This window comes from Fibrobacter sp. UWP2, assembly GCF_900141705.1.
GTDB lineage: Bacteria > Fibrobacterota > Fibrobacteria > Fibrobacterales > Fibrobacteraceae > Fibrobacter.
In genome coordinates this window covers 1-57008 of the sequence record NZ_FQYM01000006.1, presented here as the reverse complement: position 1 = coordinate 57008, position 57008 = coordinate 1, and the positions used below count along the sequence as shown (strand labels likewise).

At 51.9% G+C, this 57008-nt stretch carries 55 protein-coding genes, 1 tRNA gene and 1 pseudogene (1 of these 57 running past the window's edge); 35 read left to right on the top strand and 22 right to left on the bottom strand.

Annotation, left to right across the window (positions count from 1 at the left end; all coding sequences use genetic code 11):
- The 6 genes from BUB55_RS04920 to prmC form a co-directional block, all read left to right on the top strand.
- Positions 1-1501 carry the 3' portion of a tetratricopeptide repeat protein gene (locus BUB55_RS04920; protein ID WP_073188745.1) on the top strand. Its footprint begins 215 nt before the window's first position, so 1501 of the gene's 1716 nt are visible here — the last part of the coding sequence; the start codon falls outside the window, past its left edge; it ends in the stop codon at positions 1499-1501.
- 102 nt (positions 1502-1603) lie between these two features.
- Entirely contained in the window at positions 1604-3526 is a 1923-nt protein-coding gene (locus BUB55_RS04915; RefSeq protein WP_073188743.1) for a tetratricopeptide repeat protein, read from the top strand.
- A gap of 39 nt (positions 3527-3565) precedes the next feature.
- Entirely contained in the window at positions 3566-3970 is a 405-nt protein-coding gene (locus tag BUB55_RS04910) for a septal ring lytic transglycosylase RlpA family protein (protein ID WP_234971802.1), read from the top strand.
- A 125-nt stretch (positions 3971-4095) separates the two neighbouring features.
- Entirely contained in the window at positions 4096-4287 is a 192-nt protein-coding gene (locus BUB55_RS04905; RefSeq protein ID WP_073188849.1) for a hypothetical protein, read from the top strand.
- 105 nt (positions 4288-4392) lie between these two features.
- A complete protein-coding gene (prfA, locus tag BUB55_RS04900; RefSeq protein WP_073188739.1) occupies positions 4393-5460 on the top strand; it encodes a peptide chain release factor 1 in 1068 nt (355 codons plus the stop codon).
- Between the two features lie 15 nt (positions 5461-5475).
- A complete protein-coding gene (prmC, locus tag BUB55_RS04895) occupies positions 5476-6414 on the top strand; it encodes a peptide chain release factor N(5)-glutamine methyltransferase (RefSeq protein WP_143152909.1) in 939 nt (312 codons plus the stop codon).
- Between the two features lie 23 nt (positions 6415-6437).
- Here prmC and BUB55_RS04890 read toward each other — a convergent pair whose 3' ends face one another.
- Entirely contained in the window at positions 6438-8216 is a 1779-nt protein-coding gene (locus tag BUB55_RS04890) for an ATP-dependent nuclease (RefSeq protein ID WP_073188736.1), read from the bottom strand.
- A 141-nt stretch (positions 8217-8357) separates the two neighbouring features.
- Here BUB55_RS04890 and BUB55_RS04885 point away from each other — a divergent pair, with 141 nt between their 5' ends.
- The 3 genes from BUB55_RS04885 to BUB55_RS14685 all read left to right on the top strand — a co-directional run bounded on the left by BUB55_RS04885 (position 8358) and on the right by BUB55_RS14685 (position 11345).
- Positions 8358-9968, top strand: coding sequence for a LamG-like jellyroll fold domain-containing protein (locus tag BUB55_RS04885; protein WP_073188734.1), 1611 nt, complete (start codon positions 8358-8360; stop codon positions 9966-9968).
- A gap of 443 nt (positions 9969-10411) precedes the next feature.
- Positions 10412-10804 (top strand): type IV pilin protein, encoded by a 393-nt coding sequence (locus BUB55_RS14690; protein ID WP_369828149.1) that lies wholly within the window; start codon positions 10412-10414, stop codon positions 10802-10804.
- A gap of 118 nt (positions 10805-10922) precedes the next feature.
- On the top strand, positions 10923-11345 hold the full coding sequence (locus BUB55_RS14685; protein ID WP_073188732.1) for a type IV pilin protein: 423 nt from the start codon (positions 10923-10925) through the stop codon (positions 11343-11345).
- 6 nt (positions 11346-11351) lie between these two features.
- Here the strand turns inward: BUB55_RS14685 and BUB55_RS04870 are convergent, their stop codons facing one another.
- The 4 genes from BUB55_RS04870 to BUB55_RS04855 all read right to left on the bottom strand — a co-directional run bounded on the left by BUB55_RS04870 (position 11352) and on the right by BUB55_RS04855 (position 13931).
- Positions 11352-12638 (bottom strand): type II toxin-antitoxin system HipA family toxin, encoded by a 1287-nt coding sequence (locus BUB55_RS04870; protein WP_073188730.1) that lies wholly within the window; start codon positions 12636-12638, stop codon positions 11352-11354.
- Positions 12635-12940 (bottom strand): helix-turn-helix domain-containing protein, encoded by a 306-nt coding sequence (locus BUB55_RS04865; RefSeq protein WP_073188728.1) that lies wholly within the window; start codon positions 12938-12940, stop codon positions 12635-12637. Before BUB55_RS04865 ends, BUB55_RS04870 begins: the two co-directional genes overlap by 4 nt.
- A gap of 147 nt (positions 12941-13087) precedes the next feature.
- A complete protein-coding gene (locus tag BUB55_RS14735) occupies positions 13088-13510 on the bottom strand; it encodes a type IV pilin protein (RefSeq protein ID WP_073188726.1) in 423 nt (140 codons plus the stop codon).
- Positions 13511-13628: 118 nt separating this feature from the next.
- Complete coding sequence (locus tag BUB55_RS04855; RefSeq protein WP_143152908.1) at positions 13629-13931, bottom strand: hypothetical protein; 303 nt, start codon at positions 13929-13931, stop codon at positions 13629-13631.
- 65 nt (positions 13932-13996) lie between these two features.
- On the opposite strand from BUB55_RS04855, the gene BUB55_RS04850 reads away from it, so the two are divergent.
- Genes BUB55_RS04850 through BUB55_RS04805 form a run of 10 tightly spaced genes read left to right on the top strand, consistent with a single transcriptional unit; the run spans position 13997 to position 23167 of the window.
- Complete coding sequence (locus tag BUB55_RS04850) at positions 13997-14830, top strand: tyrosine-type recombinase/integrase (RefSeq protein WP_073188723.1); 834 nt, start codon at positions 13997-13999, stop codon at positions 14828-14830.
- A 32-nt stretch (positions 14831-14862) separates the two neighbouring features.
- The gene (locus BUB55_RS04845; protein ID WP_073188721.1) at positions 14863-16575 is read left to right on the top strand and encodes a hypothetical protein; all 1713 of its coding nucleotides are present in this window, start codon (positions 14863-14865) and stop codon (positions 16573-16575) included.
- Complete coding sequence (locus BUB55_RS04840) at positions 16556-17257, top strand: hypothetical protein (RefSeq protein WP_143152907.1); 702 nt, start codon at positions 16556-16558, stop codon at positions 17255-17257. Before BUB55_RS04845 ends, BUB55_RS04840 begins: the two co-directional genes overlap by 20 nt.
- 39 nt (positions 17258-17296) lie before the next feature.
- Positions 17297-18433 (top strand): dTDP-4-amino-4,6-dideoxygalactose transaminase, encoded by a 1137-nt coding sequence (rffA, locus tag BUB55_RS04835; protein ID WP_073188717.1) that lies wholly within the window; start codon positions 17297-17299, stop codon positions 18431-18433.
- A 59-nt stretch (positions 18434-18492) separates the two neighbouring features.
- Positions 18493-19059, top strand: coding sequence for a GNAT family N-acetyltransferase (locus BUB55_RS04830; RefSeq protein ID WP_073188715.1), 567 nt, complete (start codon positions 18493-18495; stop codon positions 19057-19059).
- A gap of 13 nt (positions 19060-19072) precedes the next feature.
- Positions 19073-19303, top strand: coding sequence for an acyl carrier protein (locus BUB55_RS04825; RefSeq protein ID WP_073188714.1), 231 nt, complete (start codon positions 19073-19075; stop codon positions 19301-19303).
- Complete coding sequence (locus tag BUB55_RS04820; protein ID WP_073188712.1) at positions 19303-20394, top strand: ketoacyl-ACP synthase III; 1092 nt, start codon at positions 19303-19305, stop codon at positions 20392-20394. Before BUB55_RS04825 ends, BUB55_RS04820 begins: the two co-directional genes overlap by 1 nt.
- A complete protein-coding gene (locus tag BUB55_RS04815; RefSeq protein WP_200778514.1) occupies positions 20375-21130 on the top strand; it encodes an SDR family NAD(P)-dependent oxidoreductase in 756 nt (251 codons plus the stop codon). The genes BUB55_RS04820 and BUB55_RS04815 overlap by 20 nt, the downstream gene beginning before the upstream one ends.
- 4 nt (positions 21131-21134) lie before the next feature.
- Positions 21135-22196 (top strand): ketoacyl-ACP synthase III, encoded by a 1062-nt coding sequence (locus tag BUB55_RS04810; RefSeq protein WP_073188710.1) that lies wholly within the window; start codon positions 21135-21137, stop codon positions 22194-22196.
- A gap of 14 nt (positions 22197-22210) precedes the next feature.
- Entirely contained in the window at positions 22211-23167 is a 957-nt protein-coding gene (locus tag BUB55_RS04805) for a glycosyltransferase family 2 protein (RefSeq protein ID WP_073188843.1), read from the top strand.
- Here the strand turns inward: BUB55_RS04805 and BUB55_RS04800 are convergent.
- From BUB55_RS04800 to BUB55_RS04790, 3 genes are read right to left on the bottom strand one after another with little or no spacing between them, the layout of a single operon-like run.
- A complete protein-coding gene (locus BUB55_RS04800; RefSeq protein ID WP_234971810.1) occupies positions 23146-24915 on the bottom strand; it encodes an LTA synthase family protein in 1770 nt (589 codons plus the stop codon). The genes BUB55_RS04805 and BUB55_RS04800 overlap by 22 nt on opposite strands.
- 23 nt (positions 24916-24938) lie before the next feature.
- A complete protein-coding gene (locus tag BUB55_RS04795) occupies positions 24939-25274 on the bottom strand; it encodes a hypothetical protein (protein WP_073188707.1) in 336 nt (111 codons plus the stop codon).
- Position 25275: 1 nt separating this feature from the next.
- Positions 25276-25611 carry an EamA family transporter gene (locus tag BUB55_RS04790; protein ID WP_073188705.1) on the bottom strand — a complete coding sequence of 112 codons (336 nt, stop codon included), beginning with the start codon at positions 25609-25611 and terminating at the stop codon, positions 25276-25278.
- 292 nt (positions 25612-25903) lie between these two features.
- Between BUB55_RS04790 and BUB55_RS04785 the strand changes: the two genes are divergently transcribed.
- Together BUB55_RS04785 and BUB55_RS04780 are read left to right on the top strand one after the other, a co-directional pair.
- Positions 25904-27262, top strand: coding sequence for an AAA family ATPase (locus BUB55_RS04785; RefSeq protein ID WP_143152905.1), 1359 nt, complete (start codon positions 25904-25906; stop codon positions 27260-27262).
- A gap of 20 nt (positions 27263-27282) precedes the next feature.
- Positions 27283-27927 carry a hypothetical protein gene (locus tag BUB55_RS04780; protein ID WP_143152904.1) on the top strand — a complete coding sequence of 215 codons (645 nt, stop codon included), beginning with the start codon at positions 27283-27285 and terminating at the stop codon, positions 27925-27927.
- A 202-nt stretch (positions 27928-28129) separates the two neighbouring features.
- Here BUB55_RS04780 and BUB55_RS04775 read toward each other — a convergent pair whose 3' ends face one another.
- Positions 28130-28441, bottom strand: coding sequence for a hypothetical protein (locus tag BUB55_RS04775; RefSeq protein WP_073188699.1), 312 nt, complete (start codon positions 28439-28441; stop codon positions 28130-28132).
- Between the two features lie 249 nt (positions 28442-28690).
- On the opposite strand from BUB55_RS04775, the gene BUB55_RS04770 reads away from it, so the two are divergent.
- A complete protein-coding gene (locus BUB55_RS04770) occupies positions 28691-29293 on the top strand; it encodes a type IV toxin-antitoxin system AbiEi family antitoxin domain-containing protein (RefSeq protein WP_073188841.1) in 603 nt (200 codons plus the stop codon).
- A complete protein-coding gene (locus tag BUB55_RS04765) occupies positions 29290-29880 on the top strand; it encodes a nucleotidyl transferase AbiEii/AbiGii toxin family protein (RefSeq protein WP_083596881.1) in 591 nt (196 codons plus the stop codon). The genes BUB55_RS04770 and BUB55_RS04765 overlap by 4 nt, the downstream gene beginning before the upstream one ends.
- A 122-nt stretch (positions 29881-30002) precedes the next feature.
- Here the strand turns inward: BUB55_RS04765 and BUB55_RS04760 are convergent.
- Positions 30003-30076 (bottom strand) — tRNA-Ile (locus BUB55_RS04760).
- On the bottom strand, positions 30067-31497 hold the full coding sequence (locus BUB55_RS04755; RefSeq protein ID WP_073188697.1) for a glycogen synthase: 1431 nt from the start codon (positions 31495-31497) through the stop codon (positions 30067-30069). Before BUB55_RS04755 ends, BUB55_RS04760 begins: the two co-directional genes overlap by 10 nt.
- A 143-nt stretch (positions 31498-31640) precedes the next feature.
- Here BUB55_RS04755 and BUB55_RS04750 point away from each other — a divergent pair, with 143 nt between their 5' ends.
- The gene (locus BUB55_RS04750) at positions 31641-32699 is read left to right on the top strand and encodes a hypothetical protein (protein ID WP_073188696.1); all 1059 of its coding nucleotides are present in this window, start codon (positions 31641-31643) and stop codon (positions 32697-32699) included.
- A gap of 50 nt (positions 32700-32749) precedes the next feature.
- Here BUB55_RS04750 and opgC read toward each other — a convergent pair whose 3' ends face one another.
- Positions 32750-33805 (bottom strand): OpgC domain-containing protein, encoded by a 1056-nt coding sequence (gene opgC / locus BUB55_RS04745; RefSeq protein WP_073188694.1) that lies wholly within the window; start codon positions 33803-33805, stop codon positions 32750-32752.
- A gap of 23 nt (positions 33806-33828) precedes the next feature.
- Positions 33829-34944, bottom strand: a complete 1116-nt coding sequence (locus tag BUB55_RS04740; RefSeq protein WP_073188692.1) for a hypothetical protein — start codon at positions 34942-34944, stop codon at positions 33829-33831.
- Positions 34945-35049: 105 nt separating this feature from the next.
- Here BUB55_RS04740 and BUB55_RS04735 point away from each other — a divergent pair, with 105 nt between their 5' ends.
- The 4 genes from BUB55_RS04735 to BUB55_RS04720 are packed head-to-tail and all read left to right on the top strand — an operon-like array spanning position 35050 to position 39561.
- Positions 35050-35688 carry a LolA family protein gene (locus tag BUB55_RS04735; RefSeq protein WP_073188838.1) on the top strand — a complete coding sequence of 213 codons (639 nt, stop codon included), beginning with the start codon at positions 35050-35052 and terminating at the stop codon, positions 35686-35688.
- 2 nt (positions 35689-35690) lie between these two features.
- Positions 35691-37328 carry a hypothetical protein gene (locus BUB55_RS04730; RefSeq protein ID WP_073188690.1) on the top strand — a complete coding sequence of 546 codons (1638 nt, stop codon included), beginning with the start codon at positions 35691-35693 and terminating at the stop codon, positions 37326-37328.
- Positions 37328-38374, top strand: a complete 1047-nt coding sequence (locus BUB55_RS04725) for a PorV/PorQ family protein (RefSeq protein ID WP_073188688.1) — start codon at positions 37328-37330, stop codon at positions 38372-38374. The genes BUB55_RS04730 and BUB55_RS04725 overlap by 1 nt, the downstream gene beginning before the upstream one ends.
- On the top strand, positions 38371-39561 hold the full coding sequence (locus BUB55_RS04720; protein ID WP_073188686.1) for a DNA replication/repair protein RecF: 1191 nt from the start codon (positions 38371-38373) through the stop codon (positions 39559-39561). The genes BUB55_RS04725 and BUB55_RS04720 overlap by 4 nt, the downstream gene beginning before the upstream one ends.
- A 107-nt stretch (positions 39562-39668) precedes the next feature.
- On the opposite strand, the gene mscL is transcribed toward BUB55_RS04720, so the two are convergent.
- Positions 39669-40118, bottom strand: coding sequence for a large-conductance mechanosensitive channel protein MscL (mscL, locus tag BUB55_RS04715; protein WP_073188684.1), 450 nt, complete (start codon positions 40116-40118; stop codon positions 39669-39671).
- Between the two features lie 83 nt (positions 40119-40201).
- Here mscL and BUB55_RS04710 point away from each other — a divergent pair, with 83 nt between their 5' ends.
- Entirely contained in the window at positions 40202-41074 is an 873-nt protein-coding gene (locus BUB55_RS04710) for a DMT family transporter (RefSeq protein WP_073188682.1), read from the top strand.
- A 22-nt stretch (positions 41075-41096) separates the two neighbouring features.
- The gene (gene coaE, locus BUB55_RS04705; RefSeq protein WP_073188680.1) at positions 41097-41693 is read left to right on the top strand and encodes a dephospho-CoA kinase; all 597 of its coding nucleotides are present in this window, start codon (positions 41097-41099) and stop codon (positions 41691-41693) included.
- A gap of 79 nt (positions 41694-41772) precedes the next feature.
- Here coaE and BUB55_RS04700 read toward each other — a convergent pair whose 3' ends face one another.
- Positions 41773-43662 carry a glycoside hydrolase family 9 protein gene (locus BUB55_RS04700; RefSeq protein WP_073188678.1) on the bottom strand — a complete coding sequence of 630 codons (1890 nt, stop codon included), beginning with the start codon at positions 43660-43662 and terminating at the stop codon, positions 41773-41775.
- 148 nt (positions 43663-43810) lie between these two features.
- Positions 43811-44791, bottom strand: coding sequence for a glycosyltransferase family 2 protein (locus BUB55_RS04695; RefSeq protein WP_073188676.1), 981 nt, complete (start codon positions 44789-44791; stop codon positions 43811-43813).
- Positions 44792-44857: 66 nt separating this feature from the next.
- Here BUB55_RS04695 and BUB55_RS04690 point away from each other — a divergent pair, with 66 nt between their 5' ends.
- Positions 44858-45181 (top strand): DUF3392 family protein, encoded by a 324-nt coding sequence (locus BUB55_RS04690; RefSeq protein WP_073188674.1) that lies wholly within the window; start codon positions 44858-44860, stop codon positions 45179-45181.
- Between the two features lie 170 nt (positions 45182-45351).
- On the top strand, positions 45352-46185 hold the full coding sequence (locus tag BUB55_RS04685) for a hypothetical protein (protein WP_143152903.1): 834 nt from the start codon (positions 45352-45354) through the stop codon (positions 46183-46185).
- 90 nt (positions 46186-46275) lie between these two features.
- Here BUB55_RS04685 and BUB55_RS04680 read toward each other — a convergent pair whose 3' ends face one another.
- The 3 genes from BUB55_RS04680 to BUB55_RS04670 are packed head-to-tail and all read right to left on the bottom strand — an operon-like array spanning position 46276 to position 49994.
- Entirely contained in the window at positions 46276-48078 is a 1803-nt protein-coding gene (locus tag BUB55_RS04680) for an acyl-CoA dehydrogenase family protein (RefSeq protein WP_073188670.1), read from the bottom strand.
- A 5-nt stretch (positions 48079-48083) separates the two neighbouring features.
- Positions 48084-49109, bottom strand: coding sequence for an electron transfer flavoprotein subunit alpha/FixB family protein (locus BUB55_RS04675; RefSeq protein ID WP_072807905.1), 1026 nt, complete (start codon positions 49107-49109; stop codon positions 48084-48086).
- 3 nt (positions 49110-49112) lie between these two features.
- Positions 49113-49994, bottom strand: coding sequence for an electron transfer flavoprotein subunit beta/FixA family protein (locus BUB55_RS04670; protein ID WP_073188668.1), 882 nt, complete (start codon positions 49992-49994; stop codon positions 49113-49115).
- A 301-nt stretch (positions 49995-50295) separates the two neighbouring features.
- On the opposite strand from BUB55_RS04670, the gene BUB55_RS04665 reads away from it, so the two are divergent.
- A complete protein-coding gene (locus BUB55_RS04665) occupies positions 50296-52203 on the top strand; it encodes a M6 family metalloprotease domain-containing protein (RefSeq protein WP_073188836.1) in 1908 nt (635 codons plus the stop codon).
- A 343-nt stretch (positions 52204-52546) separates the two neighbouring features.
- Here BUB55_RS04665 and BUB55_RS04660 read toward each other — a convergent pair.
- Positions 52547-53245 (bottom strand): annotated as a pseudogene (locus BUB55_RS04660) (His/Gly/Thr/Pro-type tRNA ligase C-terminal domain-containing protein); the annotation flags it as partial.
- A 396-nt stretch (positions 53246-53641) separates the two neighbouring features.
- On the opposite strand from BUB55_RS04660, the gene BUB55_RS04655 reads away from it, so the two are divergent.
- On the top strand, positions 53642-54661 hold the full coding sequence (locus BUB55_RS04655) for a DNA cytosine methyltransferase (protein ID WP_073188666.1): 1020 nt from the start codon (positions 53642-53644) through the stop codon (positions 54659-54661).
- Complete coding sequence (locus BUB55_RS04650) at positions 54621-55478, top strand: NgoMIV family type II restriction endonuclease (RefSeq protein ID WP_073188665.1); 858 nt, start codon at positions 54621-54623, stop codon at positions 55476-55478. The genes BUB55_RS04655 and BUB55_RS04650 overlap by 41 nt, the downstream gene beginning before the upstream one ends.
- Positions 55479-55593: 115 nt before the next feature.
- Here the strand turns inward: BUB55_RS04650 and BUB55_RS04645 are convergent, their stop codons facing one another.
- Both BUB55_RS04645 and BUB55_RS04640 read right to left on the bottom strand, forming a co-directional pair.
- Positions 55594-56364: a radical SAM protein gene (locus tag BUB55_RS04645; protein ID WP_073188663.1), complete on the bottom strand. Its 771-nt coding sequence runs from the start codon at positions 56362-56364 to the stop codon at positions 55594-55596.
- Positions 56361-56777, bottom strand: coding sequence for a hypothetical protein (locus BUB55_RS04640; protein ID WP_073188661.1), 417 nt, complete (start codon positions 56775-56777; stop codon positions 56361-56363). Before BUB55_RS04640 ends, BUB55_RS04645 begins: the two co-directional genes overlap by 4 nt.
- Positions 56778-57008: the final 231 nt, after the last annotated feature.

The following is a 57008-nucleotide window of genomic DNA, read 5'->3' as shown; positions in this document are numbered from 1 at the left end:
ACAAACGCAGGCTGAACTGCGACGGGCGGTAGAACTTGCCCGTGGTGGCAACGCCCAGGCCGCCTACGAGATTTTTGACGCCATTGTGCTGGTTTACCCCGATGTTCCCATGGCCATGTGGGGCGAGGTGAATACTTTGTTCGAAATTCCCGACCTCGACGATTTGCAGCGCGAACGCCTCGCGCTCTTGGTGGGCAAGCTCCAAGGGTTGTTCCCCAATTCCGGGCTCTCGGTTTACCTTGACAGCCGCAAGGCTTACCTCTCGGGCAATTCCTCGTCGGCTTTAGAAATGGCGCGCATCGCGAGCGAAAAGGCTCCCGTCCTTTACGAGACGCGCCTCTGGTATGCAAAGCTCCTTTTTGCCAATTCCCGCTTGGCGCAGGCCTCGGCGGAGTGCCGCACGGCGGTGAGCCTCTCGGCGGGTTCCGACCCGCGGGCTTACGAACTGCTGGCGCAGCTGTACCACGACCAGGGCGTCATCGATAGCTGCACGGCTCTTGTAGAATACGCGCTCTCGCAGTACCCGGCCGATGCCGAACTGCTTTTGCTGCAGGGCTTCCTCATGGAGTACCAGGGTCGCTTTGACGCCGCCGAAAAAATCTACCGTCGTATTTTGGCGTTCCGCCCCGATTTTGAAAAGGCGAATGCTGCTGTGGCGTCGCTGGGCGAAAAGTCGCCTCCGGGTCCGGGCACCGGGGTGGCGTTATCCCCGCGGGACCGAGCCCAGGTGGCTTGCGAAATTTTGGAACCGCTGGTCGAAAAATACCCCGAGAACATGCCGCTTCGCGAAGCCCTTGGGCTTGCCTACATGAAGGGCCGTGATTTTGAACGCGCCCGCACGCAGTTCCGCGAAATCGCCGCCCGCGATCCCGACTATCCCGATATTCAGCAGCGCATTCAAGAGGCGAGCGTCACCAAGCCTGTCCCTGTTGCCAAGAACAACGGCCTGGCCGACGACCTGAACCGCGCGGTCGACAGCCTCCGCGTTGCCATGGGTCCTGCGACCAAGCACGACTTTACCACCATGCTCGGGCATTACCTTGTTCGTTATGGTGCGACCCCGGGCGAATTTTTCAAGAGCTATGCCGTGGGCAACTTCCGCCCGGTCAAAACAAACGTTTGGCAAGAATCCTTCTACGTCGACCCGTACAAGCACACCTACACGGTCGTGTTCGATTCGCTCAATCACTTCCGCGAGGTACACGTGTCGGTTTTTGATTCGTCCTCGGGTTCGCACCACCTGGGAGTTGCCCCCGAAATCTTTACGCGCCTGCTCAAGCAGAACTCCCGCATTTCGGGCATTGGCAACAGCACGGGCGAAACCGACTGTGGCGACGGCAACGTGATTGACGCCGCCGTCTGGGAAACTCAGGACAATTTCGAGATCCTGGCGCGTTTTGTGGGCAAGCCCGCCGAAGTCCGCATGGTCCGCTTCGACAAGGAAGCGCTCCCTGCAGGCCTCAAACTTTGCGATTATATCCCCTACTTGAACGAGTACTAGGCGTCGTGGTATCGCGTTTATCAAGATGGCTAGTTCTGAGTTCCTAGTAACTATTAACCAGTAACTAGCCCCAGGGCGTAACTATTTTGTATCTTTATTCACATGTTCCGCGCCCGCTACATGGTGTATGCCTTGCTCGTTTTAGCCGCCTTCCTGTTCGAGGGCTGCACTTGCTGTGCGTACCTGAACCACATGTTCAATGCCGAGCGCCTTTACGACGAGGCGGGCGAACTCCGTACCGCCAGGCTCGATAGCGTTCCCGACGAAACCGCCTCGACCCCGAGCAGCGAAGAGCGGATGAAGTACGACAAGGTGATCGAGAAGGGAAGCCGCGTTCTGGAACGCTTCCCCAAAAACAAAAAGCGCACCGCCGAGGCCGTGTTCCTCATTGGCGAATCGTTCCGCCACAAGGGCGAGTGGGCGAAGGCCATTACCAAGTACGACGAATACGAACGTTACTTTGCCGACTACGACTCCATGCGGGCGGTCGAGTACCAGCGCGCCTACTGCCTTTACCGCAACCTCGAATACAATATCAGCCGTTTTGCGTTGGAACCTGTCATTTCGGACAAGTCGCACCCGTATTACTTCCAGGGCTTGAACCTGCTTTCGCTTTTGGACGAACAGGGCGAATTCCCGGACCAGGCCATTGCCGCCTTGGAGGCCGTGCTGGCCGATACCTCGGGCACTCCGTTTATGCGCGGCAAGGCGCATTTCCGCTTGGCGGGCCTCTATTATAAAAAGGAGAACTGGGACAAGTCCAGGGAGCATTACACCGCCGAAGAAATCAAGCTGTTGAATGTGCGCGAACGCCAGACCGCAGCCGAGCAGGCCGCCGAGTGCCTGGTGAACCGCAAGGAATATTTGAAGGCCGCCGACGAGTACAAGGCGCTCTTTAAAAACGAAGAGTTTGAAAAACAACATCCCGAGTACCTGGTACGCATAGGTGAAATCACTATGATGGCGGGACGCGTTGCCGACGCGTTCATCGTGTTCCAAAAGGTGAATTCCGACTACCCGCGCTCGACGGTGGCGAGCCGCAGTTACTTTAACCTGGGTGACTACGAACAGACCAAGACCATGAACTACGAGCAGGCGGTCATCTATTACGACAGCAGCTTTATTTCGCGCTCCATCAGCGAATACGGCCGCATGAGCCGCGAACGCCGCGAAGCCTTAAAGCAGTTGCTCGCCATGCGCAGCGCGAACGACGCCGACCTCAAAAAAGATTCCATCCCCAACCTCAACAGCTTCTTTAGCAACGAATTCCGCATTGCCGAACTCTTCTTGTTCAAACTTTCGGAAGTCGACAGTGCCATCAAGCGCCTGGACGAGGTCATCGACAAATCTGGCGATTCTGTGAAGGTGCTGCGGGCCACCTATGCGCGCGCCTTTATTTACGACGAGTTCAAGGGCGACGAGGACAAGGCCGAGGAACTGTACAAAGAGGTTATCGAGAAGTACCCCAATACCGAGTACGCCAAGCAGGCTCAAATCAACTTGGGCATGCGCGTGACCGTCCAGACGCCCGAAGACAAGGCGAAGGAACGCTACATGCAGGCCGAGAGCCTTTGGACTATTGCCGCCGAGACGCCGCTCGATCAAATGGAGCAGGTGGACTCTGCGTATGCGACCGCCTTTGCCGCCTTTGACAGCCTGTACCAGGAATACCCCGAGACCGAGGCGGGGGCGCAGGCGCTTTACATGAAGGCCGTCTATTTCCAAATGAATCCCGAATTGCTGGATAGCGCGAAGGCCGCCTACAAGGTGTTGCAGCAAAAGTACTGGAATACCCCGTGGGGCAAGCAGGCTTCGGTGGTTTTGAACAACCGGCGCAGCAATACCGACCAAGAATTGGAACGCCTACGCAAACGCGTCCAGCAGAGCCAGGAACACATCGACAAGCTCTCGGCGCAGTACTACGAGTCGTTGAGCAAGAAGCCCGAAGAAAAGAAGGCCGAAGTCAAGAGCAAGGAGGACGAAGTCCTCGAGAATACGTACAACAGCATGTATGACTTCGAGTAATGATGTCGTTTTTATATGGTTAGGCTTGTTGCGGTTATAATGGTTTCGTTGCTCCTCGCCGGTTGTGCCGGCAAGGCGAGCATCTCGGCGCGCAAGGGCTTTGTGCGCAACCCCGAAAAGCATTACGCCTCCAAAGAAAAAGCCGAGGTCGGCACTAAAATTACGGGGCAGGCGAGTTACTACGGCCCCGGATTCGACGGCAAAAAAACGGCGAGCGGCGAGATTTTTGACCAGGACGATATGACCTGCGCCCACAAGAGCTTGCCCTTTGGTACCAAGCTCAAGGTGGTGCGCAAAGACAACGGCAAGAGCGTGGTGGTTCGCGTGAACGACCGCGGCCCCTATGTGGACGGACGTATCCTCGACTTGAGCGTCGCCGCCGGCAAAAAACTGGGTCTCGATAAGGTGGGCCACGCCGAAGTCGTCGCCACCGTGATAGACTAGCCCTTCGCAGTCATCCCCTCCCTGCATCACGTCGTTCTGTCATATTTTGACACACCTCTTTCTTATATTTGAGTGTACAAAAAGGCACTTTCTTGTTTGTGTGCCTTTTTAAAAAAGAGGTCAATATGAAAAAGCTTTATGAAAAAAGTCCCTGGGAATCCGGTTTTAACGTGTTCAAACGCCGTATAGACGAACAACTGCAACTTAATGGGTTTGGCGAGGGGGCTGTCGATGACGCCGATTTGCTGCCCTTTTACCGCATGGGCGAGAGCGAAACCTACGTGTTGAGCGCCCTCGGCTGCTCCGTGGGCATGTGATTCACAGGCCAATGACCATGACCATCGTAAAGTGCGCGCCGTTTTCACTGGCAATCGCCGGCCTTTTTTGCATTCCCCACTACGTTTTTTCTAAATTTCGGCGCGATGAAAGACAAAGCGCGCAAATTAATCGAAAAGTACGAGGAACTGGAATCCGAACTCGGCAATCCCGACGTTTTGGCGGACCAGGCCCGTTATAACAAGATTCACAAGCAGTACAAGGGTATCGAGAAGGCGGTCCTCAAGGCGAAAGAGTTTTTGAAGATGACAAACGACCTTGAGGAATGCAAAGCCGCCCTCGGCGATAGTGATCCCGACATTGTGGCGATGGCCAAGGAAGAAATCTCGGAAATTGAGAAAAAGCTCCCCGCCGTCACCGACGAACTGCAGATCCTCATGGTGCCCAAGGACCCGTGGGATTACCGCAATGCTACCCTTGAAATTCGCGGCGGCACGGGCGGCGACGAGTCGGCGCTGTTTGCGGGCGACCTGTTCCGCATGTACCGCGGCTACTGCGAAAAGATGGGCTGGAAGATGACGGTTCAAGATGCCAGCGAAGGCACCGTGGGCGGTTACAAGGAAATCCGCGTGTTTATTGAGGGCGACAGCGTCTATGGCACGCTTAAGTTCGAGAGCGGCGTGCACCGCGTACAGCGTGTGCCCGAAACTGAGGCGCAGGGCCGCGTGCACACCTCTGCCGCCACTGTGGCCATACTCCCCGAGGCCGAAGAAGTGGACGTGGAGATCCGCGAAGCCGACATCCACATGGACACCTACCGCAGTAGCGGCGCCGGTGGCCAGTACATCAACAAAACAGACTCCGCCGTGCGACTCACGCATATCCCGACGGGCGTGGTAGTGAGCTGCCAAACCGAACGTAGCCAGCTGCAAAACCGCCTGCACGCCATGGAAATGCTCCGCTCCAAAATTTTGGACGAGGTCATCGCGAAAAAAGAAAAAGAAGAAGCCGCTAGCCGCAAGGCGTTGGTGGGCACCGGCGACCGTAGCGCCAAAATCCGTACGTACAATTACCCGCAAAACCGCGTGACCGACCACCGCATTGGCCTCACGGTCTACAACCTCGACAAGGTCGTGACCGGCGACTTGGACGAGATTATCTCTGGCTTGCAAATGGCAAACGCCCAAGAGAAACTCGGCAAGTTCAGCGCATAACAGGCAGGTGTCGCAGTGACTAACGCAAGCAACAAGCCCATGACGGTTCTCGAGATTTTGAACCGCACCAAGGCGTTCTTCGAAAAAAAAGGCGTGCCCGACCCTCTGCTCGACGCGCAGTACATCATTAGCCACGGGCTCGGCATGAAGAGCCGCATGGACCTCTACCTGAATTTCGAGAAGCCGCTCACGCCGGCGGAACTCGACACGCTCCGCCCGCTGGTGGCCCGCCGCGCCAACCGCGAACCGCTGCAGCACATTGTGGGCGACACCAGCTTCCGCGGGTTCGTCATCAAGTGCGACACCCGTGCCCTCATCCCGCGCCCCGAAACCGAGGAACTCGTCGACATGGCGAAAAAGCTTTTGGAGGGCAACGTGAATCCGCTCATTGTGGATGTGGGTACGGGCACCGGTGCCATCGCCATTGCCTGCGCAAAAGAGATCGAGGGCTCCCGCGTGATTGCCACCGACGTCTCCGCCGACGCGCTCGCGCTTGCCCGCGAAAACGCCGCGGCGAACGAACTTGCGGACGGCCCCAAAACGGCTGACTCCGCGGGCGGTACAAACCAAACGTCTCTCGCCAACGGGTTGTCTTTTTACGAGGGCGACTTGTTGCAGGCGCTCCCGCCAAGTACACAAAAAATCGACTGCCTCATTGCGAATCTCCCGTACATCCCCGACGGCGAAAAAGAGAACCTCCAGCCCGAGGTCGCCAAGTTCGACCCGGCGCTCGCCCTGTTTGGCGGTGCCGACGGCCTGGACCTGGTGCGCAAGCTTTTGAAGCAGACCGAGGGCCGCATGGCACCCGCTGCTCCCATCCTTTTGGAAATCGGTTCAGAACAGGCCGCCGTGCTGGAGGCCGAGGCTGCCAACTACCCGTGGCTGGAATTTGTCGCGAGCCACAAGGACTATTGCGGCAATATCCGTTTTGTGAGTTACAGGGCGCGTTCCTAAACCGCGCGCAATTCTAACCCGCGCTAGGCATCTCTACTGCCGTCAATAATCCAGTTGCACAGTTCCACAATGCCGTCGTAGTCCGGCAAATTTTGGATAAAGTTCCTGGACTTGCTCCGTTCAATAAAATTGCTCCAGGCCGCCTCGTTCTTGGCTTCCAGGCCCAGGTGCTCTTCGATGGCGCCGCGGGTCCACACCCAAATTCCCTGGCTGCGGAGCTTGGCGTGGATGCTGCGGATGGCCTTCTCGGCCTCGGGCATCTCGGCCATCATGGCGTACGCCCTAGAGGCGCTAATGTTGCTGTGCTTGTTCACCGGGAGCCCGTTCACCAGGCGCAAATGCTGGTGGAACGCGAGTTCGCGGAACAGGTTGCGGCAGAACTTGATGTCGGGGTCGTTCGCCTCCAAAAAGCCGTCGCGGGTGGCAGTGGTGAAGGCGTAGTCGAGGTCCACAATCGCGCGCACCGGCATGTCCATCGCGTCGAGCACCTGCATGCTCTTGCGGGTGTTGCTCACGCCGCCCTGGCGTACCAGGGCGCACTTGATGAGCGCAAAGCTTTGGCCCGTGATGCGTTCGAACAGCGCCGGCAGCACGCGCCACTCGGTTTTGCCCTCGGTCAAAAGCACGTAGTCGGCAAACAGGAGCTCGTTGCTGTTCGAGAGACTAAAGAGCATTTGCAGCTGGCTCGGGGCGTCTTGCACCACCTGGTGCACGGCGTCTTCCATTCGTTTGCGCATAAAGGTGCCGCGTTCCTTGTTCTTGCGGATGAGCAGCGAGGTGCTCACGTCTTCGCTTGTGACCATCTGGGCGCTGTGTGTCGCGAACACCACCTGGTAACCCTCGTTCGAGAGGTTCTTGAGCGCCACGCGCACCAGTTCCACCGCCTGCGGGTGCAGGTAGAGCTCGGGCGAGTCAATGAGCAGCAGGGTGCGGCTCAGGTAGTGGTTGTTGTGGTGCTTTTTGACCTCGGAGAGGTAGCGGATGAGCGCCATCTGGATGGCGCGCTGCGAACCCGCGCCCATGCGGTTTATGTCGCGTTCAAAGCCGTCGTCTTCGTCAATCACCTTGAGCGTCGCCTTTTTGAGGAACGTCTCGAGGGTAGGGATGGGGATGTCGAGCTCCACGCGCACGCTGGGGAACAGCGGGTGCAGCTTTTCGTTCACGTCCCTGTCAAAGCTCTGGATTTCGGCGGCCTGGTTCTCGCCGCCCGGGCTCAGCATGTCGCTGAACTTGTTGATGATGTCGTTGAACTCGCCGCCAAACCGGCGTTCCAGCGGCTTAAAAATCTCGTGCAAAAGCTTGGTGAACGCCTCGTTGCCCTCAAAGTCCCAAATGGCGATGCTCTGGGGGAACATGCGGCTAAAGGCGTGGCGGAAGGCGTCGCCCATGCGCTCCCACTCCTGGCGCTTGTCTTTGCGGCGGTTGGGCGGCACAAACGCCCACAGCTCCACGTTCTCGGGCACTTCGCCCGGCACGCGCTGCACTTTTTTGATTTTGAGCATGTCGCCTGCGAGGAACGGCTTGACCTCGGCGGCCTTTTCTTCGCCCAGGCGGTTCAGTACCGTCTCGGTGATGCCGTCAAAAACGCCTTCCACCTCCACGGGGCGGTTGGGGTCGTCAAAGTACGAGATGTCGAGCGAAAAGCGCGAAAGCAACCAGCGGATCCCCATCAAAATGTTCGTCTTGCCGGCGTTGTTGTAGCCGATCAGCGCCGTGAAGCCACTCAACGGGAAAGTCTGCCTCTGTATGGAGCGCAGGTTCGATATGGTAATCTCAGAAAGTCTTAGCGGTTGCGGTTGCATAAAAACAATATATATACAAGTTTGGCGTAAAAGTTGCGTTTTTATGCTAAAAAACACAAAAAATGCCGTTGTCTGCGGGCAACGCCTTTGTTGTTTATCGTTGTCTGGAAAGTGCCCCAAGGAATTATATTTATATTAGGTATGGTGAAATGGGCTTACGCGATACTCCTTGCGCTGTTTTTGGCCGCCTGCTCCGACGATTCGGGCGAGGTGGCTGGCAACAGCGCCGAAACCGGTTCCCCCGAACTGGCGGGTATTTTGACGTTGGATAACGGCGACCCCGCCGGGTTTGCCGACGTGCAGTGCGTGCCCCAGGGCTTTGACGCCCGCGAAGATTCCCTCCCCGAGGCCTTTACCACCACCACCGACTCCAACGGCCGCTATGCACTCGATTCCATCCCCGCCGGCAGATACTCGCTCGAGGCGGTCCACCGCGAGAGCGGCAAGCGCCTGCTGGTGCAGGGCCTCGAGCTGACTGAAAACGACAGCCTCAACCGCGACGGCGTTTTGACCGAGGTCGGCGCGGCAAGGCTTTTGGTGCCCGGCGAGTTCAGCGAAGGAGCCGAGGGAGTCGCGACCGTCTATGGCACTACCATCCTCCGCAGGGTGGCCGTGAAGAACGGCGCCGTCGTGGTCGACAGCCTGCCTTCCGATTCCCTCGACCTGCTCGTGTTCGTGGACGAGGGGGAACCCGTTGAATTTGTTCTGAATGTGGAACCCGGCGATACCGCCGTGGCTGGCGATACCCTGGTGCTCCGCTTTGTGGCGCCGCTTGCCCTCCCCGAGGGTTACGACTCCCTGCCCGGCATGAGTACCGACTTGCCGCTCGCCTTGCGCCTCGATTCCTCGAATTGCGACTTTGACGCTGTCGCCAGACTCCCCGGACTTTGGGAAGCCGCCCGCATTAGCGCCGATGGCTCCCGCAGCAAGGTGCTCCCCGTGACGCCCGCTTACTTTGACACCGTTGCCAAGCAGGCGCTGTTCTGGGTGCGTCTCGATTCTCTCAACGTGGCCGACTCCGTGGAATTCCTCCTCAACACCGCGAAACCGCCGCGCTCCGCACAGGACGTGTTCCCCACCAATAGGGTGTACAACGCCGTGTGGCATTTTTACAGTGGGGTTGACCTTGTCGAGGACGATGCCGAAAAGGCTCGCACCCCAGGAGAGGCTACCAACGTGAAAGTGACCGAAGGTGTGCTAGGCCCTGCGGCGCAGTTTAGCGGGGAAGGGAGCCGTGTCGAGGCTGCCGACTCCCTCACGGGCGTAAACGTATCGATCTCCATGTGGGTCAAGCTCAACAGCCTGGGCAAGCGCCAAGGCATTTTGACCAAGGGCAAGACCCAGTTCAGCCTGGTGTACGCACCCGATAGCGGGCTCGTTTTCAGCGTGTACCACGAGGCGGAGGCCCCTGTACTCGACTCCGCAGGCAATGTGACAAACGACACCGCCAGCTACCGCATGTATTTGGCTACGGGCGATTCCGTGGTAAAGGCGGGCGAGTGGATGTTCGTGGCGTTCAACTACAACGGCGCCGTGAGCGCCTTTGTGGACGGCGTTAAGTTGTCTATACTCAAGCAAAAGGAACCCTGGGCCGGCAAGCGCGACAGCAGTACCGCACTGGTGCTGGGCGGTTTTGACGGCGCCGTGGACGAGTTCTTTTTGGGCGGCTCCTTCCGCACCGACGATTGGACGCTCGCCACTTATTTGAACCAGAGCCCCGAATTCGCGTGGCCCAGGCTCCAGGAACGCTAAGGCGTGCATCATCCAGCGTCATTGCGAATTGTAGACAAACTAAAGTTGTCGCTAAACACGAAGGGTCGCCGTCCAGGCGACCCCTCTTTTGTCTTGTTTTTGTCACAAAAAGCTTGCAACGGGGTGTGATTTATTACACATTGGACTATAAATTTTCACAAAAAGCCCCCTTTTTGTAAATAAAAATCTATAATTGTAAGCATCCAAAACACCCCTGATGTGGCGTTTTTGAGTAAAAAAAGCAAAATTTGGTCTACTCTGTGTTGTTATGACACAAATGTGACAAAAGTTTGACAAAACTATTGCTTTTTCAAAAGAAAGTGTGTATATTAGTGGATGTAAACGAGTCGAACGCCCACCAACGGGCCGGAGGCTCAAACAAGTGTGTCACAAACAACAAGGAGTACACTATGAAGAAACAAGGTTTTACCCTCATTGAGTTGATGGTCGTGATCGTGATCATGGGCATCCTGGCCGCTGTCGCAGTGCCGAAGCTGTTCGCGATGATCGCCAAGTCCAAGGCCTCTGAAGCCGGTCCGGCAGCAGGATCCTACGTGCATATGCAGGATGCTTACTTCGTGGACCAGCAGCAGGTGGGAAATTGGAACGCTATTGGCTACACGGCTCCTTCCTCCTCAAACTTCAAATACGAAGGCAAGGATGCAACGTCGGGAAAGACATGGACTGCTACAGCTAAATTTAACACCGACGGCAAGTGCACTAGTGATGAATGGTCAATTACTGTGAACCCAACTAGCAAATCAATCAGCTACACGGCAAGCGACAACTGCCCGGCGCTGACTCCGAACTTCAAGAGCATCGGTTCATCCTCGTAACAATAGTCTTGAGTTAAATATGGCCCGCCAAAGTCCCTGTGACGAGGCGGGCTTTTTTTAAGGATTCTATTATTAACAGCCGTTATAACTATATTTTGAACGAGAGGGGCATGGCGAAATGAAGCGCGGATTTACACTTATCGAACTGATGGTCGTGATTGTTATCATGGGCATATTGGCGGCAGTCGCCGTACCGAAACTCTTCGCGATGATTGCAAAATCCAAGGCGGCCGAAGTCGGCCCTGCCGCCGGTTCGTATGTACACCGGCAGGACGTGTATATCGCCGAAAAGTTTGAAGTTGGCGATTTTAAAGCTATCGGCTACGATGTTCCGTCAAGCACAGTCTTCTCCTACACCGAGACCTATACAGCCCAAACCAAGGAGGTCTGGACTGCCACTCCAAAGGCTGGGCTCCCCGAATGTTCTTCCGACACCTGGACTGTGACATCTGAAATAAAATCTAGCCGCGGCAAGCATGTCGCCGCAACTAACTGCACTTCGCTGACTCCAAATTTCACGGCCATTGGAGCCGGACCGTGATAGCGTTTATTTAAGCAGTTCCCGCGAAATCTCCTCACGGTGGTTTTCGCGAACGCCGCAGTCCTTCGCAATCTCGTTCCAGCAGGCGACCGCATTTTCGACCTGGTCCATGATGGCCGCGTATTTGCGGATTCCGACGCGTTCCGCCACCGCCTTGAGGTCTTCGCGTGTGATATTTTCCTGTTTCATGTTCACCGACATCTGGTGGCGTTTTATCCAGCGACTCCTCGGATCGTTGGCGTAGCACAAATCGTATGCGGGCGCCAGTTTCCAGGTTCCGGTCTCGTCCATCAAGAAAGAAATGTTCTTGGTGTGGTCGTCATTGTTTTTTGCAAACACATTGAAGACCATGCAGCGGAACACGTCCTCGTCTGCTTTGGCGTCGAGCCCGAGCTTGCGCATCACGGCAAAGGAGTCTTCGTAGGAATGGCGCACGTCGCGGTCCAGGTGTGCCAAGGCCGCAAGTGTCTGCATGTGCAGTTTGGCCCCGTCAGTTTTTCTGTCGAAACGCCTAGTCATAAAATGGCAACCGCTGCTATCTTCCAGAATGCGGCACTCGCTCATGCAAATCCCAGCCTGCAAAGCCATCTTGTAGTAGGCGTATTCCACGTTGCCTATCCCGCGGGGTATTTCGGTAATGCTGTCGTGCTCGCGGTAGCTTACGCCGTCGAACTTGAGCAGCCAATAGCCGAACCCCTTTGGCGCAGGAACCTGGCCACTGCGCACTTCGCCCGTAGATTCGTTATAGGCGATAATCGCTTTGGGCTTTGCGCCCCCGGCAGAAGTGCCGACTCGCAAGATGTCGTACAAGGTCTTATCCTGCTGGACAAGCTTCTCCCTGAACTTTTCGCGGTCGCGGAAAACGCTCTCGGCCAACTTGACGAGGTCGTCCACAAGAATTTCCGTAGACTCGTCAAGCCCCGGTGTAGACAAACTGGGCTCAAACTCCAGTGCGCCCATAGAGCGCTTACCGACATAGCACAAGCGTTCCAGCGGAGTCACTGTCTCTAGCGGGCGGCCCATGGTCTGAAACCATTCCGAAATAATCTGGTCACCGAATTTGTCCGGCAGAGAATCCGCAATGAGTCCCGGGAGTCCGCGAAAACAGTTGTTCCGGTTCTCGGCAAAAGAGAAAACGCCCTTCTCCACGGGCATCTTTATGGGTGATACCGGCAACGGATTACGAACAAAGGCGGGCTCGTATTCGAAATAGGCGACACCCCGCGAAGTATCCCACGACAACGCTCCGACAGGCTTGCCCCACAATCGCACGTTTACGACAAGTTCGCTCATTTGGCCTTGCTCCGTTTTATGCGTTGGATCTTGCCTCCCTGTAGCCTGCGCAAAAGGAGCGGGCTCACGGGAGGTTCCGGCAGGAGCTGCTCTATATTCTCGAGCATGCCGAGGGAACGCAGAACGCTCAACAGAATTTGTACTGACACGGCGCCCCCGCGCTCCATCTTGGCAATCGTACCAACACCAACACCGGCAGATTCCGCCAGTTCGGACTGCATGAGCCCTTTACGCAGGCGGTATTCCTTGAGCCTTGAACCCATTTCCTTCAAGATAGAGGGGGTCGTCATTTCGTTCCACATGGTTAGAAATATACATAATAATCGTCATAAAAACAACGATTATAACAAAATTTTGCTATAATCCGCCTTTTTACGACGGTTATACATAACCATGTTCAAAATCTGTCGAGAATCAATAAAAAGCTCTCTCGCAAGAGACAAACGCAATCACGACCCGGATCCAATAGCGGTAAAGTTTGGAGTCAGGTTCGTGCAGTCCGTCTCTGCGACATGCTTGCCTCCGTGCGAATCCATCTCGGATGTCACAGTCCAAGTGCCGGACGAGCACTCGGAAAGGCCTGCCTTTGGAGTTGCCTTCCAGACTTCCTTAGTCTTGGCGGTGTAAGTCTCGGTGTAGGAGAAGACTGTACTTGACGGAACATCGTAGCCGATAGCTTTAAAATCGCCAACGGCATGCATTTCTGCAATATACACATCCTGCCGGTGTACATACGAACCGGCGGCAGGGCCGACTTCGGCCGCCTTGGATTTTGCAATCATCGAAAAGAGCTTTGGCACAGCAATCGCCGCCAAGATGCCCATGATTACGATCACGACCATGAGTTCGATAAGTGTAAATCCGCGCTTCATTTCGCCATGCCCCTCTCGTTCAAAATATAGTTATAACGGCTGTTAATAATAGAATCCTTAAAAAAAGCCCGCCTCGTCACAAGGACTTTGGCGGGCCATAGTTAGTTCAAGATAGAGGTTACGAGGAAGTACCGATGTTCTTGAAGTTCGGAGTGAGAGGAGAGCAGTTGTCGCTTGCCTGGTATTTGACCGTTTTGACGTTATCAACTGTTATTTCATCCACATCAACATACCACCCATTAGTGCAGCCATCCGGAAGATCAAAAGAGGCGTTAGCATACCATTCATAACCATTAGATGCGTCGTAAGCAAAATTTTTGGAGGTGGGCGACTCGTAGCCAATTTGCGTCCAGGTTCCGATTGACTGCTGGTCCACGAAGTAAGCATCCTGCATATGCACGTAGGTTCCTGCAAAACGCACTCTGAGTAATAGTCCTAACTTTGTCCCCTGTTTCTGGATGGTCCGGAACAAAAAAAGGAATCCCTATGCTCTTTTTTGATACCGCAATGCAGTATTTGGACAAGGAAAAATACAATCTTGCGCCGCTTTCGGTGCGGGCCTATTACTGGAATTTGAAGAAAATTTCAAATTTTTGCCCAGATTTGGAGTGCGAATACGTAACCACCGAACTGGTACAGGAATACAAGACTTACCTGATTCAGCAAGGCAACAAGCAGAGTACCATAAACAAAGCCCTTTCCGTTTTCAGGAATTTTACAAACCGGATGTTTCAAGACGGACTATTGAAGGTTAACCCGTTTGACAAAATCAAGATTGGACGGGTTTACACTCGGAGAGGCTTCTTGACAAAACGCGAACTCAAAAGCCTTTATCTGAGTTTTGAAGAAAAGAGGAGGTTCCTGACGCAAACAGAACAGGACACCATGCGGGTCTTTTTGTTCAGTTGCTTTACCGGATTGCGTTACAGCGATTTGAAAACGTTAAACGGCAACGAGATTTTCGACTGGAAAATCCGCAAGCAGATGCACAAGACGGGCGACCCGGTGTACATTCCCATTCCGGTGCAGGCGCGCCTGTTGTTGCCCGAAAAAATGACAAACGGCCCAGTTTTCAGGGTGGTCGAGAACTCCTACTTCAACAGGTCGTTGCGCAGCGCGGCACAAAAACTCGGACACAGCAAGTACATCCACTGCCACTTGGCTCGGCACACCTTCGCCACGACCTGCATAACACTTGGAATCCCGCTCCCCGCTACAAGCAAGCTGCTCGGCCACCGGAATCTGGAAACAACGTTGATTTATGCAAAATTCGTGGATCCGTTCCTGGACAAAGAAATGAGAAAGTTTAACAAGCTTTAGCCTGCATACGGGAAAAAATTTATATTAGTGATATGCTCAAGGACATTCCTGCCATAAACAAGCTGTGCCGTTCGTCGCTTTTTTTTGCAGTCTGCTTGAACATTTTTGCTTTTGCAATTTTCTTTGCTATTGGCGATGGAAAATTTTCTTCGCTAGACGACTTTTTCATGTCCGCTGTATTGACGGGCGCCTATGGTGGAGAATACGATGTGCACATGTATTTCGTCAATGTCGTTTACGGATATTTCCTGCGCCCATTCTATGCCGTACTGCCTAGCGTAAGCTGGTACTCCGTGTTTCAGTACTTTACTGTTTTTGCATCTTTCACGGCACTATGCTATGTAGTTCTGGAAAGGTTTGGCAAAAGGACTGGCAGTGTATTGGCCTTTTTGTTGCTGGCCTGTGTCTCGCCCGATTTCTATTTGCATGTGGCGTTTACCCAATGCGCGGGCATCGCGACCGCAGCAGGCATACTGCTTTTCGCCATTGGCAATGCAGAAAAGAAGCGCAACCATTTAATCTGCGGAATCGTATTAATGCTTGCCGGGTTCGTGTTCCGGAAGGAGATGTTCCTACTAGGGATGCCTACCCTCGCAGCGCTCCTTTTCTTCACATTCATACGGTTAAAAACAATCTGGAAATCATCGTTAATCGCTTTGGTCGTTCTCGCCTCTGCCTATGTAGCGCTTGGCAAGTTTGACTCCGAACATTACAAGGGGGATTACGAATTCTATGCCGCGTATCAGGGCCCCCGCGCCTATTTTGGTGACGGCGCTTTTTACGATGACAAATCTTTTGAAGCTGAATTGGATGAGCGGGGCTTGAACAGCCTTGACCTCACTTACCTACAGGCATGGTACTTTTACGACAAGAACGTCTTTTCGCTGGATAGCATGAGGCATTTGATTGAAATCGCAGATAGACATCGCTATGAGCCGAATTATGCGAAGTTTCCGGCTGCGCTTGTACTCGTATTTTCGGACTCCTTGATGCGTGGAAGTACATGGTGCTGGGCGCTTCTGTGCTTGGCTCTAATTTTCTTTTCCAACAAGCGCAATTGGTGGGTCCCTTGGGTGTCCATTGGCCTTGTTGCAATTCCTTACACATACTTACTTTTGGTGAGTAGAGTTGTCGACCACGTAGAGGTTGGGGTGTGGGCGTTGGCTATTGTATTTGTCCTGTTTTTTATGGAAAAAGACGATATTCTTGACAAGAAACAAACAAAACTTTTCTTGAAAACGGCCACAATCGTCGGTATTTCTAGTCTTATTATTTTGGGCGTAAATATCTATTTTGACAGAATGGCGACGGCTACAAAAGCGGCACGCCCCACATCTGGAACGCAGGAAGACTGGTTGGCATTCTCCTCTTACGCAAAAGAGCACCCCGATGATGTATTCCTTTTGCCATTTGAACGCTACAAAGAATTCTCAAAAAAATTCAATAATGTTTTCATCACCGTTGAACCGGGCAGTTGGAACAACATTCACTCCACAGGCTACTGGAACATGTATTTGCCCGCGATAGAGCGGGAACTGGAAAAGAGGGGCGTGACAAACCTAATCAAGGATGTGACAAAGGACAATGTCTATATGATTTCCGAAGCGACTGCATTGTCCCTTGCGCCTTTCTATAAGATTCATTATCACACACGATTGAAAACGGATACGCTGATGAGTTTCGGGAACATCAAACTGCTCAAGTACCGCGCTTTGGAGAATGAAGATGAACAAACTCAACATTAATCTTCTGCTATTCTCCGCGTTCCTTGCGTTGCTCATCTCCGTGCCAATTTTGCACCTGGACAAGGGAATTTCTATACGAGCCGGCTGGAGCCAGGGACCATGGCATCTTGTTCCATTCGGCGCAGATTCACTATCCCAACATTACAAAGACCGCTATCAGGTGCTGGACGAAAAGCCGCTAGCGAGCCTTTTGCAGGATTCAGCTAAGCCGTTGGTCATGATTCTCGTTGACGGTTGGGGAGTTCCCTATGACGAAGGTCTCCTAGAAGCGGACTTTCAGATGATTGGCGGGAAAAACGTTTCCTATGCCGTTCACAAGAGGCCGTTCCAAACGACATCCTATGCGGAATCAATAGAATACGGTAGCAGCTTTAAGGATGGGGTTGTTATTGACAGCAATGATTCTATGGGATGCGCTAAAATAGATTCCCTTATTTTGGAAGGTTCGTGGAACAAAATTGCCTGGATGGCACGTGGTACCCGCGAGGGAGACCGGGGTAAACTCCATAAACTGCTAAGGGATATTTCTGCTGTGGCGTCCAGGCATCCCGACGTTCAATTTGTTGTTCAGGGGACGCACAGGCCCATCCTCGGTACGCCTGAAACTCGGCGCAAGTATCTTGCCCCGTGGGTACCTGTGGTTTTTATCAATTGCAATTTGGAACAGTCTATTGACCGGTAGGTGAAATCCAAAGAGTAAAATAAAGTTTATATTTCCGATATGACAAAAATTCCTTTTAATAAGCCTCCCTTTGTAGGAATGGAATTTGACTACGTGAAGCAGGCCGTGGAGAGCGGTCGCATTTGTGGTGACGGGACATTCAATCTGCGTTGTCATGAATGGCTTGAAAAACATACGGGGGCCGCAAAGGCGCTCCTTACTACCAGCTGCACCCACGCTCTCGAAATGTCTGCCCGTCTCTGCAATATTGCTCCCGGCGACGAGGTCATTATGCCGTCGTTCACGTTCGTTAGCACCGCTGATGCGTTCGTGTCGCAAGGGGCAAAAAGCGTGTTCGTGGATATCCGCCCCGATACGATGAACCTTGATGAAAAGCTTGTCGAAGACGCCATAACCGAAAAGACCAAGGCGATTGTGCCGGTCCACTATGCGGGTGTCGCTTGCGAAATGGATGTGATAAACGAAATCGCGAAACGACATAATTTATTTGTGGTCGAAGATGCTGCCCAGGGCATGATGGCGACCTACAAGGGCCGTGCTCTCGGATCTATGGGCGATTTCGGTTGCTACAGCTACCACGAGACAAAGAACTACAGCATGGGTGAAGGAGGAGCACTGCTCATCAACGACTCCAAGTATAACGACCGCGCTGAAATCATCCGTGAAAAGGGCACGAATCGCTGTCAGTTCCACCGTGGCGAAGTCGATAAGTACACCTGGGTTGAACTCGGCTCTAGCTACTTGCCCAGCGAATTGAATGCAGCCTATCTTTATGCCGAACTGGAATGTGCCGATATTATTAATGATGCCCGCATGGCTAGTTGGAATGCTTACCGAGAAAGGCTTGCCCCGCTTGCCGAAAAGGGCCTGGTCGAGTTGCCGTATATTCCGGAACATTGCAAACACAATGCGCACATGTTCTACCTGAAGGTTGAAGACCTGCAGACGCGTACTGCGCTTTTGAAGCATTTGGTGTATAACGGCATTCTCGCGGTGTTCCACTATGTGCCTCTGCATTCGTCGCCCGCAGGCATGCGTTTCGGCAGGTTCCACGGTGAAGACAAGTTCACTACCAATGAAAGTAACCGATTGCTCCGTTTGCCCATGTTCTACGGGCTGAAAACAGAAGAAATTGAGTATGTCTGCGAAAAGGTGTATGAGTTTTTTGGGGTGTAATGGTCTAAATGCTCCTTGCGTCTCTAAAATAACTTATATTACAAAATAGTAGGCGTTGTATGGTTTACCCTGAAGTGATACATGGAATGTTTGTCGATTTGCGAAGCATCACGCTCGATGATGCCGAGTTTTCGTACAATATCCGTGCCGACAAGCGAAACCGCGACACCGTAGGGCAACTGGCTCCGTCACTCGAAGCCCAGAAGGATTTTATCCGCTGGCAAATGCAAGAGCCAAATGACTATTATTTTGTGGTGCTGAACAAGAAGGGCGAGCGGATTGGGCTAGTTGGTATATATGATATTCATGGTGATATGGGAGAATTTGGACGAGAGGTGAATATAGGTGAACCTGCTGAACGGATGGAAATAGGATATTTAATGGCTTGCTTCTGTGTACAGACTTTACACATAAATAGGATAAGCTATGTAATATATGCGAACAATGTAGGCAATATAAATAATGCGCAAAAGAGAGGAGGAGTCTTTATCCGTACAATAGAAAGGGGGGGGCGAAGCGCATGTTATTTTGAACAAGATTTGCGTATAGAGACTTCTGGAGCCCAAAAGGTGAGACAAACACTGGAAAGGCTATATAAAAAACATAAGAACGTTCTAAAATTATAGAAAAGGAGTTAAAATGGATATTAATGAATTCGTCAAGCATTTTGCAGAACAGTTCGAAGACACTGATGCTGCTGAATTTAAAGCTGATACCAACTTTCATGATTTAGAAGAGTGGTCATCCCTAACGGCTTTAAATGTCATCGCTATGGTTGATGAGGAATATGATGTTGCGCTCAAAGGGGCTGATGTCGAGGGTTCTGTCACCATTGAAGACCTTTTCAATATTGTAAAAGGAAGAATATAATGGCTTTCCTGTCGTTTCCAAATGTTCGGATAGCTGGATTTGCTGCCGGTGTTCCACAAAATATTGCTAGCAATCTTCATCCAACAGAGGATGACGTGATGTCTAGTGAATATTCTCCTGAAGACTATGTGAAAACGACGGGTGTTTTGGAACGCCGAGTCTCCACGATCCTAACAACGTCAGATTTGAGCTATGCTGCTGCAGAACAACTTATTGCTGATTTGGGTTGGGACAAAAAGGAGATTGGGGCTATTATTTTTGTATCTCAAACACCTGATTATATACTGCCTGCAACGGCGTGTATTTTGCAGGATCGCTTGGGATTGTCAAAAGATTGTTATGCAACGGATATGTCTTTGGGTTGCTCTGGTTGGGTGTATGGTTTAAGCTCCGTGGCATCACTTTTGACCTCTGGTATGATAAAAAAAGCACTTTTACTTTGCGGAGATGCTAAAAGTCGTTTTAGAACCACTAATTTATTACGTGATCCTTTGTTTGGCAGCGCGGGAACTGCAACAGCTGTTGAATATATGGAAGGTGACAAAGGTTTTGATTTCCATTTTGGTACAGATGGTAGTGGCTTTGATGCCATTATTACTCCAGATGGGGGTAGTCGCAGTCCGTATACAGATAAATCCTTTGTGCAAGAAAATATTAATGGAAAACATTTGTGCCGTTTGCAAACTAGAATGAAAGGTATGGATGTGTTCTCGTTTGGAATTTCAGTTGCTCCTAAATCCGTAAAAAAACTCGCCGAACATTATGACTTCGATTATGGTTCGGCTGATTATTTCATTTTCCATCAAGCGAATATGAAAATGAATGATATGATTGCAAAAAAGTTGAAGTTGCCTGCAGAGAAAGTCCCCACTTGTATGTATAAGTTTGGCAATACCTCTTCAGCTAGTATTCCGCTTACAATTGTTTCCCAGCTGAAGGGCAAATTTGAAAATGAGTCAACCAGGTTCATTTGCTGTGGTTTTGGTGTTGGCCTTTCTTGGGGAACGGTTGTTTTTGATACGAATGATGTCGTTGTTTCGCAACTCGTAGAAGTTGCAGATGAGGAGGCTGATGAGAAGTATGTTGTATAACCCATTTTCACTAGAAGGAAAAACAATCCTTATTACAGGAGCATCTTCGGGCATAGGCCAGGGAATAGCCATTGAATGCTCCAAAATGGGTGCTAAGGTGGTGATTACTGGGCGAAATCAAGAACGCTTAAAGGAAACATTTGATCAGCTTGATGGCGAAGGCCATGTAATGATTGCCGCAGACTTGAATAATGACGCCGACATTGAAAAACTTGCTATAGAGAGCCCAGTACTTGATGGCTTGGTGAATAATGCTGGTCGAGGTTTGTGCAAACCCGTAAATTTTGTTAAACGTCAGGATTTGCAGGATGTCTATCAGACGAATGTCTTTGGTGTAATCATGCTTACCAAGATGCTTTTGAAAGGCAAGAAGATTAGCAAAGGCGGGTCCATTGTTTTTACGTCTTCTTTGTCTTCTTATATGACGGCAGCAGGCCTTGCCGTTTATGCGTCATCAAAGGCTGCGGTGAGCGCCTATATGAGAACCTGCGCAATAGAATTAGGACCAAAAAATATTCGGTGCAATGCCGTTTTGCCAGGAATGGTTGAAACCAAACTGATTAATGATGGCACGTATACGGATGCGAGTAAACGAGCTGATTTAGAATTGTATCCACTTGGACGTTATGGACGTCCTGTTGATGTTGCTTTAGGCGTTGTTTTTTTGCTTAGCAACGCTAGCAGTTGGGTTACGGGCTTGGAATTGATTATTGATGGCGGAAGAAAATTGAAATAACATCATGCCAATAACATCATACAAAAATGTCGGAATAACAGCAATGGCTGCTTGTGTTCCAAAAAGGGTTATAGATAACTATAACTATGGATTAGATTTATGGTCTAAGCAGGAAATAAAAAAGATAGTTGATAAAATAGGTGTTTACGAACGTCGCTTTGCGGATGAAAAAACTTGCTCTTCCGATTTGTGTTTCTTTGCAGCAGAAAAAACAATTGCAGATAACAACATAAATCGTGATGATATTGAGTTGTTGGTCTTTCTTTCTCAGACTTCTGATTATCGAATGCCATCTACATCAATTTTACTTCAAGATCGTTTAAAACTATCTAAATCAACCCTTGCATTTGATGTTAATTTGGGATGCTCTGGTTTTATTCCTGTATTGAACATTGTCTATGCTATGATGGAAAAAAGAGGTTTTCGAAAGGCGCTGATTTTAGATGGAGAGACGAATTCGAAAGTATATTCAGCAAAAGATCGCCGAGAAGCCTTTATTTTTGGTGATGCAGGAGTCGCTGCTATAGTTGAACGGAAGGAAAAATTTGGAGCGAGTTATTTTTCTAATAATTCAGACGGGTCCCGAGGTGATTTGATAATGATTCCTGCTGGCGGATATCGCAACAGAAGCTCGATAGAGACGCTGACCGAAAAAATTGTTGATGAATATGGTAATGTTCGATCTGACGAACAAGGAACCATGAATGGAAATGATGTTTTTAATTTTGTTATAGAAGAAGTGCCCAAAGATATTAGAAACCTTTTGGGAACGGTTGGCGAAAATGTTGAAAATCTGGATTATTATGTATTTCATCAGGCAAATATGTTCATAAATAAATATCTTATAAAAAAGATGAATCTTAATCCAGAAAAGATTCCTTGGACAATTTCAAAATACGGCAATACAGCCTCAGTTTCTATTCCTCTAACAATTGTGAGTGAGTTGAAAGGAAAATTGAGCGGAACTCATAGATTGTTGTTAAACGCTTTTGGTGTGGGAATGGCTTGGTCTACGGCGATTGTTCCCTTTGTTGATTGTAAAATTAGCGATATTGTGGAAATTTGAAGAAGGTCTTGCCTATGCCTAAGTTTTCATTTGTAATTCCGTGTTACCGTTCCGAAAAGACCATCACCACTGTGGTCGAAGAAATCAAGAGCGAAATGGCCGCCAAGCGTCCGGGCGATGACTACGAGATCGTACTGGTAAACGACTGCAGCCCCGATGGCGTGTGGAATGTTATCGAGAAACTTGCCGAAACGGAAAACAACGTTATCGGCATCAATCTCGCTAAAAATTTTGGGCAGCATTCCGCCTTGATGGCGGGCTACGGTAAGTGTTCTGGCGAGTTCGTGGTTTCGCTGGATGACGATGGCCAGGCTCCGTTGGATTCTTTGAATGACCTAATCACTAAACTGGAAGAAGGTTTCGATGTTGTGTATGCCTACTATCGCGCTGTCAAGCAGAACCTGTTCCGTCGTTTTGGCTCCTGGATGGCAGGGCTCATGGGCAAATTTATGTTGGAGCCACCAAAGGACTTTGTTGGTAGTAGCTTTTATATAGCTCGCAGTTTTGTAATTCGCGAGATGTGCAATTACAAAAATTCATACCCGTACCTTGTTGGTCTTGTTCTTCGCACCACGCGTAAGATTGGATATGTTGCAACGAATCATCGCTCTCGTCTTGAAGGAACATCAGGGTATTCGTTTGTTCGTTTGCTAGGGCTTTGGCTCAACGGTTTCACGGCATTTTCGGTGAAGCCTCTGCGCGTAAGTACATTTTTGGGATTTTTCTTTGCTATTGTTGGTTTTATATACGCTATCGTGATTGTGGTGCAGAAATGCCTTGGTGTGATTGGCGTGGCTGGTTGGAGTTCGATTATTGCTCTGATGCTTATAATCGGTGGCTGCATCTTGATGATGCTCGGTCTTATCGGCGAATATGTTGGTCGCATTTATATATGCATCAACAATTCACCGCAGTATGTGATTAAAGAAATAAAGGGTTCACTCCCAAATCATTTTCCCATCAAAAAATAGTCGTATTGGATGCTTCTTTCCCGTAGGAGACTGTCCAGTGTTTTTTGACCATAACGCTCAAGTAGGGTTGGCTCATTCGAATACAGGGATTTGCCCAACCCCATAGCGCGATTTTCGAGCGAGAAACCCATTGACTCAAGTAGCGTGGGGAACATGTCAAGTGATGAATACTGGCACGCTTTTTGGGGAAGCGGTAACGTAGAATTCAGAATGAAGTTTGTCCAGTACAGTTGCTCATGCGGCGGAACATTCGCCTTTGCAGAAAGCATGTCCATCGTGTGGTCGCCCATGACTGAGATGACTGTGTTTGTAAACCAGGGCTGTTTGCTGGCCCAGTCGAGAAATTCGCTCAATTGCATCGATGCACAACGTAAGGCTTGCGGAAATTTCCCTTCCTTGTCAGTAACATTCTCCTGACACAATTCATCGGTGTAGCCGAAAGGCTGGTGCGTGTCAACGGTAAGCATGTAGAGCGCAAACGGCTTGCCGCGTTCGGCGAGGCTGTCCAGCTCTTCCTTGACGAACCCATATAACTTGCGGTCCTCGAATCCCCAGAACACCTTGTAGTCCTGCGGAATCTTTCCGGCTTCCTTGAAATATTCGATGTCGTGGATGGCGACATTTCCATGTACTTTCCAAAAGTCGCGCTTTTGCGTAAAGTCGCCACTCGACCCCTGCACGTAGACCTGCTCGTAGCCCTGATTTGCTAGAACATTCATGAGGCAACTAGCGTGTGGCAGGTAGGTGGGTAGCTTGCCGTGGTATTCGTCGATGCCCATGGGCATGTTCAGCGGGATACCGCAGAGCTTGCCCGTAATTCCCGCAATGGTCCAGCTGGTGCCCGATACATTCACGCCACCGGGGGCAAAGCCCCATTGCTTAAAGAGACTGTCAATCTCGGGGGTATATCGGGCAAAGTTCGTTTCCATCGATTCAAGGAAAATGACGATGAGATTTTTGGGCTGTTGCGGAATAGTTATCTTGACGGAATCAGGATTTGCATAATGTTCTCGGTACAACTTCGAGTCGACGGGCTTTTGGAAAAGAACGTGTAATGGGGCACTAGTCACGATTCCTGGAATAACAAGGGAGATTACGAGGCAGTATGCGGCTACGGCAACAAGAGAAAATTTTTCGAGATGTCCAAGAATTTCTAAGAACTCCCTTTCAGCAAGTATAAGTTTCAGTTTCCAAAAATGAAAAGCAACTTTGGTATTCCATTTTGACAAAAATGCGGAAAGGGTGACTAGTAGGGCTACTAAACACGCGAACAGGTAAGAAGCTGAGCGGAGCGCATCTGATATGAATGTTGATATGACGAATTCTTCGGAACCTTCGTTGGCTCCGGCAAAGACCGTGAAAAGGATTACCTCAACGTTTGAGAGAGGGAACGTGTCTATGCCCCAGGGGATTGCCTGCGAATACAGGATAAGCAAAAAAAGTACGATGCATGCAAGGACTATGCGGACAACGGATTGCTTGCGCCCAGAAATCTGTTGGCTAGAGACTGCTTTATATGAGAGAAAAAATGCAAAGAGAATTGCTGCGTAGATTGCTCCCGCATAGGGCACCAGAAAAGGAGAAATGCCGCCAACAAGTCCGCTGTCGTAGTTGTAGAACAGCACATAATGCAGTACAGGAACAATGAATAACGCCGTCAGGCTGAATCGTTTGCGACGAGTTAGGAAAACGGCCAAGATAGCTGCTACTGCTGATGCTACAAAGAAGTTGATGCTATAGGAGTCCATCTTCAAATCCGCAATTGCTATGCTCACTCCCAAAAGAATACGACAACGCCTGTTAGCACGAGTACGATTGCGATAACCTTCTGAAGATTGATTTTTTCTTTGAAAAAGAAGTAGCTGAGTACTGGGACGAACAAATACCCGCAGGCTTCAAGAGTGCCAAGTTCCTTCAAAAGAACACCGTGGTTCATTGCAAATATATTGGAAACCAATGAGAACATCATTAGTGAATAGCCGCCGATGACCCATGGATTCAGGTATTCCCGAATGAACGATGCGTGTTTGGTTGCTGCCGATTTCTTCAGTAGCATTTGAGCCACCCCGGCAACAAAGATATTGAATAACACGAGAACGTAGAACATTTTACGCCCTTGCGAACAGTGTTATGCCGCTGATGATAAAAACGGTACCAATGGCGTTTTTTAGTGTGATTATTTCGCCGAAGATGAGATTTGCAAAGAGCAATCCAAAGATTGCAGTCAAACCTTTGAACATATATGCTTTGCTTATGTGCATCCGCTTGATAATCTGCTGCCACAGCACCGCGTAGATTCCCAGCACGCCCACCGTGCAGGCGAGGAACGCGATGTACCCCGGCGAGAGGAACTCCCGCTGCGACGCAAGCTTCGAGAACACCCCCGACGAGGTGTAAATGAAGAACGTGCCGATCAGGGCGATGTATTTAAGGACGGTGAGCATCTAGCGGGGAATATAGATTTATATGTGGGAGATGGCTTGGATGCGAGGATATCTGAGTTGTTTCGGGAGCGATGAGAAATTTTTTGAAAATTTTCCGTAAACCTCTTGACAGGGGGCGTCCATGAAATTAAATTGTAGTGCACAAATGTGCATCAAATGCTGTTTTCGCCCCGTTTTTTTTAAGCATGTAGGCGGGGGAAGGAGTGAAAGATGAAAGATGTCGAAGACAAAACGCTGATTTTGAGAGACCGATGGGTTATCCTAGATTGTCGTGTGGCTGACGGGGGAACTTATGTTAATTAGATTTGAGGGGAATGAGAATGATCAAAATTTCCACGAGAAAACGCCAATGGAATTAAGCATTGAAAATTTTGCAAAAATAAAGACTGCCAGTATTAAGTTGGACGGCATAACTGCGATTGCCGGTTTGAACGATACTGGGAAAAGTACCGTGGGGAAAATTTTGTATGGGATGTTTAGCGCCATAGCCAATATTGACAAATCAGTTGTGCTGGCGAAGAAGCGTAGCATTCAGCAAGAACTCAATTCGCTTCTTCATCAGAATAACCTGAATTCGCACGGAAGTATATCTCAAAGTGCATTTAGATATACGCGAGAATTTATTGATGATTTGGTTGTTTCGGAAAATAAAACGGATGCGCTTGATGCGTATCTACGGAATCTTGAAGAAAGACAAAAAGAGTTTGAAATTACATACAATGAAGACTTGAAAACGCAAATTACCGAGTCGATAAGGAAAGTTCTGTCTATTCCAGACGAAAAAGTGGCGCAATCGGTTGTTTCGCTGGCTTTCCAAAAGATTTTCAATGAACGAATTAATAACATTGACAATCCGGATGCCGATGCTACCGTCGGGTTGTTGGTGAAAAATAGACCAATTGAATTAGTATTTCGTGACGATTCTCTAGAGTCTATGCGTAGAGAAATTTCTTTGGTTAATTCTGCTACGTATATAGACAATCCGTTCGTGTTGGATAGATTGAACCAATTGACGATTTATGAGAATAGGGAGGCTCCGTGGGTAAGAAATTTAACAAATAAGCTCATTTCGTTAAATGAGAAGAAAAAGAATGAAGCCTTAGAGGACGAAGCGCTTTCAAGAATGATTGTTAGCGAAGGCTTGCAAAAGATTCTTGATGAACTGGATGAAGTAGCTCCTGGTTCTATTGATAACACTCATGATGGATATTTGTACAGGCGGGAAAAAAGCGGAAAAGCCTTATCCGTCAATTCCTTGTCAACGGGTTTAAAAGCTTTCGCAATTATCAAACGCCTCCTCTTGAATCAAGGCTTGAAAGAAAGGGATGTTCTTATTTTGGACGAGCCGGAAGTGCATTTGCATCCTAAATGGCAGCTGAAGTATGCAGAAATCATCGTTCTTCTTCAGAAAACGTTCAATTTGACTGTTGTTGTGACGACGCATAGTTCCCATTTTTTGGAAGCCTTGGATTTGTATTCTAAAATCCACAAGACAAGTGATGTCTGCTCATACTACTTTGCTTCTTGCATTCAGAATTCTGATTTAGTCTCGTTTGAAAATGTAACGGGACAATTGGAAAAGATTTACAGTAATCTCGTTCAACCGAGTTTTCTTATTGACGAAATCAAAGAAAAGTACGGGGTTGAATGATGAGCATGTATGAGAAGTTTGTGAACCTGCTGAATACGTACTGTAATCAAGCGGGTTATCCGATACAGATTGAAAAAACATTGCATGAATTGTCTTTGGATGATGCGAATTCGGTAAATGTTTTTACGTCTGAGTATAAGGATTTGAACTCAATTTCAATGGATTCGATTGCACAAAATGTTGTTGCTAGAATTCATTTTGGTGGCCCGCCTCGGAAAGATGTTGCCCCAGCATCGGTAGATTCGTTTTTGATAGATTCAAATGGTTATTGGTATTTTATTGAGTTTAAAAATCAATATATAAGTAGTAAAAAAGTGAAAGAGGATTGCGTGAAGAAATCTTATGCAAATGTCTTTTGGCTGTTTAAAATTCTTGATGAAATGCAAAGGAAACAACTTTTTTCATTCGACGCTTATAGTTCCTGTACGACAGAAATCTCTCCGTTTGAATTTGTGAAAAAATATTGCAAGTTTATTTTGGTGATAGGGAAAGATAAGGTTGACAATGAGCTGAATAGGATTCGCGAGGCGAAAAAAGCAAAAATGACGATGCCGGACTCTTGTCGCTTTCTTAGAAAATTAGAATCTTACGTGTTTAAATCTGCTGATGTATATAGTGCAGATCAATTCGACAGAGAGTTTGTCAAGAAATTTAGATACTCTTGAGTGAATTGTCTTTGGATCTGCATTGCGTTAGGGGTGGGCGCTGCAGAGTGGTACTCGGATAAACCAAAGTGGTCAAATTCGACCACTTTGGTGGCCGTATTAGTATTGAATGAACTTTTATGCTTATTCGGTGTTGTAAAGTGTACGCGAATGTTCGGGTTGTGGTTGCGCGTCCTAGAGTTCAGTATGTAAGGAATCCTTACTAACTGTAGATGATTGCCGCCCCGACGATATTCTTCGTGGTGATGGCCTCGCCAAACACGAAGTGCGCAAGCAGTAGCCCGAACACCACGCCCGTGCCCTTGAACATGTAGGCCAGGCTCACGTCCATCCGCTTGATAATCTGCTGCCACAGCACCGCGTAGATTCCCAGCACGCCCACCGTGCAGGCGAGGAATGCGATGTACCCCGGCGACAGGAACTCCCGCTGCGACGCAAGTTTCGAGAACACCCCCGACGAGGTGTAGATGAAGAACGTGCCGATCAGGGCGATGTATTTAAGGACTGTGAGCATCTAGCGGGGAATATAGATAATACGCCCTGCCGCAACAGGCGGAAACGGGAAAACGGGCGGGAATGCGGAATATTCAAAAAACTATTCTAGGTATTGACAAATGGCATTGGTGAATTTATATTTGTAGTGCACAAGTGTGCAGAAGTGCCATTTTAGCCCCGCCTTTTCAAGCATGTAAGCGGAGAGAAGAGAAAAATGAACGAACTGAAGGTATTGACATTTGTACTAATATCTTGTATATTTATTAGTATGAATGTCAATAATAAAGAAAAGACACTAATGAACCTTCTCTTGGAAAAGGGCGGGCGGATTACTGCGAAGCAGGCTTCGCTTGCAGGTATCCACAGGATGATCCTGAAACAGCTTTCCGATGTCGGGAAAATCGTAAGGGTTGCGCGCGGAGTGTATCAGTTGGAATCGGCACAAGAGGACGAACTCCTGAATTTGCAGCATCGTTGCCCGACGGGCGTATTCTCGTGCGAAACGGCTTTGTTCTTGCATTCTCTGACAGAACGCGCGCCGTTTATGTGGACCATGACGTTTAAGGGGTTCTACCATTCGCCCTCTCTAGCAAAAAATGGAATTGTGGTAAAGCATTCTTCGAAGAATCTTTATCCTCTTGAAATTGTAGAAGTCAAAACGCCCTTAGGTAACGTTGTGCGTGCCTATTCTGCCGAAAGGACCTTGTGCGAAATCATGACGGCCAAAGTTGCGGCCGATATCCAGACAATAACCTATGCAATTAAAACGTACGCCAGCCGTAAAGAAAAGAATATTCCGAAATTGTTGCAACTCGCAAAGACTTTTCATGTAGAAAAAAAACTCAGGACGTATTTAGAGGTGTTGCTGTGATTACGAATAACGAGATGAAGCTAAAGGCATTACTGAAGGGCCTGTCTGTAAAATTTGGAATCACGCCTCAAGCAACCTTGCAAATGTATTGCCTCGAACGCTTGCTGGACAGAATTGCTGCTTCTAGGTTCCGCAAACTTCCTTTGACTGTAGATCTTACAACTGGAGATACCATCATTCCCCATGAAATAGAATATATGTATAAGTGCGTGTTTGACGATAAGGAGATTCCGGTTTTGGCTTATCCGCTAGAGAATGTTTTTGCGGAAAAACTTGATACAATTGTTTCGAGAGGTGCGGCTAATACACGAACTAGAGATTTCTACGATGTGTATATGCTTTATGCATTGAAGAAAGATGAAATAAACTTCAAAACGCTAAGGATTGCTCTTGAAGCGACTTCTCGCCGGCGGAATACGTTCGAAACTTTGGAAGGATATCCGCAAATCCTAGAATCGATTAAAGTGGATTTGGTTCAAAATGACTTTTGGAAAAGATTTGTTGCCAAGAATCCGTTTGCTAAAGGGATAACGTTGCCGCAGGTTCTTGACTGCGCTAAAGAAATACTGGATTTGACGGGGGTTTGACCGTTAAGCCGCAGATGATGATTGCCGCCCCGACGCAAGTTTCGAGAACACCCCCGAGGTCGTCTTTGTCGGTGCCCCATTTAAAAAAGCAAGCGCCCTCCTTTGCGGAGAGCGCTTTCTCGTGGGACCTCCCGGACTTGAACCGGGAACCAGCGGGTTATGAGTCCGCGGCTCTAACCAATTGAGCTAAAGTCCCAGCTCGCCCAATATTAGCAAATATTTCGAAATCGTGCGGTCCCACTCGTAGTGGAACCCGCTGTAGGCGTTCACCACCGCCTTGTCCCAGTCGGCGACTTCGTTCTGGTACACGTGGAGCGCGTCCTTGAGCCGGCGCAGCATCAGGTGCGGCGCGTTGGCGTCCTCGACCAAAAACGCGTTCGCGTTGCCGGCGGTCTCGGGGGCGTAGTCGTCCAGGCTGCTGGCCACGCCCACGTTGAACCCGGTGAGGGGGAGCGTCCCGCAGGCGAGCGCCTTCAAGATGATGGACGACGAGGGCTCGCGCAGGTTGGCGGCGAACAGCACGTCGGAGCCTGCCAGGGCGCCGCGCAGCGTGGAGATGCTCTCGAAGTTGGGGGTGAGCTCCAGCACCTTCATGGTGTCGGGGTACTGCTTGGAGACGTCGTTAAAGTAGTTCCACTCGGGGTGCTCGGGCGAGAGCCCCACCACAATGAACACGTCGAGCTTGGTGATGTCGGAGAGCACGGTCGCGAGGGTCTCGGAGGTGTTGCCCGCTTCTTCGTCCAGGTGCACGTACAGCACCAGCTTGTTGCCAAAGTTCGAGCCCAGCTTTTTGGCGAGTGTCTCCTTTGCCTTGTGCTTGGCTTCCTTGATGGGGAGCTTGTCCTGGGCGTTAAAGTCCCACACCTGGTAGCTCACGCCGAACTGCACGCCAATGAGCTTGTCGGCGTTGTGGCTCAAAAAGCCGCTGAGGCCGCCGGGCAGGTTGGTGTTGAGCATGGCGTCGCGGTAGCCGGGCGAGGGGAACAGCACCTTGTGGGCGTAGCAAATGCCCGCCTTGAGGAGGCTCACCTTGCCCCAGAACTCGTAGCCATCCATGTTGTAGTCTTCGCGGGGGAGGCCGATGGCGTCAATTTCGCCGGACCCCACGTGGAAGTCGTAGGTGATGTTGTGGATGGTGAAGAAGAACGGGACGTTGCCGAACTCGTTTTGGTACACGGTGTGCGTGAGGGCGCCGGCGAGGGCGCCGCCCCACTCGTGGCCGAGGATGGCGGTGTAGTTGACCTTGGTCTCGATGGCGTAGCTCAGTGCCGCCGAGGCGAGGAAGGCGAAACGGCGGTGGTTGTCGCCGTAGGGGACGCTGTGCGGCGGCCCGTAAACGTGGGGCCTTCCAAAGTAGTCTTCGTTAAAAATGTAGGTGTGCAGGGGGTCCGACTTGGACTTCCAGACCTCGAAGGGCTTGCCCTGCAGGCGCTCGACCCCCTGGAAAATGCACTCGTAGTTCTCGACGTGCATCAGGTGGTCTTTGTAGAAGGGGGAGCAGGTCAAGACGTTAGCACCGGCCCTGCCGAATGCATCCGTCATTCGGTTCACCGCGGTCACCAGCGGGCTGGGGGCTTCCCAGTTGCCGGCTTCAGGGCTGACAACTAAAATATCCATCTAAACACCTTCTCCACTAATAAAATTTTACCTAAAAGGCGAGTAAAGACAAATTTATTTAATTAAATTAGTTTGCGGTAGACTAGGACTCCCGAATGGGCGGGGAAATTGGTCTTTTTTAGAATAAACCATAGAGGACTAAAATGAGAAAACTCTTTATCGCAGCTTTGGCCGTGGGCGTGGCGCTCTCCATGACCGGCTGTAAGGGAACCAACGAGAAGCGCGGTGACGAACATCTTAAAGAAGGCCGTTTCCGCAATGCCATCAACTCTTACCTGGATGCCAAGAAGAAGGGCAGCATGTCTGACGAGTTCTACGACAACTTTACGTTGGCGCTTGTCCGTGCCGCCGAAATGGAAGCCAAGAAGGACCTGAACAGCGAACTTTTGGACAACTACTATGGCAAGGCCAGCGTGAACATGCCCGAAGTCAAAAAAGACGAGGTGGTCGAGGAATACGTGACCAAGCTCGCCACCCTCGGCAAGCAGCAGGCCACCCAGGAGGGCGTGGACTACAACACCGTGATTAACGCGTTTGCCAAGATCGACACCGCCCTCGCTACCGCACAGGCCCGTCACATTGGCGAAGGCACCGTGAAGGCCATCCGTACCGAGGCCGAAAACGCCTACGTTTCCAAGAACCTCGCCGACGCCGTGGGCGAATCCGACCCGGTGGTGAGCGAATACCAGATTATGAAGCTTGCCGAAATGGCTCCCGAGAACGCCGACGTGAAGGCGGCCCTCAACAAGAGCCGCAAGGGCACCCGCGGTTACTTCCTCATCTTTGGCGAACAGATCGGTGAACCGGTCAACCGCCGCATCGACAAGTGGGGCTACGTGATGGCCTTCCCGACCATCAAGATCGCTCCGGGTAGCCTCTCTGGCGAACTCCAGTTCTGGGCCTCGACCGGCAACAACACCGAGCTTGACCCGAGCAAGATCACCCTCGTCTCGACGACTGGCGAATCCGTTGTGGCAAAGGCCTCCGGTGGCTGGTGCGAAGCCGAAGTGCTCGTAGGCAAGAAGGGCGACGAAAAGATCGAAAAGAAGAAGCAGGCCATCAAGGCCGGCACCAAGGGCAAGCTCATGAACGAGTTCCAGTGCTCCCTGAACGTGAGCTTCTCTTACGGCAAGGACTTTGTGCCCGACTACGTGCAGTACAAGGACGAATTCGGCATCGGCAAAAAGTACCTGGGTTACTAATCCGTACTTCCCGAAAAGCTTAAAAAGGCCCGCCTCGCGGGTCTTTTTTTTTATTTAGCCGCGGGTTTGGGCTCCCGCACTCGGGCAAGGCCCCACAGGGCAACACAGGCAAGAACCGGGGCGAGCACGTTCCACGGCCCGTGGTAACGGATGCTCCCGGGCAGCGCCATCCACAGGTAGATGACAAAGTTGTGCGCGGTATAAACGTCCAGGCTGTGCCTGCCCATCACGTTGGTGGGGCGGAAGTCGAGGGCGCTCGGCCAGGTGCGCACAATCCAGCAAACGAGCATCATGAACGCAAAGAAGTTCGCAAAGCGGAGCGCCCCCACGTGCACCTTGCTGGTAAGCAGATCCCCCGGCAAGGCCAGCGGGATGAACTGGTGCGACCACAAGAAGCAGAACACGAGGGCGACCATGACGGTCGGGGTCAGGCGCTCGACGATCTGGGTGGCCTTGCAACCGGGGACGGTCTTGGCGCGAGTCCACCAGGCGGCTACGGCGGCGCCGGTAAAATACACGCACTGCCAGGCGAACGGGTCAAAGTCGCCGTGGGTGAGCCAGCCCGGGAACAGGCTGTTGATGGCGCCGCGCAAGCCGAACTGCGCTGCTCCCCAAATCGCCAAAAAAGGGAGCCACAACGCAAAGACGGTGCGGAGTTTTTTTGCCCGCACAAACCACGGGAACACAAAGGAGCCGATGAACAAAAAGAGCACGTAGAGCGGCAGCACGTCGAGCCACTCGGGTGTGTTCACCAGGGCGAGGCTCCACAGGCTCCCTGTTACGGGGTGCTGGTAGAGCGGGTCAAAAAAGTGCGATATGCGGGGGAGGAGAGTCGCCGCGGCAATGCAGACGATGGCGAGGGTCGCCATGTGGTAGCGCCAGGTTTTAAAGGCCCTCCAGCGCATCCAGCTCTGGTGAGGGTCCTTGCCGCTCTTGCTCGTGGCGGCAAGCATCCCGACGAACCCCGACAAAAAGAAAAAACCTTCGGCCGCACTAAAGAAGCCGAAGCACTGGTAAAGGTAATGCGATATGGGCTTGCCAAAATGGTCCAAGGTCATCTGCAAAAGCAGAAGCCCGCGGATGGAATCTAGTGCCCGAATCCTCACGGGGAACCTTGGTGGGCTGCCCCTTAGAAGTTGGCCTGGGCGCTGATGCCCATGGCGAAGTCGGTGTCGATGTTGTCGCTAAAGTTATAGCCGAACCAGAACACGACCTCGGTCTTCATGGTGGGGTACAGGTAGAAGTTGAGACCGCCAAAGTTGTAGTCGTCGTCGCCCTTGTTGGTGTCCTTGTCGTGGTATTCGTAGGTCACGCCCATGGTCAGCTTTTTGTGGAGGTTGAAGCTGGGTTCAATGGCAAAGAGCAACTGGTCTTCGGTAAAGATCTGCGGCTCGGCGGGTTCGTCCTCGTCGGTGAGGGCGATAAAGTAGGTGAAGCCGAGGTTGAAGAAGGCGTAGTTCATGCTGGGTTCGAGCAAGAAGGAGTGAACGCCCTTGCCCTGGTACGGGTGGAGGCCCCACACGGCGTAAATGCCCCAGTTGAACCGCTCAAAGCTCTTGGAGTAGTCGACCTCGGTACCGAGGGAGTAGGTGTGGCTGCGGCCAATCTCGTCGCCAAACAGCCAGTCGATGCTCGGGGTGAGCACCAAGTGCTCGTCCACGTGGTTCAACAGCGGGAGGCTGTAGGTGCCAAAGAGCGCCATGGTGTGCACGGTGTTCTCGGAAGCGCCCAAGTAGACCTTGCCGCCGCCGTACTTGGCGGTGCCGAACTCGGCGCCAACGCCACGGAGGTTCTGTTCGCGGACAATCACGGCGTAGCGGGAAGGGTCGCGCCAGTAGAAGTAGTTGAAGGCGCCTGCGCTGTAGGTGAGGTCGCCAAAGATGAAGCCCACGTCGTGGGTCACGTCCCAGCGGAACTGCACGCCGTCAAAGTTGAACTCGGTAAAGCGGCCGCCGTCGCCCATGGCGGTGCTGTGGGCGTAGTAGTGGCGGTGCGTCTCGGAGGCGTAGGTGCCGTTGCTGTCCACGTAGGTGCTGTGGGTGTTGCCCATGACCGTCACGGAGACGTTCTCGTCCATGCGGGCGGTCACAGCGAGGTCAATGTCCTGGTTCGCTGCGTTCGTGGGGTCAAAATCACTATCGAAATAGCTGGCGTAGTCGGCGTTGACCGCACCGTGGAGTTCTATCTCGGCGGCAAGGCCAAAAGTGGCCGATGCCAAGGCGATGGGCAAAATCAGTTTGCGCATAAAATCCTTCCAAAAAAGTTTCGAGGCTAAAGATAGAAATATATCGGTTCAAAAACCAAATCCAGTTGCCGTATTTTGTATTTTTGTGCATATTACGGGAGCTTTATGAAGTTGAGCAAGACTTTTATTGTCTGTATGGTTGCGGGCCTTATGTCGTGGTCTGCGGCCTTTGCGTTGACGGCGCAGGAGGCGCTCTCCAAGTCGCAGAACTGGTTCAAGTCGGGCAAGGCTTGGGACCTCTCCTTTAAGTTGCAAGTATTTTATGCGGAATCCCCCGACGTGGCGAGCCAGCAGGGGAGCCTGCTGGTGGCCGACGGCGACCGCTTTAAGCTGGATGTCGCGGGCATCAAGTTCTACAGCGACGGCGAGAGCCTTTGGCAGTACAATGTGGAACAAAAGCAGGTGCTCATCAAGGCGGTCGAGGACCTCTCGAGCTCGCTGCACCCCTCGGAACTATTGTTCAAGTACCTCAACTGCAAGGCGCTGGAGCTGGGCGAGGGCGACTACAACGGCCAAAAGCTGTGGGTGCTCAAGCTGGATCCGTCCAAGTACGCGGGCCAGTTCACCAAGATGGAAGTGTGGCTGAACAAAAAGGACTTTTCTCCGGTGCGCCTGTACACGGTGGACCCGACGGGGAACTCCTCCTGGTACAACATCATCAAGTTGAAGGTGGTCAAAAAGGTGTCGCCCGACGAGTTCAAGTACAAAACGATCCAGGGTGTCGACGAGATCGACATGAGGTAGCGATGTTTTTTAAAAGGTTTAAATCGGCTTTGCCCACAGGCGTGCTTTTGCCGGCTCTTTTGCTGGCGTCGCAAGCGTTTGCGGCGACCGAGACGCTCTTTAGCAACTGGTCCGTTTCGGTGGCGGCCTCGGGTAACGAGGACGCCCTCTGGGTGTTTTCACGCGGGGAAACGGCGAGTGGCGTCACGTTGTTAAAGCTCAAGGCGGGCAACGGCGGCACGGTGCAGGTGACGGACTCCAGGCAGGAGGTGGTCTCGACCGAGGAGACCGCCGTGCAAGATGGACTGTTTAGCGACGAGCTGGCGGAGCACCGCCGCATTCCCTCGGTTTTGGCGGGCGGGCTTGGCCTGGTTTATCCGCAGTACGAGGCGAACGATGATGGCTACTACCTGGTGCCCAAGGGGTTTTTCTCTATTCGCAACCTGAACGGCAACGGCATTTTTGGTTCGCCGCTCGAGTTGCCGGGCGCCGTCGAGGAATTGGAATCGGCCATGGACTATGCGGTGGGCGGCTTTGCCTATGACTCCGCGAATTCCGTGCTGTGGATTGCCCGCGGCGTTTTGGGGCTCGAAAAGTACGACGTCTCGAAGGGCGTGAACTCCCCCAAGGAGACCATCTACCTTTTCAAGACTTCCGAGAAGGCTTTGGAGGCGCTCAAGTCCAGCGCCTCGGTGGACTTCAAAAAGTATACGGCGGTTTTTGACGTGAAGCTGCACCCCGAAACGGGGGAACTGTGGCTCGCAACAGAATCGGGCTTGTGGATCCGTAACGAAGACGGCTCCTTGAAGAGCGCCTCGAAGGCGCTGGAGTCGGCCCGCGTGACGGGCGTGTGGATGGGCGGCAAGCCGCTCCAAGTTGTCGCAGAGACTTCGGCCAAGGTCAAGGAATCCTTGAAGGGCGCGCTGTGGCGCCTGTTTGACGGCAAGTCGAAGGACTTTGCCAAGGTCGACTTTTTGGATACTGCGGGCAAGGCCTTAAAAAAGGACGTTTACGACAACGCCGACTACACAGTGAACGATGTGGCGTTTGTAGGCGCCGAGGCTTTTGTTTGTGTGGGCTCCGTGGGGGCGACGACGGTGAGCGGCTATTTGCGGCTCGACACGCTCGGCGCCCGCGCCTACGAGGGCGATGACGGCAGTGAATGGCTTTACGGCTCGAACATGGGCGTCACGGACCGCGACGTGAACATCACCTCGATGACGGCGTTCCCCATGTCGGGGAAGGTGACCGGCCTGGCGGTGGCGACCTACGGCAACGGCATTTCGGTCTCTGCCGACACGGGCAAGACCTGGACCCCGATTTTGAACCGCGCCAAGCTGAGCGACAACCTGGGGAGCGTTCGCATGGTGCCCTCGGTGATTGTGGCGGGCAGCGAATCGCTAGTTTCGTACAAGGTAAGCAAGGACTCCAAGATTACCATCGAGGTCTTTAGCTACGATATGAAAAAGGTCCGCAAGATTGTGAAGGCGGCTCCGCGTTCTGCCGACGCTTCGCGCAGCACCAACGCCAAAGAGGATGTTTGGGACGGTAAGGACGATTACGGCAGGCCCTGCACCATGGGCGTCTATTATGTTCGCGTCAAGGACAACCACGGCCATGTGGGCTGGGGCAAGGTGATGACGCTGGGAGGGCACAAGTAATGAAAAAGACGAGTGCTTCCCTGTTTTTGCTTTTGATGCTAGCGCTCTCGGGTTTGGCGCAGGCGGGCGTCGTCGATAAAAAGGCGGCCCTGGGCGGCTTTGACGGCTTTGTGGAACGCATGGGCGCGGGCACCCGGGAACTGGGCCGTGGCAACACGGGCTCCGCCGATACGGCGAGCATGCCCGCGGCTTACTGGAACCCTGCCATTCTCGGTTTCCGCCACGATTTTGGCTACACGCTCAACGCCGAAAAGCGTGACCTGGACCGCATGGGCGGATCCCTGGGCCTCGAGAGCCCGGTGGGCAAGCGCATGGGCGTGGGCTTTGCCATGCTCTACCGCGGCGACCTGGACTTTGACGTGATTGACGAGGACGACCAAACGTTGGGCACGGCGACGCCGTACTTTACGATGCTCTACTTGGGGTTCGCCTACAGGGCCACGCGCCGTGACGCCTTTGGCCTTTCGCTCTCCATGAGCTACGACAACATGGATGTTTCGGACTACTACGACGACATTGAACTGGTGGACGGCTATACGAGCCCGGTGACCATCAACCTGAGCTGGCTTCGCCAGTGGAACAAGAACTGGAGCACCTCGGTGGTCGTTCGCAACCTGAGTTTTAGCCACAACCTTTCTGCCCGCTGGAGTAAGAATACCAGCACCGACAACTCGGTAATTTCGACCGAGGGCGTGCGCCCCAAGGTGTTGCAGGTGGGCCTCGGCTACCGCTCCCAGGTGATGGGCAAGCCCGTGTTCGCCTGGATGGAGGCGATTGATTACCAGGTGGCCGATACGCTTTTGGTGTTTGACCCGCAACTTCATGTGTGGACGGGCCGCGTGGGCTTTGAATGCGAAATCATTCCCGATGGGACGGTTCGCATAGGCATGGACGACTTGGACGCGATGCTCGGCCTTGGTTACAAGTTCCGCGTGCGCATCGGCAAAAAGAAATACCTGTTCGACGTGAACTACGCGTTGACCTACGAATCGGGTGCCGACCTGTGGAACCCGCTGAGCTTTGGGGTGCGGGGTTACATTCCGTGATTTCGAAACTCTCCATTGGGTGTGTCCGCAGCTTAGACGGGATTGAATACGAGTTCGAACCCGGGATCAACGTGATATGCGGCCCCAATGGGTGCGGCAAGACAACCGTCTTGGAATCGGTGCACCTGCTGGCACAGGGATTTTCGTTCCGAGCAAAAGACTTGAAGGAAATGGTTTCGTGGAATGCCGGCGAACTGGTTTTGCGCGGGTCCTTTAATTACGATGGGCGCGAAACTGTACGTGCCATGAGCGTGAGGCGCCTGGGCAAAAGCAAGGCCGTTGCCAAGGAGAACGGCGAGGCGGTGCGGTCGCCGGCGGCTTTTTTTGGAACTTGCCCCGCGGTCATTATGCAACCCTCCGACATCGAGCTTTTGCGTGGGGCGCCCGAGGTGCGCAGGCACTGGCTCGACGAGATTCTGTGCTTTAGGTCGGCGGGGAACGGGGAACTGCTCAGGCGTTACCGCCGGGTGCTGCAACAGCGCAACCAGTGGCTGCGGCAGTTCAAGCACGATGGCTATGCGGTGGGCGGCGACGACATGTTCCGTGTGCTCACGGAACAGCTCGTGGAGCTGGGCGCCAAGCTTTGGGTGGCGCGCGTGTCGCTCTCGGGTGAGGTCTCGCAGATTATCACGAACTATTACCGCAAGCTTTCGGGTGGGGTGGACCAGATTACCTGCACCTACAAGAGTTCCATTTTAAAGGCGCTCGATGCGCTGGACCTCGCCGAGTCCATGAGCGACGACGAGATTGATGCCGCCATTGCCGACGCGGCCCCAGAGGTTGCAGAAGAGAGTGACGTCCCGGACGAGGCGACGTTCCGCAAGGCGTTCATCCACAAGCTAAACAGTTTGGAGACCGCCGAGAAGGTGATGGGCATGACGCTTGCGGGCCCGCACCGCGACGACCTGAGCATTTGCGCCTCGGATTACGAGATGCGCTCGGTGGGGTCGCAGGGGCAGTGCCGCTCGGCGGCGGTCGCCATGCGCTTTGCCGCGGTCGACGTGGCGTCGCAGTACGTGAGCAAGCCGGTTCTTTTGCTCGACGATATTTTTGCCGAACTCGATGTCAACCGTCGCGACGCCGTGGCCGCCCTCATCCGCGAAAAAGCCTGCCAGGTGCTGATTGCGACCCCCCAGGCCGAGGAACTGCCTTTTACGGCGGACAAGGCGATAAAAATGAATGTGTAGTGTAGTTCTTCTTTGACAGTGTAAAAAAAAGGCCGCTTGTTAAGGCGGCCTTTTAAATGCTCTTGTCGCTAGAAACTATTAACTAGTAACTAGCCCGTAGGGTGCGACTACTTCTTGAGCAAGTCGCGGATCTCGGTGAGGAGCTTCTCTTCGGCGCTCGGTTCAGGAGGTGCCGGCGGAGCAGGCGGTTCAGCCGTCTTTTCTTCGGCCTTGCGCATGTTCTGCATAAAGCCGAGGAACTTCTTCATCACAATGAACACGACAATCGCGACAATGAGGAAGTCCACAATGCCGCCAATGAAGCTGCCGTACGGGATGGCCACGCCGGCTTCGGTCGTGTAGGCGAGCGCCTTGAGGCCCTCGCCGGCGTCCTTGGCGCCGCCCATGGCGATGAGGGCGGTAACACACGGCATCACGATGTCGTTCACGAAGGAGGTTACGATTTTACCGAATGCACCACCGATGATCACACCGATGGCCATGTCGACGATGTTGCCCTTGAATGCAAAGGCCTTGAATTCTTCCAAAAGGGAAGATGCTTTACCTTTAATGCCCATAGAGGCTCCTTATGTTGATGTTTTAAGTAAAAAATAGCATAGAACGACAAGTTGGCAAGAGGGATTTCTAAATTGTGTGCGCTATGTCATGGTTACTGTTGGCGTTCGGTTCGGCTTTGTTTTTAGGCTTTTACGATTTAGCCAAAAAAAAGTCTGTCCAGAATAACGCCGTCCGCCCCGTTTTGCTGCTCTGCAGCGCGTTTTACTCCCTTTTGATGCTCCCGATACTCCTCACGGGGCGCTGCGAACCGCTCACGCTCCACGACCACCTTTACCTGATGGGCAAGGCGGTGATTGTCGGCGGCAGCTGGCTCTTTACCTACAACGCCATTGCGCACATGCCGCTCAGCATCTCGACGACCATCCGGGCGCTCTCGCCGCTCTTCACCATCATGATTGCGGTGGGTTTTATGGGCGAGAGGCCGTTCGCCATGCAGTGGTTGGGCATTGCCGTTTGCATTGTTTCGTACGTGTGGCTCAGCATGGCGGGTCGCAAGGAGATGGGCCACTTCTTTAGCAACGGCTGGGTCATCTCGATGGTCATCGGGACCATCCTTGCGAGTTGCAGCAGCATTTACGACAAGTTTATTTTGCAACGCATGAACTTCGAGCCTTTGACGGTCCAAGTCTGGTTCGGCATCTACATGATGGCGGTCCAACTCATAACGACCGCGGTCACGTGGCTACCTACACGTAAAAAGACAACGCCGTTCCAGTTTCGGTGGTCCTTTTTGGCGGTGGCGGCGCTTTTGATTATTGCCGACCGCTGCTATTTTTTGGCCGTGAGCCACCAGGATGCCTTGATTTCGGTAATAACGGTGCTCCGCCGTTCTAGCGTGTTTGTGAGCTTTGTTGCGGGAATACTAATTTTCAAGGAGCGGAAGAGCAAACTCAAGTTCCTCGCTCTGTTGGGCATTGTCATTGGACTTTGCTTGATATCGCTGGGGAAGGGTTAACCCTCTTTTGCGGGACTGTGTAATGAAGCGGGTGGGAATCACTGGCACGATAGGTTCTGGGAAGTCCTTTGTCGGGGCGCTGCTGCGGGAGCGCGGTTTTATGGTGATGGACGCCGACCGCGAAGTGCACGAACTCTACCGCGACAACCAGGAACTCCGTTCGGAGCTGGCCGCCGCCTTTGGCGAAGCCTGCCTTGCACTCAATGGCGTGAGCCGCAAGTTCGTGGCCGACCTCGTTTTTAACGATGCCGTTGCCCTCAAAAAGCTCGAGGGAATCGTCTACCCGTACTTGACTCGTTCGGTAGGTAGTTTTTTGAACGGGGGCGTCCCCGAAAACGCGCCCCAAGCCCAACAAGTGCGTTTTGTCGAAGCGGCGCTCCTTTCGCGGACGCCCGGGATTCTCCAAATGCTGGACGAGGTCTGGATTGTGGACGCTCCCGAAAGCACCCGTTTGCGTCGCCTGGTTGCTCGGGGTCTGGAACCAGCCGACGCCCGCCGCCGCATCGAGAACCAGCGAGAAACCTGCAAGGCTGACTTCTTTACAGGCAAAGTTGTCTGCACCTTGACGAATGAGGGCGACGTGGCTTCCCTCCAAAATCAGCTCGACGCGCTCCTCTAAACGAGCCTCTAAGTTTTTTTTGCAAAAAAAAGGCGACGCCTATTCAGGGCGCCACCCGGTGTGGTATTTAGGAATCTCTTTACTTGAGGGACTTGCCGCGCAGGTTAAAGTAGCGCACGGTGCCATCGGTGTTGGTCATCTCGACTTGGATGCCGCCGTTGCGGACCACCAGGCGGTTGCCGGATTTTGCACGCTTGTAGTTGACCTTGTTGGCACGGATGGCGTCGAGGTCGGTGTAAGTCTTGCTCACCTTGGACTTGACGTCGTAAGCCTTGCCGGTGGTCATGATGGCCTGGATGCTGCCGACCAGGTAGGCGAAGGGGGCGTTCCAGTTGATGGCGACTTCGTTGCTGGCAAAGCTGCAGCTGTTGTCGTAGAACGACTTGGCCGGGGCTCCCGCGACGCGGTAATCATGGTTCTTGCAGGCGCCAATGTCGTTTGCCGAGGCGTTGGGGCCGCCCGAGAGCATGCCCGGTACCGGGGCTTCAATGCCGTCGGCTTGGCTTGGGCGGTGGTGCGGGTTCATAACCTGGTTCACCCCGAATCCGGTCAAGTAAGACTTGTCGAGCGGGTTTCTGCCCAGCAGGTAGTCGGCAAGGCCGATGGCCGCATCCAGGTACTTTTGCTCCTTGGTGAGAATATAGGCGTGGATCAGGACCATGCCCTTGTTGGCGGCGACGCTGTTGGAACCCCAGAAAAAGTCGTTGTCGGTCATGGCGACGCCGTAGCCGTTGCCTTCGAGGGAGGCAATGTAGCTGTCGGCAAGCGTAAAGATCATGGCCTCGGCGGTGTCCACGTCGGCTTCGTCAAAAATGTCGGGGTTGGTCGCGATGGTGAAGGCCTCGAGCATCAGGTCGTTGCTCCAGGTTTGCAGGCTGGCCTTTTTGCGGTTGATTTTAAGAGTGTGGATGGAGTCGGCAAAGACCTTGTCGCCGGTAATGCGGAAGAGTTCGGCGTTGGTCCAGAGTTTGCCTGTCCATGCGACGGCGTCGGTGTACGAGCCCGTGCCCACGTCCTTGGGCTGGGTGTAAATGGCGGTCGGGTGGGTGTAGGCCCACCAGCGTGCCTTTACGGCCGCCTTGGCGCAGGTGTCGGCGAACACGGAGTCAAAGGGGGCGTAAATGTCGGAGGCGAGAGCCATCACGGCGGCAAAGTTCCAGGTGGCCTCGACGCCCTTGCCAATGGCAAAACGCTGGGCGGTGGCCTTGGCGGGCATCACCATGCCGGCGAACTGCTTGGTGGTGAGCTTGTGGAAAACGCCGCCATCGGTGTCTTGCATCGTAATCATCCAATCCAGGTTCCAGCGGATTTCGTCAAGAATGTCGGGCACGTCGTTCTTGCTTTCGGGGATGTTCAGGTTGAGGTTCTTGAAGTATTCCTTGTTCTGCTGGTAGAGCTGCAAAAGGGTGTAGGTGCTGATGCCCGAGTTCACAATGTACTTGCCGTAGTCGCCGGCGTCGTACCAGCCCTTGGAGCCGTTGAACGTGGCGCTGGCGTCTTCGATGCCGGTGGAGGAGTGGTATTTTACGGCGGTGTCGGGGTGGCCCATTTCGCGGGCGTATTCGCCGGCGTATTCCTCCTCGAGGGCCGTGGAGGAACGCTGGAAGTAGAAGAACTTGAGGGAGCCCTTGGTGACGCCTTCAAAGGCGGAGTCGCTCACCACGATGGGGTGGCCCACGGCGGAGTCGCCAACGTAGGCTTGGTAGGTTCCGGGGGTCTTGAGTTCAGAGAAGTCGACCAGGGAGGCGTTTTCGCCGGCGGGGGACCACTTTTGGGCCTCGGGGGCGGTGACCGTCAAAACGGTTTCGCCCTGGGCGTCCTTGAAAACGATGTCTTTACCGGCTGCATCCAAAACGGCCATCTGCTTGATGCCGTTGGTGAGGAATCCGACCTGGTTTTGGTAAGCGGTGGCGGCGAACAGGGCTGTTGCGGCACTCGCGGTAATAAGGAGAATGTTTTTCAAAGACATTGGAACCTTCCTTTTGATACCCTAAAACTAAATCCCGGAGCGCCAGTTTAGTATACGGGGACCCTTAAAAAGTGTTTTCAGCAGAAACCAGCGTGTTTACTGCCGTGTCCAGAGGTTTACGGATTTTATCAAAAGCCCGATTTTAGGGCTAAATGCCCTTTCTTTTGGACTTGAGCCACTTGGGAGAGGCAATGAACATGAGCCGACGTAAGAACATGAGCGAGGTGCAGTGGTAAAACAGGTGCTTTAACACCCGTTTTTTTGCTGCCTTCGCACGTTTGCCGAGTCCGAGTTCTGCATCCCATTCCTGAAATTCTTCGGGATCAATGAAGTTGAAAATCTTGCGGAACAGCCAGAATTGCACCATGTCCAGGGCTTTTTTGCTTTTGGGACGGAGCTGCGTTTTTAAAAGGTCGTCGTGCAGGTCCATGATGCGCGTGAGGCTTGCAACACGGTACTTGCGGTTGGCTGGCGAACTGGTGATGCTCCCGCTGTTCCGCCTGAGGTAGTTGTAATGGAACAAGGGGACGCATGTTACTTTGTTTGCCATGGCGAGCATGCGCGGGGCGAATTCCATGTCTTCGTGGATGATTCTCTCGACGAGCCTCAGGTGGTTCTGTTCCAAAAAGTCACGGCGGATGAGGTAAATTTGGAGCGGCGAAAAAGAAACTTCTTTGCACATGATCTCGTACAAGTCCGTCTCCACGATTTGGGTGTCCGAGAGAAGGTGCCGCTCCAGGGTAGGTTCCCCGGTTTGTTCAGAGTACTCGCGGGTGCGGAACAAGAATACATCGTCGTTGCGCTCCTTGAGCAGGGGGAGCACCTTTTGCAAAAAGCCGTCTTCGATCCAATCGTCACTGTCGACAAACCAAATGTACTTGCCCTGCGCCAAGCCGAGCCCGGCGTTGCGGGCGGCGCTCAGCCCGCGGTTCTCTTGCTCAATGACCTTGAGTGTGGCGGACTTGGCTGCGAACTCGTTCACGATTTGCATGGAGTTGTCGGGCGTCCCGTCGTTCACGACAATGACCTCGACTAGGGTTTGGTCAAAGGGCTGCCCGTAAATGCTCTCCAGCGTATGTCGCACATACTTCTCGGAATTGTAGACGGGTATGATGATGGAGAGCAGCATTTGAAATCCGGGGAATTTTTTCAATAATATAGATTATTCTGTTTTTGCTTTTTTATATTTCGAGCCATGCAGCCCTATATACACCAATTCGCCGACTTTTTGCGTTTGCACATGGATTCCATTGCGGTGGGGTTGGTGGCAACGCTCCTCATTATTTACGGCGGCAAAATCAACGGGTACTTTAAAAAGATTACCAAGAGCATCCCGTTTGTGGGGCGGTTCGCTCTGTTTGTGTTGCTGTGCAGCGCCGGTTACGCTTTTGCGTCGTCGCAGCTGGTGCGATTCCTCAAGATGTTCCTGCGGAGCCAGGCCGACCTGCCGCTCATCGGGATGATCGCCGGAGCGTTCCTGGCGCTTGCCTTTTTGGCCCGCAGCGGCAAGGACGTTTGAGCCCGAGTTGCCAAAAAAGGTTTTTTCCCTATCTTTGAATTTGCAAATGATTCCGGGATTTTTTACGGTCTGGGAAATTTTCGTGACCATTTGAGAAAATAACGTTTTTACTAAAAAATAATTTATATTCAGTTGCGAATATGAGAAAGTTAAGCCCTATTTTTGTTCTGATGCTCGTTTCCCTTTTTACGGGCTGTGCGGTTAAATCTACCAACCGGATAGAAGCCTTTGATGCGAAGGTTTTGGCTGCGCCCGATGTGCACGGGGCGAACCGCTATATGCAAGACGGCGAGTCCGAATGGCGGGCCAATGTGAATGTTCAAGTGGGGAAGGACGAGTCTTATGCACTTGACGGTTACAGTACCGTGGAGGAGGGCTGCTATTTTGCAGGTTGCGGGAGTAAAAAGGTGGGGAAGGACGGCCCCATGGAGGCGAACCTTCGCATAAGCCCTTTTGACATTGACGGTTCCATCGAGAGACTGGCAAAAAGTGGGCACCTGCTGACCAATTTTGGACTAGGCTATAGCAGGGGCCTGATTTTACGAATGGGAGTTGGCGGCAACTATGAACATTTTGAATTTGGCGGCAATTTAGGTGCATGGATTCTGGCGTCAGAAATCACTTATTCAGGGACGAAGTACTCCTGTGAAAAAAAAGGTCTTATTGATGACGAAGAGTATTTTATGCGTACAAGCTATTTTGAATCGGACGAAACTCTAATAAACCCGACTGTTGATTTTGGAGCCTATACGAGCGCGTTCTTTGGCCCGGCCTTCTTGACGTACTCCTTCAATGCGTATGTGTACCGGCTTATGGTCGAGGAGATGGATGGGTTGAAAAAAGAAAAGAATGCCGAGAAACCAAGCCTTGTCGCTACGCAATATTTGACGCTTGGTGTGCACCTGTTCAATCGCATGGAGCTGCACGGCGGCGTGGCGCACATCTTTGGGGACTTTGACGGCTACCACATCGCCGGTACTGCCGGCATTTCGTTCTATATGTAGTTTGTCAATAGTAGGTACTTTGTTGTTAATTAAGCCCCGGCTCGCAATTGAGTCGGGGCAATTTCTTTTCGCGTTACCGAAAATTACTTCCTACTTGCGGTAGCTTTCCATCGCTTCCACATCCACGTTCTTCACGAAGTTGTAGTGCTTGGCGACTTCGGCTTCGGCGAGGTTCAGGTACACCTTCATGCTCTTTTCGAACAGTTCAGGTGCCTTGGTGGCGTCGCGGAGGAGCAACTGGCTCATCACGCAGTTGGCGGCGAGTTCGTACAAGTGACGGCTGCAAAGGTCGGTGAACTCGTTGTTGTTCGCGGCCTTCACAGTTTCGATGGCTTCGTTGAACTTCGCGTCCATGGCCTTCGCGCGGGCCTTGAGGCTCTCGTATTCGGCGGCCACTTCGCCCGCTTCCAGTTCCTCGAGCATCTGGCTGTAGGTGCCGGTGGTGATGTGCGGGAGGGCGGCAACGGTCTGCAGCTGCGTCGTGCCTTCGTAAATCGAAGTAATACGGGCGTCGCGGTAGAGGCGCTGGCAGGCGTATTCGAGCATGTAGCCGGAACCGCCGTGCACCTGGATGCTGTCGTAGGCGTTCAGGTTGGCGTATTCGGAGTTCATGCCCTTGGCCAAAGGCGTGCAAGCGGAGGCGAGCTTCTGGTACAGCTTGAGTTCAGCCTTCTCCTCGTCGGTGAGCTTACGGGTGCGCTCGATGTCCTCGAGGCCCTTGTAGATATCCACGTAGCGGGCTGTCTGGTACAACAGTGCGCGGCCTGCGTCGAGGCGTGCCTTGATGTTGGAAATCATTTCATAGACGGCGGGGAAGTTCACGATGGCCTGGCCGAACTGCTTGCGGTCCTTGGCGTATGCCAATGCTTCGTTGTAAGCCATCTGGCTGATGCCCACGGACTGTGCGGCAATGCCGAGGCGTGCACCGTTCATGAGGGCCATCACGTACTTGATGAGGCCGAACTTGCGGCGGCCACAGAGTTCAGCCTTCGCGTTCTTGTAGACAAGTTCGCAGGTCGGGCTTCCGTGGATGCCGAGCTTGTTCTCGATGCGGCGCACGTTCACGCCACCGTCTTTTTGCGACCGCTCGGCTCCATCGCTAGAAGAACCTATGGTTTCGCCTCGCTCTCGCACACACGACTCGTTAATACGAGTCGCTTTGTGCTCACGGTTGTCGTAAATGAACATCGAAAGGCCGCGGCCGTCGTGGGTGCCTTCTTCGGAGCGGGCGAGCACCAGGTGGATGTCGCTGTCGCCGTTCGTGATGAAGCGCTTCACGCCGTTCAGGTACCAGCACTTGTCGGCCTCACTGTAGGTGGCCTTGAGCATCACGCGCTGCAGGTCGGAACCGGCATCGGGTTCGGTCAAGTCCATGGACATCGTTTCGCCGGCGCACACGCGCGGAATGAAACGGGAGCGCTGGTCTTCGTCGCCAAATTCATAGAGCGTCTCGATGCAGTCCTGGAGGGACCAGATGTTCTCGAAACCGGCGTCTGCAGAGGCGATCATTTCGTTGATGGCCGTGTAGGCGGTAATCGGGAAGTTGAGACCGCCGAAGCGGCGCGGCATGGTCACGCCATTGAGGCCAGCCTTGCGGGTGGCTTCCAGGTTCTCGTAGGTCTTGCTCGCGTAACGCACGCGGCCGTCTTCGCAGTGGGGGCCTTCGGCGTCCACGTCTTCCGAGTTCGGGAACACGGTGTTTGCGGTGATGTCGCCCGCGACTTCGAGCACGCGGTTGTAGCTGTCTATCGCGTCGGCGTAGTCTTCCGGCGCATAGTCAAAGCTGTCCTTGTCGGCGTAGCCGTTTTCCTTGAGCTCCACGATGCGCTGCATCAAAGGAGAGCTTTCAAGGTTGAACTTAATCTCTGGATGGTCTGTGTAAAAATTCGCCATAACGCCTACTTGTTGTTTGCCTTGTAATACTTGATCATCTTCGGGATGACCTCTTCGACGGTGCCGTTGATCACGTAGTCAGCGATAGCGTTGATCGGGGCGTCGGGGTCGGAGTTCACGGAGATGATGATTCCTGAATCCTGCATGCCGGCGAGGTGCTGGATCTGGCCGGAGATACCGCAGGCGATATACACCTTCGGGCGAACCGTCACGCCGGTCTGGCCAATCTGGCGGTCATGATCGGCAAAGCCCGCGTCGATAGCGGCACGGCTTGCGCCCACTTCGGCGTGGAGTTCCTTCGCCAGTTCGAACAGCATGTCGAAGTTTTCCTTGGAGCCCATGCCGTAACCACCGGCGACCACGATGGGTGCGCCCTTGAGGTTGTGCTTGGCCTTTTCCACATGGCGTTCGAGCACCTTGACCACGTATTCCGTTTCCGGCACGTACTTGGCCACGTCGTGCTTGATGACTTCGCCCTTGTAGTTCGGGTCCACGATTTCCTTCTTCATCACGCCTTCGCGCACCGTCGCCATCTGCGGGCGGTGTTCCGGGTTCACGATGGTAGCGACGATGTTGCCGCCGAACGCCGGGCGAATCTGGCAGAGCTGGTTTTCGTAGAACTTCTTCACGCCACCGATGCTCATTTCGAAGCTGTCGATTTCGAGTTCGGTACAGTCGGCGGTAAGGCCGCTGTGCATGGCGCTGGAGATGCGCGGGCCGAGGTCACGGCCAATCACCGTTGCACCGAGCAGGCAAATCTGCGGCTGCTCTTCCTTGAAGAGGTTCACCACGAGGGACGCGTGCGGGTTGGTGGTGTAGGGGAAGAGCCCTTCGGCATCGAACACATGGACCTTGTCCACACCGTAGGGGAACACCTGCTTTTCAATTCCGTCGAGGCCCTTGCCGGCGCAGATGCATTCGAGCTGAACGCCGAGCGTGTTGGCGAGCTTGCGGCCCTTGGACAAAAGTTCGAGGGAAACATCGACAACGGTCGTGCCCTCAATTTCGCAATATACAAATACGTTATTCATAGGCTAGCCAATAATCTTCCCGTCTAAAAGTTCCTTGATAAGTCCTTCGACGTCGGCGTCGCTTGCGGTGAGCGTGCGGCTTTCCTTCGCCTTGAACACGATGTTCTTGACAGCCTTCACGTTCGTCGGCGAACCGGCCTTGCCGATTTGGGCAGGGTCTGCGTCGATGTCGGCGGCACCCCACTGCGGAATGTTCAGGTAGGGCTTCTTCGCGATGAGGGCTTCGTACTTTTCGGCGTCTTCCGGCTTGCGTTCGGCAACCACGGTTGCGTTCTTGAACTTCATGAGGCGCTTTGCGTTGCGCGGACGGCACGGGGCCGCACTTCCGTTCACGGTCACGACCAGCGGGAGCGGTGCTTCCACCGTTTCCACGCCACCGTCGATGTGGCGGCGGATCACGACCTTCTTGGCCTTTTCGTCGAGGGAGAGAATTTCTTCGGCGTAGGTCACCTGGGTGAGGCCGAGCTTTTCTGCAATCTGCGGACCGACCTGTGCGGTATCGCCGTCGATAGCCTGGCGGCCACCGAGAATGATGTCGTAGTCGCCGATCTTCTTGACGGCCTGGGCGAGCGTGTAGCTCGTAGCGAGAGTGTCAGCACCACCGAGCGGGCGGTCCGTCACCACGAAACCTTCGTCGGCACCGCGGTACAGAGCTTCGCGGACGACTTCGGCAGACTTCGGGAGACCCATCGTCAGCACAGAGATGGTGGAACCCGGGAACTGGTCCTTCAAACGAAGGGCTTGCTCCAGGGCGTTCAGGTCTTCGGGGTTGAAGACCGCGGGCAATGCGGCACGATTGATGGTTCCCTGCTCCGTCATGGCATCGGGGCCCACGTTTCGTGTATCAGGTACTTGCTTAGCAAGCACAACGATTTTAAGACTCATACTCTTTTACGCGTTATTGTTTAACTGTTTCGCAAAATCTTGCCTATGCAAAATTCATAGGGTACAAAGTAGGTATTTTTAGGGGTTTCCCGTAGAGTAGAAACGGTAGAAAACTGAACTTTTTTACGAAAATGCTTACTATTTTGCTATGGAAAGCATATTTCGAGGTTGATCGGAGATGTCCTCGGTTTCAAACTACTTTTTTGAAAAAAAACGTTTTTTACACACATTCTTTGGGTTGCAGGTTGTGTTTTGGGGGCGGGCGGTATATTTTTACTGATGAAAACGTATGGAGTTGGATATGAGATCTAGAATTCGGCTTTTTAGCCTGTTGTTTTTGCTACTCCCAACCATGCTTTTTGCCGACATCGTATATCAAGGCAAACGTGTGGAATCCTGGCCCGCCGAGGCGATGCCCTCGTTCGACAATAGCCGCGGAAATGTGCCCGTAGGCAATGGGCACACCCTTTTCAGGACGGTGGCGACGCAAACGAAAAGCCACTTTGCCGCCCCCAAGGGGAAAATCTACAGCCTCACGCTTCTCGTGGATTTCTCGGACAAGACCGCGCCCGTCACCGTAGACGAGGTCAAAGACTGGCTGAACAAGGAAGGCTTCAACAGGGACGGTTGCAACGGCTCCGTCCGCGACTACTATTTGGACGTTTCCAACGGGCAACTGGATTTGACAAACGAAGTCTATGGCTGGTACCGCGCGCAGCATCCCAAGTCCTGGTACGAAAGCCAGGAAGGCTATTCGGGATCGGATGTGCTCATGAAGGAAGTCTTTGAGTATTTTGACCCGCAAGTGGATTTCTCGCGCTACGACAACGACAAGGACGGAACTACCGAGGCCATTAACATCGTGTATGCCGGCGCCGGGCAAACGTGGGGGCAGGGGCTTTGGCCGCATTCCGGATGGTCTTCCGAGAGGCGTGACGGCGTCAAGCTCACGCATCACCAGATGACGGATATGCCGGGCAAATTCTCCATTTACGTTTTTGTACATGAATCCGGACACATGATTTTTGGCTGGCCGGATCTTTACTGGTACGGCGACTACTGCACCATGGGGAACCGCGCGAACGATTTGAACCCGGTGGCAATAAACGACTTCTACCGTGCGGACCAGGGCTGGATCCCGTTTGTGGACGTGACTAGCGATGACGTGAGCCTCGAAACCACGAAGCCCGGCGAATTCTGCTACCGCTACAAGAACCCCGCAAGGCCCGACAAAGAAGGTTTGGTGTGGTCGTATGTGCGGAACACCGGGCGCAACAAAGTCCTCAAAGGAAGCGGACTCCTGATGCAACATTACGATTTTTCAATTTCTGGCAACTCCGCTTCGGACAAACTCGAGCTGAGAATCGTGCATGCGAATTCCGCCGGCAAGTCGAACGATAACGTCGCCGATCAGTGGCCGAGTCCGGGAAGCGATGCCAACGCCTTCTTCAAAAGCGGGACCTATTCGAGTTTTTCGGATGACGCGTACCCCGCTATCCGCTGGTACAACGGCGACAAAACCGGATTGAAACTCACGGATGTCGGGACTCCCGGCGAAACAGTGACCTTCTGCATTGGGGAGAACTGCTCCGCACTGCCCGTGTCATCAAGTTCTGTTGTGCCTCCGTCGAGCTCTAGCAGTGTCGAAGTCCAGGTGCAAAAGGTGGCTCTTGCCGTGTCGCTCCCGATTAGCGACAACTATGCTCCCGTGACACTCGACTTGAAAGCTTCTGATGTCGCCAAGGCGCTGGGCGTCCAGCAAAGCGAGATTGCAGACAAAGTTCAGTTCTACGGAGTGGAACCCGATGGCGCCCTCAACAGCGAAACCACCGGTGAGGGCTCTGGGCATTGGTTTGACAAGGACGGCGGAATCGTCGCCTGGGACCCGAACGGCGCCAGCGTAGTATTCTCCAATGTGGATCTCACGACCATGACCACGAAAATCGGCCACATGCCGAACAAGGTCAAGGACGGCGATACCTTCGTCATTCGGCAGGCTGTTGTTTATGGCAACAAACAGGTTACCTTCGAAATCACGGTGACAATCGGCGACGGCAAAACCACCTTGATTACGAATCTCCAGAAAGCGAAAATGGGCAGCCCCGGTAGCCGCATCTTCAATGTGCTGGGCCAGCCCGTAGGCAAGCGCTCGGAATCTGGCGTATTGCCCAATCTGCCCAAAGGCATTTATCTGGAAGTCGTGAAGTAAGTTTTTATGACCGTTTAAAAAAACGCAGGCTCATTTGAGTCTGCGTTTTAAAATTTAAGGTCGGTGAGCCTGCCGAACCGACCGAATCGGCGCTCACTTCGGCAAGCTCAGTGAACTTTACCGCACAACCTTGCGGTCTTCTTCCGTCATCTTGAGGAAGTCGGCAACCTTCATGGAACCCTTGGGGACTCCTACGGAGTCCTTCCCGCTCGCCTCGGTCATGCCGGTGTGCAAGCACCCCGTCGCGACGCTCGGCTTGGGCGGTAATCGCCTTCCTTACGCTTACGCACAAAAAAACGTAGGCTCAAAGGAACCTACGTTAATAAATAGTATCGGTTATTGACTAGCGGACGACTTTTCTGTCATCAGCGGTCATTTCGAGGAACTGGGCGACAGTCATCTGACCCTTGTCGCCTTCCTTTCTCTTGTTGACAGCGATGAGACCTTCAGCCTGTTCCTTTTCGCCTACAATAATCTTGTACGGAATCTTCTGCAATTCGCACTGGCGGATCTTGTAGCCAAGTTTCTCATTCGACTCATCCACTTCCACGCGGACGCCGGCGTTCACGAGTTCCTTCTCGACCTGCTTCGCGTAGTCGACGAACTTCTCGGAAATCGGGAGCACGCGGGCCTGCACCGGAGCGAGCCACAGCGGGAAATCGCCCATGAATTCTTCAATCAAAATGCCGAGGAAGCGTTCGATGGAACCAACTGCTGCGCGGTGCAACATCACCGGAATGTGCTTCTGGTTGTCCTTGCCGACATACTCGGCACCCAGACGCTGCGGGAGGTTGAAGTCCACCTGGATGGTACCGCACTGCCAGTCACGACCGAGGCTATCCTTCAGCGTGAATTCGAGCTTCGGGCCATAGAAGGCACCTTCACCCGGGTTCAAAATGTAGTCGAGGCCAGCGAGCTTGGTGGCTTCGGCGAGGGCGGCTTCAGCCTTGTCCCAGATTTCGTCAGAACCCACGCGCTTTTCCGGGCGGGTGGAGAACTTCACCACGATATCGTCGAAACCGAAGTCGTGGTAGATTTGACGCCTTTGGCGTCCGCGGCTGCGCCTCGGTCATGCCAAAATGCAAGCATTTTGTCGCGACACTCGGCTTGCACACTTTTCCTTCACGAGGGCGCAGAAGTCAGCCACTTCGCATATTGGTCTTTTGGGCGTTCCCACACATATATGTGCGGTCGGGCTATATTTTAGGGGCGCCGTATTCGCTTCGCTCGACGCCCGCCTCCTAAAACGGCGCCTCAGCGCCGCCCCAAGGGGTCACTATCCCTAACGCGAAAAATTTTATCTTTTTTGCAAAATGTCATTTTGTGACAAAACGATTTGTTATATTACAAATCAGGCACTTTTTAACCGCATCTAGAGGACGAATCAATTTTTTTTGACTTTACCCACACACTTCCATTCACAAAAGAATTATATTATATGCTTAAAATAGATAGTACACCAATCGGCCTTCATGAAACAGGAGATATCGCTTTGAATTGTATAGAAATCTGTGCAGGAGCGGGAGGACAAGCTCTCGGTTTGTCGATGGCAGGTTTTGAACATGTCGCCCTTGTGGAATATGAAAGCGATTATTGTTCCATTTTAAAAAATAATCGAAAAGACTGGAATGTCATCTGTTCAGATGTGAAGGATTTTTCAGGCATCCCTTTTCATAACCAAATAGACCTTCTCGCAGGTGGCGTTCCATGCCCCCCATTTTCCGTAGCCGGAAAACAACTCGGAAAAAACGACGAAAGAGATTTGTTCCCTGAAGCACTGCGTTTGATCAGGGAAATAAATCCCAAAGCAGTCATGCTTGAAAACGTTCGAGGTTTTTTGGATCCCAAATTCGATGATTATCGAAAAACGATTTTAAGGAAAATCCGGGCTCTTGGGTACGATGTACAAATAAAACTCCTGAACGCTTCTGATTACGGAGTCCCACAATTGCGCCCGCGCATTATTATTGTTGGCATACGCAACGACATAGAAGCAGAATTTCATTATCCAACTCCATGTCCAAACAAAACTTCTAGTGTAGGCCAAACACTTGCTGACTTAATGAAGGCAAATGGATGGAAATATGCCGACAAATGGATTTCGCATGCCAATACAATTGCTCCAACCATCGTCGGTGGTTCAAAAAAGCATGGCGGTCCAGATTTGGGGCCCGCTCGCGCTCGCAGAGCATGGGCTGAGTTAGGCGTTGACGGCATTAGTGTAGCGAACGAAGCTCCGTTGCCTGATTTCAAAGGAATGCCTCGACTCACCCCTCGAATGATCGCCCGCATACAAGGTTTTCCCGACAACTGGGACTTCGGTCCAAGGAAAACGGCGGCTTGTCGAATGATTGGAAATGCGTTCCCACCCCCGGTAGCGATGGCGGTAGGCCTACAAATCAAGGAGACTTTGGAAAATGGAAGCGTTGCTTGCTATCGAGCGAAAAAAGTATCATAAGGCCCTTTTAGAGAAAGGCGTTTTAACCATTGACAAAGACGGCGTCCCGAGCAATGCCGACAAATCCTCCAAGTTATCCATCACCATTGCAAATGGAATAGCGCAGGCATTAATGGCGGAAACGGCTGAAAAAGCAGTCGGCCAAACAGCGGGTGCTAAGTTTGAACTCGTAAACATGGAATTCTTGGAAGCCACTTTCCCGAAGTTGCAGAATTTACGACCAGGGAATTGGCATATTATAAAGCTTGGAAATCGCAATTCTATAAAGACAAGCAGTTTTGTCCAATACGAGCATTTGGAATATCTCAGCGAATTGACCGAGAAAGACGCCAAACTAGCAGCAAGCATGGGTAATGACTACATGGTTGCGCCGGATGTGGTAATTTATCAAGATGCCATTGACGATTCTGAAATCAACAAAAACCTGCTGATTGTTGACAATACTACTGCAAAAATGGCCTATATCAGAAAGGAAACCGGAGGATTGCCGATTCTTCATGCTTCTATTTCTGCAAAATGGACAATGAGAAGCGATCGTGCGCAAAATAGCAGAACTGAAGCGCTAGGTTTAATTAGAAACAGAAAAGGACATCTTCCACATATTGTGGTCGTCACCGGCGAGCCGATGCCAGGGCGTTTAGCTTCCCTTGCATTAGGCACAGGCGATATTGATTGCATGTATCACTTCGCTCTCTACGAGTTAATCGAAGCCGTTGAGAAAAGTGGGGCTGAAGATTCCAAAGAACTTTTGGATGTACTTATTAAAGGAAAGCGACTGAAGGATATCAGTGATTTGCCTTTAGATTTGGTTGTGTAAATTCTAAAATGAAAAGTTGCGCCGGATTTGACATAGAACGCTGAATCTTTGACAGGGACTCTCCGTCCACATAATACAATATAATTACATTAAAAGAATGATAAAACTCTTTTTCTCATTCAGTTTGGCTATGTAGATTAATTCTTTTAGAGCAGTTGCTAAAAACAACCCGTTTCAATGCGTCTACAAGCCCAGCATAATCAAGGGTTCGCAAAGGTTCTTTTCCACCAGCATAGCTGCAGTGATTGACTTTCTTGTCCCAAGACACCGACACAAATTTTGAAGGGATTTCGCATTTTAACAAACAAGACGGACTTTGGAATGGTTTGCCATTTGCAACAAAAGCCATTTGCTTTGCCGTAGGAGTATCACCGAATCGTTTCGGAATTAGAATAATTTGATTTGATTGCAGAGTTTCTAAAAGTTTTGCATAAACCTCTTGACATTCCGCAATACAATACGAAGAAACCAAAAGATTTACACCGGGCTTAATTTTTGTTTTACTCAATTCAACGACTTGTTCAATCACTCTAATCACTTCTTTCTGATTATCTGGATTATGTATCGTCAAATGAATTTTATCGGGGCTATGCTTCAACAATTTTTCAAAGACATCCCTTTTCAAAAGCGGAAGCCCATTTGACGTCACACTTAAATAGGTTATTGGATAAAGAGCATCCATTATTTTAAAAATGCCTTCATACTCAAAAGGTTCCCCACCACCTAAAGAAACTGCCTTGATTCCATTTTTTACACAATCGGAGGCAAAATCAATTACCTCCGCAGGTTTCCACATTATTGCACCTTCAGGATTGCTGTGGTTATAGCAGAACGAGCAACGCTTGGAACAATAGTTTGACAAGTCTATGGAGAGAAGTTCTTTCATTGCATTTTCAACCACTTTTCAATGTCTTCTTTATCTAGAATCAACAGAAGTTGTTTTCCTCTATATGGTTTATTTGCCAAACATTCAATTTCCTTTTTTCGATTATCTAATTCACTTAACAAATAATATGGATACTCTATTCCAAGAATGGAAATTTTATTATTAGAAACTTCTAATTCATTCAAAACATTTTCAAAAATACTATCTTCAATAATAACGATATGCGGATTTATAATATCAAAGACCTGATCCCAATATTCAACAAAACCAGAGAAATATTTCCACCAATCTTTTTTGAGCATTTTAATCTTGGATATGAACATTTCGTCCCTTTTCCCAGAAAAACTTCTAATTCGTTCTTTTTCTTCAAAATAAGATCTTTCTTCATACGGGAATATAGCACCGCTTTTCATACAAAGAACAGGGTCTTCTTGAAGTAAAGAATTGTCATCGTAACAGCTTCCAATAAAAAGAATTGTGGGTCTTTCCGTATAACATTTCGTAAACAACGCAACTGGCAAATAAGATGTGTTAATATACTTGAAATTTCGAATTTGTCCCTTTTTTAGTTGAAAATCCAGGTCTCCAACTGGTGTAAATCTAGGCTATTAGCGCTTCATTGTCAAGTAGTTTCATGCTCTTTT

Coding starts and splice junctions, on each gene's coding strand:
- BUB55_RS04795 (WP_073188707.1), bottom strand. CDS start 25,274: ATGTTCTACGTTCTCGTGTTATTCAATATCTTTGTTGCCGGGGTGGCT.
- BUB55_RS14685 (WP_073188732.1), top strand. CDS start 10,923: ATGAAGCGCGGATTTACACTTATCGAACTGATGGTCGTGATTGTTATC.
- BUB55_RS04740 (WP_073188692.1), bottom strand. CDS start 34,944: ATGCGCAAACTGATTTTGCCCATCGCCTTGGCATCGGCCACTTTTGGC.
- BUB55_RS04680 (WP_073188670.1), bottom strand. CDS start 48,078: ATGGCGAATTTTTACACAGACCATCCAGAGATTAAGTTCAACCTTGAA.
- BUB55_RS04775 (WP_073188699.1), bottom strand. CDS start 28,441: ATGCTCACAGTCCTTAAATACATCGCCCTGATCGGCACGTTCTTCATC.
- BUB55_RS04640 (WP_073188661.1), bottom strand. CDS start 56,777: ATGAAAAGCGGTGCTATATTCCCGTATGAAGAAAGATCTTATTTTGAA.
- BUB55_RS04805 (WP_073188843.1), top strand. CDS start 22,211: ATGCCTAAGTTTTCATTTGTAATTCCGTGTTACCGTTCCGAAAAGACC.
- BUB55_RS04725 (WP_073188688.1), top strand. CDS start 37,328: ATGAAAAAGACGAGTGCTTCCCTGTTTTTGCTTTTGATGCTAGCGCTC.
- BUB55_RS04840 (WP_143152907.1), top strand. CDS start 16,556: ATGAACAAACTCAACATTAATCTTCTGCTATTCTCCGCGTTCCTTGCG.
- BUB55_RS04885 (WP_073188734.1), top strand. CDS start 8,358: ATGGTGAAATGGGCTTACGCGATACTCCTTGCGCTGTTTTTGGCCGCC.
- BUB55_RS04905 (WP_073188849.1), top strand. CDS start 4,096: ATGAAAAAGCTTTATGAAAAAAGTCCCTGGGAATCCGGTTTTAACGTG.
- BUB55_RS04670 (WP_073188668.1), bottom strand. CDS start 49,994: ATGAGTCTTAAAATCGTTGTGCTTGCTAAGCAAGTACCTGATACACGA.
- BUB55_RS04675 (WP_072807905.1), bottom strand. CDS start 49,109: ATGAATAACGTATTTGTATATTGCGAAATTGAGGGCACGACCGTTGTC.
- BUB55_RS14690 (WP_369828149.1), top strand. CDS start 10,412: ATGGTCGTGATCGTGATCATGGGCATCCTGGCCGCTGTCGCAGTGCCG.
- BUB55_RS04650 (WP_073188665.1), top strand. CDS start 54,621: ATGGAAGCGTTGCTTGCTATCGAGCGAAAAAAGTATCATAAGGCCCTT.
- BUB55_RS04790 (WP_073188705.1), bottom strand. CDS start 25,611: ATGCTCACCGTCCTTAAATACATCGCCCTGATCGGCACGTTCTTCATT.
- BUB55_RS04815 (WP_200778514.1), top strand. CDS start 20,375: ATGAGAAGTATGTTGTATAACCCATTTTCACTAGAAGGAAAAACAATC.
- BUB55_RS04825 (WP_073188714.1), top strand. CDS start 19,073: ATGGATATTAATGAATTCGTCAAGCATTTTGCAGAACAGTTCGAAGAC.
- BUB55_RS04850 (WP_073188723.1), top strand. CDS start 13,997: ATGCTCTTTTTTGATACCGCAATGCAGTATTTGGACAAGGAAAAATAC.
- BUB55_RS04830 (WP_073188715.1), top strand. CDS start 18,493: ATGGTTTACCCTGAAGTGATACATGGAATGTTTGTCGATTTGCGAAGC.
- prfA (WP_073188739.1), top strand. CDS start 4,393: ATGAAAGACAAAGCGCGCAAATTAATCGAAAAGTACGAGGAACTGGAA.
- BUB55_RS04700 (WP_073188678.1), bottom strand. CDS start 43,662: ATGTCTTTGAAAAACATTCTCCTTATTACCGCGAGTGCCGCAACAGCC.
- BUB55_RS04690 (WP_073188674.1), top strand. CDS start 44,858: ATGCAGCCCTATATACACCAATTCGCCGACTTTTTGCGTTTGCACATG.
- mscL (WP_073188684.1), bottom strand. CDS start 40,118: ATGGGCATTAAAGGTAAAGCATCTTCCCTTTTGGAAGAATTCAAGGCC.
- BUB55_RS04730 (WP_073188690.1), top strand. CDS start 35,691: ATGTTTTTTAAAAGGTTTAAATCGGCTTTGCCCACAGGCGTGCTTTTG.
- BUB55_RS04645 (WP_073188663.1), bottom strand. CDS start 56,364: ATGAAAGAACTTCTCTCCATAGACTTGTCAAACTATTGTTCCAAGCGT.
- rffA (WP_073188717.1), top strand. CDS start 17,297: ATGACAAAAATTCCTTTTAATAAGCCTCCCTTTGTAGGAATGGAATTT.
- BUB55_RS04890 (WP_073188736.1), bottom strand. CDS start 8,216: ATGCAACCGCAACCGCTAAGACTTTCTGAGATTACCATATCGAACCTG.
- BUB55_RS04695 (WP_073188676.1), bottom strand. CDS start 44,791: ATGCTGCTCTCCATCATCATACCCGTCTACAATTCCGAGAAGTATGTG.
- BUB55_RS04845 (WP_073188721.1), top strand. CDS start 14,863: ATGCTCAAGGACATTCCTGCCATAAACAAGCTGTGCCGTTCGTCGCTT.
- BUB55_RS04915 (WP_073188743.1), top strand. CDS start 1,604: ATGTTCCGCGCCCGCTACATGGTGTATGCCTTGCTCGTTTTAGCCGCC.
- BUB55_RS04655 (WP_073188666.1), top strand. CDS start 53,642: ATGCTTAAAATAGATAGTACACCAATCGGCCTTCATGAAACAGGAGAT.
- BUB55_RS04770 (WP_073188841.1), top strand. CDS start 28,691: ATGAATGTCAATAATAAAGAAAAGACACTAATGAACCTTCTCTTGGAA.
- BUB55_RS04685 (WP_143152903.1), top strand. CDS start 45,352: ATGCTCGTTTCCCTTTTTACGGGCTGTGCGGTTAAATCTACCAACCGG.
- BUB55_RS04820 (WP_073188712.1), top strand. CDS start 19,303: ATGGCTTTCCTGTCGTTTCCAAATGTTCGGATAGCTGGATTTGCTGCC.
- coaE (WP_073188680.1), top strand. CDS start 41,097: ATGAAGCGGGTGGGAATCACTGGCACGATAGGTTCTGGGAAGTCCTTT.
- BUB55_RS14735 (WP_073188726.1), bottom strand. CDS start 13,510: ATGAAGCGCGGATTTACACTTATCGAACTCATGGTCGTGATCGTAATC.
- BUB55_RS04750 (WP_073188696.1), top strand. CDS start 31,641: ATGAGAAAACTCTTTATCGCAGCTTTGGCCGTGGGCGTGGCGCTCTCC.
- BUB55_RS04865 (WP_073188728.1), bottom strand. CDS start 12,940: ATGTGGAACGAAATGACGACCCCCTCTATCTTGAAGGAAATGGGTTCA.
- BUB55_RS04755 (WP_073188697.1), bottom strand. CDS start 31,497: ATGGATATTTTAGTTGTCAGCCCTGAAGCCGGCAACTGGGAAGCCCCC.
- BUB55_RS04710 (WP_073188682.1), top strand. CDS start 40,202: ATGTCATGGTTACTGTTGGCGTTCGGTTCGGCTTTGTTTTTAGGCTTT.
- BUB55_RS04810 (WP_073188710.1), top strand. CDS start 21,135: ATGCCAATAACATCATACAAAAATGTCGGAATAACAGCAATGGCTGCT.
- BUB55_RS04800 (WP_234971810.1), bottom strand. CDS start 24,915: ATGGACTCCTATAGCATCAACTTCTTTGTAGCATCAGCAGTAGCAGCT.
- BUB55_RS04665 (WP_073188836.1), top strand. CDS start 50,296: ATGAGATCTAGAATTCGGCTTTTTAGCCTGTTGTTTTTGCTACTCCCA.
- BUB55_RS04910 (WP_234971802.1), top strand. CDS start 3,566: ATGGTTTCGTTGCTCCTCGCCGGTTGTGCCGGCAAGGCGAGCATCTCG.
- BUB55_RS04735 (WP_073188838.1), top strand. CDS start 35,050: ATGAAGTTGAGCAAGACTTTTATTGTCTGTATGGTTGCGGGCCTTATG.
- BUB55_RS04870 (WP_073188730.1), bottom strand. CDS start 12,638: ATGAGCGAACTTGTCGTAAACGTGCGATTGTGGGGCAAGCCTGTCGGA.
- BUB55_RS04785 (WP_143152905.1), top strand. CDS start 25,904: ATGTTAATTAGATTTGAGGGGAATGAGAATGATCAAAATTTCCACGAG.